This is a genomic window from Variovorax sp. V35, assembly GCF_041154465.1.
GTDB lineage: Bacteria > Pseudomonadota > Gammaproteobacteria > Burkholderiales > Burkholderiaceae_C > Variovorax > Variovorax boronicumulans.
Window position 1 is genome coordinate 4963693 of the sequence record NZ_AP028666.1, and the last position, 55978, is coordinate 5019670.

Here is a 55978-nt window from a genome sequence, read left to right on the forward strand (position 1 = left end):
CGACGTTGAGCCGCTCGTCGAACTGCACGGCGCCGACGGCATCGAAAGACGCGGAGACTTCCGCGCGCCGCACGCCGGCATACCGGATGCCGAGGTTCTGCTGGACCGTGGGGCTCACCTGCACGCCGCCTGCACTGCCCGTGCCGGTGGCGCTGTCGGCGTACATGGGCACCAGCTGCATGTCCATGAAGGGCGACTTGCCGGGTTTGTCGAAGCGCGGGCCCGGCACCATGGGGTCGTGCCAGTAGAGGACCTTGCGGCCATCCGCGGTGGACGACGTGGTCACCGGAGCCTCCGTGGACGGGGCTGTCGTGCGCCCCAGGTAGAAGGCGCCTGCTGCGAGCAACAGGACGGCCAACAGCGAAGCGCCGATGGTGCGTGTGCGGTTCATGGGGCCCCCTCGGTGGTGAGCGGCCGGAAGGCCAGTTGGACGTGGGTTCTGGCCAGGTCGCGCTGCAGCGTCAGCAGCTTGCGCTGCGCTTCGACTTCGGCATGGCGCGCCTCGAACAGCGTGACGAGGCTGCCCTGGTTCGACCGGTAGGCCGCCGTTGCGGCCGCGGTTCTCTGGCCGGCCGGAACGACCACGCCCGTGCGGTAGCGGTCGATGCGTTGCTGCAGGCGTTGCGCATCGCTGCGCAGCGCCTGGTATTCGGCGGTCGCGGCCCGGGTGGCTTCGGCCAGGTCGGCCTCGGCTTTCTCGACCAAGGCGAGCTTGGCGGCGGTGTCCCGGTCCTGCCGCTCGCCGGGGGCGATGGGCAGGGGAATGCTCAGGCCCACCGACACCATGTCGGCGTAGCCGGTGCGCTGGCCATAGGCGAGCTCCCAGGTCCAGTTCGGCTTGCGGTTGGACGCGGTGACGGCCGCCGTCTGCCTGGCCACGTCGACATCGCGCTGCAGGGCCGCGACCGTGGGGTGCGCGGCCACGTAGGCCGCTTCGGACGGCACGGCGATGGCGCCCGGAGACCGCAGTTCGTCGGGCGGTACACCGACCCAGCGCTGGAAGGCGACGCTGGCGGCTTCCTGCTGCTGCAGGAGGTCGGCCGTCTCGTCTTCCGCGATGCCTCTGGCGCCGGACAGCGCCAGCACGTCCTGGCTGCTTCCCCCGGCCGATGACAGGCGTGCGCGCGAGGCCTCCAGTTCTTCGTGCGCGTGGTGTTCCATGCGCCGCGCGAGCTTGATGCTCTCGCCAGCGTAGAAAGCGTCCACGTACGCGAGCGCGGCCTGCCTGCGGGTGTCGGCCACGGCAGCCTGCACCCGCACCGCCTCCAGGCCGACCGACGCATCGGCGGCGGCCTGCCGCGCGGCGCGCTTGTCGGCGGACAGCCATTCCTGGCTGATGCCGATGCGCTTCATCGTCATCGCATCGCGCGTGGTGTGGAAACGATCCGCGCCGGTCGCGGGCAGGTTGTCGACGCCGATGCGCAGCGTCGGGTCTGGAAGCTGCGGGGCCGCGGAGGCCGCCGCCGTGGCGCTGGCGACGCCGGCACGGGCGGCGCGGGTGGCTTCGGAGCGCCGGGCCGCAAGCTCCAGCGCTGCATCAAGAGATAAGGGGGCCGCCGCCGCTAGGGACGGCAGCAACGCGACGGCCCAGACGGCCGCGCGCGAAAAAGGAAGGGACATGAAAACTCCGCAAACGAACGAGCGAATCGCTGGCAGGCGGACGCGCCGCACCAGCACCGGTCAGTCGACGGAGATGTCAGACGCGCAGTCTGCGCGTGGCGAGAAAAACGGGATCGGGCGGCGGATGCTGCCGCTCCGGCACGGCCTGCGGCGGAAGGACATGGCCTTCCGACGCCAGCACCAAGGGCATCACCACGAGCTGCACGATGGCCGGTAGCGAGGGCGTGGTCAGCTTCACCGGCTCGAAGGACAGCGACAGGTCAGCGGCGTGCTGGAAACACAGCACCGGCTGGGCCATGTCCATGCCTTCGCAGGGCTCGCCCGACGCCATCCTCTCGGTCATCGAACCCGGGCTGTCCGACGCGCCGGGGCAGACATAGCCTGCCAGCGCCAGCTGCGAGAACAGCAGCGACAGGACCACGAAAATCGCGGTCGTGCAGCGACGGAGAGAGCGGCGGGCCATGAGGAGGCGCAGTGTAGCGCCGCCGTCCGGGCGCCGCCTAAAATCCCGCCCGGCCCAACGAACAAGAAGGAAGAGGCAGGGATGCTCGACAAACTCAACGAATTCACCGAAAGCCACGGCGAGCTGCGCCGCGGGCGCGGGCTGGTCACGGGCACCATCGCCTTCAGCCTCGCCGCCCTGTGCTTCCTGGGCGTGCTGGCCTTCCACTTTCCGCAGTACCTGACGACACCCGAGCTGCGCAAGAGCTACAACGTCGACGTGATGCGCGTCATCCTGCTGACGGCGCTGGTCATTGCCGGCGGGCTCTCGCTGGTCAACATCATCTTCAACCGCTCGCGCTGGCTGTCGTCGGCCGCGTTCCTGCTGGTGGCGGTGTCGGCGCTGCTGGGCGGGCACAAGGTGCCGGTGCACGACTTCGCGGACCACACGCCGTACATCGGGCTCGATTGGTTCATCCTCGACCTGCTGGGCTCGTCGCTGATCTTCATCTTCATCGAGAAGCTCTTTGCGCTGCGCAAGGACCAGCCCGTGTTCCGCGAAGAGTGGCAGACCGACTTTCATCACTTCGTGGTGAACCACATGATCGTGGGTTTCGTACTGCTGGCCACCAACCTCATGGTGCACAAGCTCTTCGGCTGGGCCGCCAACGACGGCATCCGCGGCTGGGTGAGCAACCTGCCGTTCTGGGCCGGCATCCTGCTGATCATCCTGGTGGCCGACCTCGTGCAGTACTGGACGCACCGCGCGTACCACGAGGTGCCGGTGCTGTGGCGCCTGCACGCGGTGCACCACAGCGTGAAGAGCATGGACTGGATGGCGGGCTCGCGCCAGCACATCCTGGAGTTGCTGATCACGCGCACGCTGGTGCTCGCGCCCATCTACGTGCTGGGCTTCAGCAAGGACGTGATCGACGCCTACATCGTGGTGGTCGGCTTCCAGGCGGTGTTCAACCACTGCAACGTGAGCGTGCGGCTGGGGCCGCTGCGCTACCTGATCGTGACGCCCAACTTCCACCACTGGCACCACAGCCAGGACATCGAGGCGCTCGACAAGAACTACGCGGCGCACTACGCCTTCCTCGACTACCTCTTCGGCACGGCCGTGAAGAGCACCAAGCTCTGGCCCGAAAAATACGGCGTGCTGGGCGACTACGTGCCCAACGGCTTCTTCAAGCAGCTGAAGTTCCCGTTCGTCTGGAAGGGATGACCATGGCCTCCCTTCTTCGCGCCGTGGCGCTCGCCGCGGCGCTGCCGCTCTTGCTCTCGGCCTGCGCCACGCGCATCGAGATGCCTTCCGAAACCTCCGGCCTGCGCCTGCGCGTGCAGAGCTCGGTGATCGCCCCCGGCAACGGCGGCGAGCTGATCGGCGCCGAGGTGCTGGCGCCCGGCGACATCCTGCTGACCTCGATCGCCACGGTGAACTCGTTCGGCATCCGCCTGGGCACCTTCTCGCCCGTGAGCCATGCCGTGCTGTACCTGGGTGACGGCCAGATCGCCGAGGCCGTGGGCACCGGCGTGCGCGCGCGGCCGCTGGCCGAGGTGGTCGACGAAGAGCAGATGGTCGTGGCCTTCCGCGTGCCGGGCCTCGTCGAGGCCGACGTCGAGAAGATGCGCGAGTGGGCGCACTCGCAGGTCGGCACCCGCTACAACACCGCCGGCGTGCTGCTGAACGCACCCTTCGTGCTGAACCGTCGGCTGTGCGAGCTGCCGCTGATTCCCTCGGCCGTGAGCGCGTACTGCATCAGCGGCCTGGCGACGGTGCAGCTGGGCGCCAGCCGCAACGACCAGTTCTTCTGCTCCCAGTTCGTGCTGGAGGCCTACCGCCAGGCCGGCGTGCCGATCACCGACGCCGACCCGCGCTGGGTGAGCCCCGCCGACCTGCTCCACATGCGCGAGGGCGACGTGCCCTCGATCGCCGCCACGCAGCCGCTGCGCTACGTGGGCCACCTCAAATACAACCCGCCGCCGGTGCTGGCGGCGGACGGACCCGCTTGAGCTCTCCTTCTTCTTCCTCTCCCTCTTCTTCCTTTGACGTCGTTGTCGTCGGCGCCGGCGCCGCCGGTCTCTTTTGCGCCGCACTGGCGGGCCAGCGCGGCCTGCGCGTGCTGCTGGTCGACCACAGCGAGAAGGTCGGCGAAAAGATCCGCATCTCGGGCGGCGGCCGCGCCAACTTCACCAACCGCGACCTCGACGTGCGCGCCCCGCAGCGCCATTTCGTCGGCGACAACCCGAATTTCTGCCGCTCGGCGCTCTCGCGCTACGCGCCGCAGCAGTTCATCGACATGGTGCAGCGCCACGGCATCGCGTACCACGAGAAGCACAAGGGCCAGCTGTTCTGCGACGGCTCCTCGCAGCAGATCGTCGACATGCTGCTGGCCGAGTGCGCCGCCGGCAACGTCGAACGCTGGCAACCGTGCAAGCTCGGCGACATCGCCTTTGTCGACGGACGCTACCAAATCAGTAGCACGCGCGGCCCGATCGACGCGCCCAAGCTCGTGGTGGCCACCGGCGGCCTGTCGATTCCCCAGATTGGTGCGAGCGACTTCGGCTACCGGCTCGCCGAGCAGTTCGGCCTGCGCCTGGTCACGCCCCGCCCGGCGCTGGTGCCGCTGACCTTCGGCGGCGACGCCTGGGCGCCCTACGCCGGCCTGGCCGGGCTGGCGCTGCCGGTGCGCATCGAGACCGGCGGCAAGAAGGACAAGATAGCCTTCCTGGAAGACCTGCTGTTCACCCACCGCGGCCTGTCGGGCCCGGCGGTGCTGCAGATCTCGAGCTACTGGAAGCCCGGCGCCCCGCTGACGCTGGACTTCGCACCCGGCATGGACGTGGCCGAGTCGCTGTCCGACGCCAAGCGGCGCTCGAAGAAACGCATCGCCAACGAACTGGCCGCGCTGGTGCCCTCGCGGCTGGCCGACGCCTGGGTCGGCGAAGACCCGGCCCTGCAGCGTCCGGTCAACGAGGCCACCGACAAGGCGCTGGCGGCGCTGTCCGAGCGCATCGCCCGCTGGCAGATCACCCCCAGCGGCACCGAGGGCTACAAGAAGGCCGAGGTGACGGCGGGCGGCGTCGACACGCGCGATCTGTCGTCCCAAACCATGGAATCGAAGCAGCCGGGCCTGTATTTCATCGGCGAAGTGGTCGATGTGACCGGCTGGTTGGGCGGATACAACTTCCAATGGGCGTGGGCGAGCGCACATGCGTGCGCACAGGCGCTCTGAAGGCGCACTCTTGAGGTTTTTTTCAGGACACCGAGGAACCGGCTTTGCCGGGCCTCAGGTGTCGCCCCCGGCGAGGGGGTTGGAGAAGCGACACGAAGTGCGCGCAGCCTGGGGGAGTGCTATACTCGCGGGCTAACTCTGGCCTTCCCTCAACGGCCGCAAAAAGTTTTCAGTTGAGGAACCCCGGCTTGGGGCCTCGATCTCCCCCGGCCAAATCCATTTCAACGATTCATCAATGACCACCATCCGCGTTAAAGAAAACGAGCCCTTCGACGTCGCCCTGCGCCGCTTCAAGCGCACCATCGAAAAGCTCGGCCTGCTGACCGACCTGCGCGCCCGCGAGTTCTACGAGAAGCCGACGGCCGAGCGCAAGCGCAAGAAGGCAGCTGCGGTCAAGCGCCACTACAAGCGCGTGCGCAGCATGCAGCTCCCCAAGAAGCTGTACTAAGCAACGCCCAGGGTGGCTGGCCCCGACGAAAGTCCCCGCCAGCGCCCCGTTGCACCAGCCGCGCCAGGGAAACCTGCCGCGGCTTTTGTTTTTTCCGAAAGGTTGCGAAGAATGACTCTCAAAGAACAAATCACCGAAGACATGAAGACGGCGATGCGCGCCAAGGATTCGGAACGCCTGGCCACCATCCGCCTGCTGCTCGCCGCCATGAAGCAGAAGGAAGTCGACGAGCGCGTGGAGCTCGACGACGCCATGGTCGTGGCCATCGTCGACAAGATGGTCAAGCAGCGCAAGGACTCGATCGCCGCGTTCACCACGGGTGGCCGCGCCGACCTGGCCGACAAGGAAGCCGCCGAGATCAAGGTGCTCGAGGTCTACCTGCCCCAGCGCATGAGCGCCGATGAAACGGCCGCCGCGGTGAAAGCCATCGTGGCCGAACTGGGCGCCTCGGGCCCCGGCGACATGGGCAAGGTGATGGGCGTGGTCAAGACGCGCCTGGCCGGCAAGGCCGACATGGGCCAGGTCAGCGCCGCGGTCAAGGCCGCCCTCACGGGCGCCTGAGGCGGCCACCGCCATGAAGAACGGCAGCAGCAGCCCGCTCGGCGCCGCCCCCGTCGCGACGATCCCGAAGGCCTGCGCCTGCCTGGTCGATGCGCAGGGCCGGCTGCTGGTGTTCCGTCATCCCGAAGACGGCAACATGCAGCTGCCCAAGGGCACCATCGAGCCCGGCGAGTCGCCCGAGGCGGCCGTGCGGCGCGAGCTGCTCGAAGAGTCGGGCCTGGTGTTCGCCGGCCGGCTCGAATCGCTGGGCACGCTGGAGCGCGAATGCGAAGCCGGCGTCGAAGGCAACACGCACCGCCATCCGCAGCGCTGGCACATCTTCCTGATGCGCGACCACCGCGCCCTGCCCGAGACCTTCGAGCACATGGCCACGGGGAGCCCCGAAGAAGAAGGCCTGGTGTTCTCGTTCCGCTGGCTCGAGGCCGACGCGGCCATCGAGGACTTCGCCCTGCCCTACCGCCAGACCATCGAGCGCGTGCGCGCGGCCCTGCTGGCCGCCAGCTGACCGATCACGGGATCAGGCGGACATGACGGCGCGCAGCGCCATGTACGCCCCCAGCAGCGCCAACCCGATCAGGAAGCAGCGCCGGAACACGGCCACCGGCAGCCGCTGCCGCAGCCAGGTGCCCAGCACCATGCCGCCGACGGCCGGCACCAGCATCGCCAGCGACCCGCCCAGCACCGCCGCCGGGTAGCTTCCGTTGGCCGCCAGCCCCAGGGCCAGCACCACGGTCGAGGTGGTGAACGAGATGCCCATCGCCTGGATCAACGCATCGCGCTGGAAACCCAGCGCCTGCAGGTACGGCACGGCCGGCACCGCGAACACGCCGGTCACGGACGTCACCAGTCCCGTCGCGGCGCCCACCACGGGCCCCAGCCAGCGCGCCTGCGCGTCGCTCACGTGCAGCTGCCGCCCCGTCAGCCCCCACAGCGCATAGATCACCAACGCCACGCCCAGCGCCAGCGAGGCCCAGGCCCCGGCCGGCACGCCCAGCCACCACGCCCCGGCGAGCGTGCCCATCACGACGCCGGCCTGCATGCGACCGATGCGACGGAACACCGCGCCGAAGCTGGCGCGCGGCCCGGTCTGCCAGAGGTTCGTGACCAGCGACGGCACGATCAGCAGCGCGGCCGCCTGCGCGGGCGACATCCACAGCGCGAGCAGCGCCATCGCCACGGTCGGCAAGCCCAGGCCGATCACGCCCTTGATCAAGCCGGCCAGCAGGAAGACCGCGGCAGCCGCCGCCCACAGGCCCATCGCTTCATTGGAGATCGTCATCGCCGCGGAGTCTGCCGACCGGTGCCGCCACTGGAAATGCGGCTTTCGCGCAGCCAGCCTCAGGCACAGGCTGAGGCTGGCGTGCTACCTTGCGGCCCATCATGCGATTCGATCTGACCGACCTGCGGCTCTTTCTCCACGTCGTCGAAGCCGGCAGCCTCACGGCCGGCGCCGGCCGCTCGCACATGACGCTGGCTTCGGCCAGCCAGCGTGTGCGCGGCATGGAAGACGCGCTCGGCACGCCGCTGCTCACCCGCCACGCGCAGGGCGTGCGCCCCACCGAGGCCGGGCGCACGCTGCTGCACCATGCGCGCGTCGTGCTGCAGCAGATGGAGCGGCTGCGCGGCGAGCTCGGCGAGTACGGCCAGGGCCTGAAGGGCCACGTGCGCTTCATGTGCGGCACCTCGGCGCTCACCGAGCACCTGCCCGAGGTGCTGAGCCGCTTCCTGGCCGAGCATCCGCGCATCTCGGTCGACCTCGAGGAGCGCGCCAGCCCCGACACCGTGGAGGCCCTGCGCAGCGGCCTGTGCGACATCGGCATCGTCTCCGACGCCATCGACAGCGACGGCCTCGAATGCCACCCCTTCCGCCGCGACGACCTCGTGCTGGTGATGCCGCGCGGCCACGCGCTGGCGAGCCGGCGCCGCGTGCACCTGGCCGAGGTGGTCGACAGCGAGTTCGTCGGCCTGCCCGCCGACAGCGCGCTGCAGCAGCTGATCACCGGGCATGTGCGCGCGCTCGCCCGGCACCTGGCCTACCGCGTGCGCGTGCGCAACTTCGAGGCCGTGTGCCGCATGGTCGAGTACGGCATCGGCGTGGGCATCGTGCCGCAGACCGCGGCCGAGCGCTGCGCCCGTTCGATGAAGATCGCGCGCGCCTCGCTGGCCGACCCGTGGGCCGAGCGCACGCTGATGGCCTGCGTGCGCTCGTCGCAAGACCTGCCGCTCAATGCGCGGCGCATGCTCGACTACCTGATCGCGCCGCCGCCGGCGGCGGAGGCTACGCGCAAGTGACCGGCCGCCCCTGCTGCGCACGCGCCGCGATGAAGGCCTCGAAGGCTTCGCGGCTGGTCTTGCGCGGCACGTAGCCGAACTGGGTCTTCAGCGCGGTGTTCAGCAGCACCGGCCGGTAGCGCAGGAAGTCGAGCTGCTCGGGCCCGTAGCGGCTCACGCCCAGTGCCGAGCCCGCGGCCAGCGCCGCCTGCAGCACGCCGGCCGGCCAGGCGATGGCGTGCTTGCCCAGGCGCGCGGCAATCTCGTGGATCGTGAGCGCGCCGTCGCCCGCGAGGTTGTAGCAGCCGGGCGGCGCGCCGCCGAGCGCGTGGGCGATGGCGCCGGTCACGTCCTCGTCCCACACGAACACGAAGGGGCTGTCGCTGCCGCGGATGGCGATCAGCCGCTTCTTCTCGAACAGCGCGGTGATCTGGTTGTCGACACGCTCGCCGAGGATGGTGCCGATGCGCAGCACCGTCTGCGCCAGCGCGGGATGCTGCCTGCGGCAGTCGGCCAGCATCTCTTCCACCTGCCGCTTGTGGTCGGCATAGGCAAACACCGGGTTGCCGCGCAGCGGCTGCGACTCGGTGATCCAGGCCGGGTTGTCCGCGTGGTAGCCGTAGGCCGCGCCGCTGGACGACACCACGATGTGCCCCACGCCGCGCGCCACGCAGGCGTCGAGCACGTTGCGCGTGCCGCCCACGTCCACCGAATGCTCGAAGGCGCGGTTGGAGTCCTTGCCGGGCGTGACGATGGACGCGAGGTGCACCACCGTGTCGATCGCGTGCTCGGCCAGCACGTCGGCGATGCCGTCGTCACGCACGTCCTGCTGCAGGTAGGCCACGCCGGGCAGCCGACGCGCGGCAGGCACCTCGCGCACGTCGAGCGCCACCAGCGTTTCGAAGGTGCCTTGCCCGGCCAATGCGGCGAGCACGCTGCGCCCCAGAAACCCGTCACCGCCAGTGACTAACACGCGCCGCGCGGACGCCTTCCAGGTGTCGCTCATGGCGTCGCAGGCTTGCGCCCCCACCAGCTCGCCAGCGCCAGGCCCGCGATGATGTCCCAGAAGCCCCACACGCCGGCCACCACGGCCATGCCGCCGAGCCCGCCGAAGAAGCTGAAGATCAGCACCAGCCCGAGCCCCGCGTTGCGGATGCCGACTTCGATGGCCACCGCGCGCCGGTCGTAGTCGCCCAGCCCCGAGAGCCGCGCGCACAGGTAGCCGGTGCCGAAGGCCAGCGCGTCGTGGATCACCACGGCCATCAGCACCAGCCCCACGTAGTCGAGGAAGTAGCGCCAGTTGCCCGCGATGGCGCCGACGATGAAGGCGATCAGCGCCAGGAAGCTCAGGATGCGCGCCGGCTTCTTGATGCGCGCCGTGAGCCCTGGCAGCTTGTGCGCGCAGGCCACGCCCAGCACGAAGGGAATGCCGATGATCATCACGATGTGGCCCAGCATGTCGAAGGGGTCGAGCGCGATGGTCTTGAGCAGCACCGAGGCCGTGGGATGCAGGCCGCCCCAGAACGCGAAGTTCAGCGGCATCACCACGATCGACAGCGCGTTCGAAATGGCCGTCATCGACACCGACAGCGCCACGTTGCCGCCCGCGCGGTGCGTGAGGATCTGCGAGATGTTGCCCGGCGGGCAGCAGGCCACGAGGATCATGCCCAGCGCGATGCTCGGGCCCGGCTGCAGGATCAGCGTGAGCACGAAGGTCACGGCGGGCAGCACCACGAACTGCGCGCCGATGCCCACCGCCATCGCGCCGGGCATGCGCGCCACGCGCCTGAAGTCGTCGATGCGCGTGTCCAGCGCAATGCCGAACATCAAGAAGCCCAGCACCACGTTGAGCAGCACCAGCGAGGCCGGGTTGAAGTGCAGGCGGATCTCGTCGACAGGCAGCATGCGCGGAACCTCTTGTAGAAAGACGATCAGTCAGCCAGTGCGGCAGCGGCCTGGCGCACGGCCGCGCGGTAGGTGTCCTTGTGCACGTAGTAGGCCATGCGCTCCAGCTGCAGGTACTTGAAGCCGCCCGACAGATCGGGCGGCGGCCCCTGCACCGCCGTGCGCAGCGCCGTTGCCTTGGGCGAGCCCGCGGCCTGCGCGCGGAAGTAGCGCGCCAGCAGCTCGGCCTGCTCGTAGCGCCCCTGCCAGCCGATGCCGCTGGCCTCGATCATGCCGAGCACGCCCAGCGTCTCGAAGCGCGGCGAGAAGATGTTCAGGTACAGGCGCGGCGCCATGCCCTGCCAGTTGAGCAGCTCGCGGTCGATGAACGGGTAGTGCAGCGCATAGCCCGTGGCCGTGAGGATCAGGTCGTAGTCGCGCGCGCTGCCGTCCTTGAAATGCACGGTGCGCCCGGCGAGCCGCGCGATGTCGGCGCGCACGCCGATGTCGCCATGGCCCACGTGGTGCAGCACCAGCGAGTTCACCACCGGGTGCGACTCGTACATCTTGTACTCGGGCTTGGGAAAGCCGAAGCGCACCGGGTCGCCGGTGAACCACTGCAGCACGGTGGCATCGACCTTCTGCTTGAGCCACGGCGGCAGCGGTCGCTTGCCGCCCAGCGTGTCGGCCGGTTTGCCGAACACGTACTTGGGCACGAAGTAGTAGCCGCGCCGCACCGAGATTTCGACGCTGTGCGCGTAGTGCACCGCATCGACCGCGATGTCGCAGCCCGAGTTGCCGGCGCCGACGATCAGCACGCGCTTGTCCTTGAACAGCTCGGCGTGCTTGTAGCTGCTGGTGTGCAGCAGCTCGCCGTCGAAGTGGCCTTCGAACTGCGGATGCTTGGGCTCGGACAGCGTGCCGTTGGCAATCACCACGCCCTTGTACTCGTCGGTTTCCACCGTGCCGTCGGGCGCCTCCACGCTCACGCGCCAGCGCGTGTCGGGCGCGTCGCTCACCGGCTCCACGCGCAGCACGCGGGTGCCGAAGCGGAAGTGCGCGCGCAGGCCGAAGCGGTCGGCGAAGTCGCTGAAGTAGCGGCGCAGCTCGCGGTGGCTCGGGTAGTCGGCCACGGTGTCGGCCATCGGGAACTCGGCGAACTCGGTCGTGCGCTTGCTCGAGATCAGGTGCGCCGAGTGATAGACCGTGGAGCGCGGGTTGTCGATGTCCCAGAGGCCGCCGACGTCGCTGTGCGCCTCGAAGCCCAGGAACGGAACGCCGAGCTTCTGCAGATTGCGGGCGCCCGCCAGGCCCGAGGGCCCTGCGCCGATGAGGGCGATCTGTTCGTGTGTCGGAACGGCGGTGGCAGAAGACGTCATCGGCGGGGAGGTTCTTTCTGGGAATTCAGACCGGGAATGGCGGTGGCACCCGCTTCGCCCACGCGCGGCTTGCGCGGCTGGCCGCGCAGCAGGCGGTCGTGCAGCGGCGCGGGCAAAAGGCCGAGCGCTTTCGACAGCCAGCCGATGCGGCGCGGCAGCACGATCTTTTCGCGCCGGGCCGCCAGGCCCGCCAGCAGCTGGCGCGCCGCCGCATCGGCCTCGAGCAGCCCCGGCATCGCGAAGCGGTTGCCGGCCGTGAGCGCGGTGCGGATGTAGCCCGGGCTCACCGTGTGCACCGTGAGCCCCGTGCCGCGCAGCTCGGCGCGCAGGCTTTCGAGATAGCGGATCAGCCCGCCCTTGCTCGCGCAGTAGGCGCCGTTGCCCGGCATGCCGTGCCAGCCCGCGATGCTGGCCACGCCGACGAGCGCGCCGCGGCCCTGCGCACGCATCGGCTGCACGAAGGGCTGGAAAGTGGTGGCCGCGCCGAGCAGGTTGATCTCGAGCATGCGGCGGAACACGGCCAGGTCGTCGGCCTCGGCGGTGTCGTAGCCGCCGGCCACGCCCGCGTTGGCGATCACGAGGTCGGGCGGGCCGAAGCGCTGCATCCAGTCGGCCGCCATCGCCTGCATGGCGGGGCTGTCGGACACGTCGGGCGTGTAGGCCTTGCAGCGCCCTTCACCTTGGGCAGCGAGCGCGGCGAGGCGTTCGGTGTCGAGCCCCACCAGCGCCACGCGCGCACCGCCGTCGATCAGCGCACGCGCCAGCGCCTGCCCCAGGCCGCCGCAGGCACCGGTGAGAACGACATTGCGAAACGGCAAGAGCATGGACAGGCAAGCGCGCAAGGCTGCAAGTGGCAAAACGCAGCCACTGTAGCCGCGCCCTGCCGGCGCACTCCCCAGCGTTTCCCCTTGTCCCGCGCCCTTGCGGGGCGTTCAGGCGGCTTCGGCGGCGGGAAATTCGATCTGGATCTTCACATCCGTGACGCGCCCGGCCGCAGCCTCCTCGAAGGCGGCGATGCCGTCCTCGAACGCGAAGGTGCGCGAGATGAAGGGCTTCACATCGACCTGCCCCGATGCGATGAGCGCCAGCGCGCGCGGGAAGATGTTGGCGTAGCGGAACACCGACTCGATGCGCGCCTCTTTCGCCTGGATCGCGACGATGTCGAAAGCCACCTTGGCGGCGGGTATGCCCACCAGCACCAGGCAACCGCCGGGGCATAGCAGGTCGAACACGTTGTCGAAGGCGCGCGCGCTGCCGCTGGCTTCGAAGACCACGTTCGCGCCCCAGCCGTCGGTGAGGGCCTGCACGGTGTCGGCCAGACTCGTGCTGCGCACGTCGACCGTCGTCACCGCCGGGTTGTGGGCGAACAGCGCCAGCTTCTCGGGCACGAGGTCGGCCAGGATCACGCGCGCCGCGCCGCCCGCGAGCGCAGCCAGCGCCGTCATCGCGCCGATGGTGCCGGCGCCGATGACCACCGCCACGTCGCCCGGCTTCAGCGCCGCCTTCTTCGCCGCCTGCAGGCCGATGGCCAGCGGCTCGACGATCGCGCCTTCACCGAAGCTCACGTTGTCGGGCAGGCGGAAGGTGAAGGCCGCCGGGTGCACCACGAACGGCGTGAGGCAGCCGTGGATCGGCGGCGTGGCCCAGAAGCGCACGGCAGGGTCGAGGTTGTAGAAGCCTTCGCGCACGGCGCGCGAGTCCATGTCGGGAATGCCGGGCTCCATGCAGACGCGGTCGCCGGGCTTCAGGTGGGTGACTTCGGCACCCACCTCGGCCACCACGCCCGAGGCCTCGTGGCCGAGGATCATCGGCGCGTCGACGACGTACGGGCCAATGCCGCCGTGCTGGTAGTAATGAACATCGCTGCCGCACACGCCCACGGTGTGCATGCGGATCTTCACGTCGCGCGGGCCGACGTGCAGGGGCAACTCGACGTCGCGCAGCGTGATCTCGTGCGCCTTTTCCAGAACCAGTGCTTTCATTGCATCTTTCTCAGAGGGTTGAAACGGGGGCCGCCATTCAGTGCAGCACGGCGTCCGGACGCAGCAGCGAAGCGCCCGTCGCGACATCGAACAGGTGCACCTGCTGCGCATCGGCCACCAAGCGCAGCGGCTCGCCGAGCCGGGGGCCTGCCGCGGACGGCAGGAGCACGGCGATCTCTTCGCCGCCCTGCCCCACGCTCACCAGCACTTCGTTGCCGAGGTATTCGATGAGCTGGACCTCGCCTGCAAAGCCTTCGCCGTTCGCCCGGGTGGTGTCAAGGTGCAGGTGCGCCGGGCGCACGCCCAGCGTCACGCGCGCGCGGCCTTCGAGCACGAAGCGGCGCGCATCCACGCGCACCGAACCGCCGCCCCCGCGCAGCTCGCACTGCCCGTCGTCCAAGCCGTGCACCGTCATCTCCATCAGGTTCATCGGCGGCGTGCCGATGAAGCCGGCCACGAAGGCCGAGCGAGGGCGCTCGAAGATTTCCTGCGGCGTGCCGACCTGCTCGATGCGCCCGTCGCGCAGCAGCACGATGCGGTCGGCCAGCGTCATGGCCTCGTGCTGGTCGTGCGTGACGTACACCGTGGTGGTCTTCAGCGTCTGGTGCAGCTTCGCGATCTCGATGCGCATGTGGTTGCGCAGCTTGGCGTCGAGGTTCGACAGCGGTTCGTCGAACAGGAACACCTTCGGCGTCTTGATCATGGCCCGCGCAATCGCCACACGCTGCTGCTGGCCGCCCGACAGCTCGGTGGGCTTGCGCTGCAGGTAGCGCTCCAGGCCCAGCGTGTCCGACACCTCCTTGATGCGGCTGTCGATCTCGGCCTTGGGCACCTTCAGGCGCTTGAGCCCGAACGCGATGTTGTCGCGCACCGTCATGTGCGGGTACAGCGCGTAGTTCTGGAACACCATCGCGATGCCGCGCTCCTGCGGCGGCAGGTCGTTCACGCGCTGGCCACCGATGTGCAGGTCGCCGTCGCTGATGTCTTCCAGGCCTGCGAGCATGCGCAGGATGGTCGACTTGCCGCAGCCCGAGGGGCCGAGGAACACGACGAACTCGTTGTCGGCCACGTCGAGATCGAAGGCGTGGACGACCTGCGTTTCCCCGTAGCGCTTGATGAGGTGGTGACAGCGGATGGCAGACATTTTGGGTTCTGGGGAAAGGGAAGCGACGGGGTTCATTCAGCCTCCCGCTTGCGCTTGAACGCGGCATTGAGAAAACCGCTGAGCACGCCCACCATGAGCAGCGGCGGCAGCGACAGCAGGATGACCGAGGCATTCAAGATGCCCCAGGGCACGTCACGCCCGAGCTGGCTGAGTTCCGACGCCACGATGGGCAGCGTCTTGGCCTCGGAGGTGGTGAGCATCAGCGCAATGAGGAACTCGTTCCACACCAGCACGAAGCCGAAGGCGATGGCGCCCACCAGCGAGCGCGCGGCAATCGGCAGCGCGATGCGAAAGAAGATCGCGTAGGGCCCGTAGCCGTCGACGCGGCCCGCCTCTTCCACTTCCTTCGGCACCGCCTTGAAGGCCGGAATGGCGAGCCAGATCACGGTCGAGAGCGTGAGCAGCGTGTAGGTGGCGATGAGCGCGATGCGCGAGTCGTACAGCTCCAGTTGCAGCCAGATCACCATGAGCGGAATGGCCACGGCTACCGGCGGCAGGAAGCGCATCGACAGCACGAAGAACTGGATGTCGTTGCCCCAGCGCAGCGGGTAGCGCGCCAGCGCGTAGGCGGCCGGCAGGCCCAGCACCGCGCCGATGATCACCGCCGCGCCCGCCACCACGATCGAGTTGACCAGGCCCGCGGCCACGGCCTCGCGGTTCAGCACGTACAGGTAGTTGTCGAGCGTGGGCGTGAAGAAGAACTTCGGCACGGCCGAGACGATGTCGACCCGGTTCTTGAACGAGTTGAGAAAGGTCCACAGCACGGGCACGAGGGCCGAGAGCCCGGCCGCGATGAGCGCCAGCCGCGCCAGCAGCGTTCCGATGGCAAGCTTTTTCATGACGGCTTGGTCCATTTCCAGATGTAGGTGAACGCGACCGTGGAGGCGACCATCATCAGCACCGCCATGCTCGACGCGTACGAGATGCGGCCCGACTCGATGAAGCCTTGCGAGAAGGCGTACATGTCGAGCGTCTCGGTCGAGATGCCGGGGCCGCCGCGCGTCATCACGTAGATGAGGTCGAAGGCGCGCAGCGACTCCACCATCTTCACGAAGGCCAGGCTGATGAGCGGCGCCTTCAGCATCGGCAGCGCCACGTAGGCGTACACCTCCCAGGTCTTGGCGTGGTCCAGCCGCGCCGCCTCGAAGGGCTGCGGCGGCAGGGTTTCGAGCAGCTTCAGCACGATGACGCCGAAGAACAGCCCCCACTGCCACACGTCGACGAAGGCCACCGTGAGCAGCGCCAGCACCGGGTCGGCGAACAGGTCGAGCGGCTCGCCGGTGATCGCCTTGTAGGGCCACGTGATGAGGCCGAACAGCGGATGGAAGGCGAACTTCCAGACGAAGGCCGCCGACACGCGCGGCAGCAGCACCGGCACGATGAACAGCATCGACAGCACCTGGCGCCAGCGCGGCGTGGCGCAGCGGTGCATCAGCGTGCCCATGAGCACGGCCAGGGCCATGGTGGCGCTGACGGTCAGCACCTCCCACACCAGCGACACGCGCACCGAGTTGAGAAAGCGCCGGTCGGAGAACAGCTGCACGTAGTTGCTGAACCAGACCCAGCCGGTGTCGGCCTGGCCCAACTCGCGGTCCTGCAGCGAGATGGCGATGGCGAACACCGTCGGCACCAGCGCCAGGACCGCCAGCACGAGCAGCCCCGGCCCGATGAACACGGCCGGCAGCCGTGTTTTGTGGGAACGCATGCTCACTTCTTGCGACGCGCGATCAGTTGCTTGGCGTAGGCGTCGAGTTCGTCGAGCCCGCCCTGGATGTCGGTGCGCGAGCCGGTGATCAGCTCTTCCAGAATGATCCCCCAGCGGTCGCCCAGGTCGGGCCAGGCCGGGTCCTGCCAGAAGTTCACGGCTGTGACCTTGCCGGTGTCGGCCAGCGCCTTGCCCAGGTCGGCGCCGTAGCGCTTGGCGAACTCGGGGCTGCCGAGCACGCTGGTGCGGTTGAGCTCGCCGAACTGCCCTTGCGCGAGGCGGCGCTGCTCGTTCTCCTTGGACGTGGCCCACGCGATGAAGAGGCCCGCGCACTTCTTGGCCTCTTCGGTCTTGTTGGCGCGCGCGCCGATGGCCAGGCCGTGGCCGTAGCCGCCGCCGGTGAGCGGCGTGGGCGGCACGGCGTAGGCGATCTTGCCGACCACGGTCGACATCTTCGGGTCGAGCGCGTTGCCCGCCAGCGGCGTCGATTCGACCAGGATCGCGACCTTGCCGGCCAGGAAGGCGCCGGTGGACTCGTCCCATCCGCCCGTCTTGGTGCCGGGCGCGGAGTACTTGAAGAGATCGAGGTAGGTCTGGGTCGCCTTCACGGCGGCGGGCGAGTTGAAGACCGGCTTGTCCCCGTCGAACCACTGTCCGCCGTAGCCGCGGAAGAACGGCATCCAGCGCCACACGTTGGCGCCCGAGCCGCGCTGGCCGCGCAGCGCCACGCCGTAGACGCCGTTGGTCGGGTCGTTGAGCTTCTTCACGGCCGCCACGAACTCGTCGAGCGTGGCCGGCGGCTTGATGCCCGCTTTCTCGAGCAGGTCCTTGCGGTAGACCATGAGGTCGCCGCCGCCGGTGAGGGGCGCAAACCAGGCCTGGCCAGCGAAGGTCGCGACCTTCTGGCGGCCGGCGTCGAAGTCGGCGTAGTCGTAGCTGGCCGGGTAGTACGGCGTGAGCGGCACGATCCACTTGGACTGGACGAACTGCGCCACGTTGGCCTCGTCGACGTAGTACACGTGGTACTTGCCGACCGTGGACGCATCGGCGCGCGACTTGGCGCGGCGGTCGTTCTCGTTGAGGTTGTCCACGCTGAACGAGGCACCGCTCAGGCGCTTGAACTCGTCCTTCGATTTCTCGAGCAGCGTCAGGCCTTCACGGGGCTGCGACAGGACGCGCACGTCCTCCTTGCAGACCTGCGCCAGCGCGGCGGGCGCCAGCGTGGCCAGCGCCAGCGCGAGGCCGGCCAGACGGTGGGAATGCGGAATCGGCATTTGTGTCTCCTTTGTTGTTCGTGCAAGTTGCCGGCGAAATGCCGGCAGAAGCAACGAAACAAAGGTTAGGCGGCCGATCCGAAAGGCCTCCTACACGCCCACCGGGCATCTGATACTTTGCTGCCAAGCCGTCTCGGGGTTTAGCCCAAGAGGCAAGCGCGTATCAGTCGGCCATCAGGCAGCGAGTGGCGTGTGCTGCGCGCTGCGCAGGCCGAAACGCTCCTGCGCCTGCTGCCGGTAGGCCGAGGGCGTCATGCCCTTGAGCTGCAGGAAGCGGCGGTTGAAGTTCGCGAGGTTCGAGAAGCCGACCTCGTAGCAGATGTCGCTCACCAGCCGGTCGGACACCTGCAGCATCTCGCAGGCCTTGGTGATGCGCAGCCGCGTGACGAAGTCGGTGAAGGTGCTGCCCATGTGCTTGTGGAAGTAGCGCGAGAAGCTGCTCTCGGCCATGTTGGCGACGCCGCACACGGTGGGCAGCGAGAGCTCTTCGGCCAGGTGCGCGTGCAGGTAGTCGAGCACGCGGCGCATGCGGGTGTTGGCCGTGGGGTCCTCGTCGCTCGGGTCGGCGTTGCTCGAGATCTGGCGCCAGTCGCTCCAGCTCGCGAGCTCGTGCAGCAGGCCGATGAACTCTGACAGCCGCGCCATGCCCTTTTGCTTCTGCACGCGCACGAAGCGCTCGCGCACGAGGTCACCGATGCCGAAGAACTCGATGCCCAGCTTGGCGCGGTCGAGCATCGGCAGCACGGTTTCCAGCTCGGGGAACAGGTCGACGCCCTGGCGCAGGGGCGCGTCGCGGAAATGGATCACCATGCTGCGGTCGGCCACGCCCTCGGGCGGCACGTCGTGCGAGATCCAGGTGTGGGGCAGCCGCGCGCCCACCAAGGCGACATAGCCGGGCTCGAAGCGGCCGATGTGGTTGCCGACGAAGGCGTCACCGCTGGTGCGGTTGATGCACTGCAGCTCGTACTCGTCGTGGTAGTGCCAGCAGTCGAAGGGCCAGGGCACGCCGTGCTGCAGGCAGCGCACCGAGCTGCTGCCTGCCGGCTCGAAGCCCAGGCGCGGGTCACGCAAGAGTTCGTGTTCGAGGGCCGGCTTGCGTACGGCGCTGTGTTTGCTCATGTCCTGTCCCCCTGTCCTTGAATGGAGGGGTCGTCGAGCCAGCGCCGTTGCGAGCGGCAGCGCCTGTCAGGCGCCCGCCACCTTCATGCGGTTGACCAGGATCGACCCCGTGGTTTTTGCGCCGAAAGTGTAAGCATCTGCGCCAATCGCTTCAATTCCCATCAACATCTGACGCAAATTGCCGGCAATTGTGATTTCCTGCACTGGATAGGCGATGCGGCCGTTTTCCACCCAGAAACCGCTGGCGCCGCGCGAATAGTCGCCCGTCACGTAGTTGACGCCCTGCCCCATCAGCTCGATCACGAACAGGCCGGTGCCGAGCTTGGCGAGCATGGCGTCGAGGTCGTCGCCGTGCTTCGTGAGGCGCGAGCTCAGCGTCAGGTTGTGCGAGCCGCCGGCGTTGCCGGTGGTCTTCATGCCCAGCTTGCGCGCCGAGTAGGTCGAGAGAAAGTAGCCTTCGAGGCGGCCGGCATCGACCACCTTGCGGGCGCGGGTGATCACGCCTTCGTCGTCGAAGGGCGAGCTGCCCTTGCCGCGCAGCACGTGCGGGTCTTCGGCCACGTCGACGTGCTTGGGCAGCACCGGCTTGCCCAGCGAGTCGAGCAGGAAGGTGCTCTTGCGGTACAGCGCCCCGCCGCTCACGGCCTGCACCAGCCCGCCCAAGAGGCCCACGGCCAGCGGCGACTCGAACAGCACCGGGCATTCGGTGGTCTTGATCTTGCGCGACTTCAGGCGGCTGAGCGCCCGTTCGGCGGCGTAGCGGCCCACGGCCTGCGGGCTGGCCAGTTCGTCGGCCGAGCGCATCGAGCTGTACCAGGCGTCGCGCTGCATGTCGTCGCCCTTGCCGGCGATGGGGGCCACCGAAATCGAGTGCCGCGAGCTGGCGTAGCCGCCGCGAAAGCCGTGCGTGTGGGCGCTGAAGAAGTGGCTCTGCTGCGCCGAGACGCCGGCGCCTTCGCTGTTGGTGATGCGCTTGTCGGTCGACAGCGCCGCCGCCTCGCACTCCAGCGCCAGCTTGGCGGCCTGCTCGCTCGTCACGTCCCAGGGGTGGAACAGGTCGAGCTCGGGCTGCACCTTGGCGATGTCTTCCTCGTCGGGCAGGCCGCTCACCGGGTCTTCGGCCGTGAAGCGGGCGATGTCGTAGGCCGCCTGCACCGTGCGGGCGATGGCCGCCTCGGAAAAGTCGGAGGTGCTGGCGTTGCCGCGGCGGTGGCCCACGTAGACCGTGATGCCCAGCGACTTGTCGCGGTTGCGCTCGACGTTCTCGAGCTCGCCCTTGCGCACCGAGACGCTCAGGCCGCAGCCCTCGGAGGCCTCGGCGCCGGCGTCGGTGGCCCCGAGCTTTTTGGCGTGGGCCAGGGCCGAATCGACCAGGTTTTCGAAGAAGGAGCGGCTGTAGGCGAAGCCGGAATCGGCGCGCGAGGAGGATGTCGTCATGTGGTGGCTATGATACTTGCGCCCCCTGTTTCACGTTTTCCCTTCCGCGCCCCCTGTGCGCGTTGCAGCGCCGCACGGCGCGGCCCAGAATCCACCCCATGTCCCGCAAACCCAAAAAAGGCTATTTCGTCCGTGGCCACTTCGTTGCCGAAGGCAGCGAACTCGACCTGGAGCTCAAGCGCGAGCTCAAGGGCGGCACCGACGAAGCCAGCCGCACCGAACTCAAGCGCGAGAGCGCCGAACTGCAGAAACTGGGCGAAGAATTGCTCACCCTGCGCGCCGGCCTGTTCGACGCCCTCCCGCTGAGCGAGAAACTGGTCGACGCCATCGCCGAGGCGAAACGCATCACCAATTTCGAGGGCAAGCGCCGCCAGATGCAGTTCATCGGCAAGCTCATGCGCGCCCTCGACCCCGAGGTGCTCGAGGCCGTGAAGCAGGCGCTGACCGAGCAGAACACCGTGCCGGCCGCCGAAGCCGCCGCGCTGCACGAGGCCGAACGCTGGCGCGAACGCCTGATCGCCGACGACGACGCCCTCGGCGGCTGGATCGAAACCCACCCCGCCACCGATTCGCAGCAGCTGCGCGCCCTCGTGCGCCAGGCCCGCAAGGACCTGAAGTCCGGCCCCGCCGGCGAAGCACCGCGCCAGGGCAAGGCGTACCGCGAGATCTTCCAGCTCGTGCGCGCGCAACTCGCGGTGCATGGCGGCGACGATCACGCCGAAGCGGCTGCGGCGCAAGACCGGGAAGAAGACGCATGAGCGACGGCGGCTTCGACGCGGTGCGCATCGGCATCGTCTCCATCAGCGACCGCGCCTCCAGCGGCACCTACGAAGACAAGGGCCTGCCCGCGCTCAAGGACTGGCTGGGCCGCGCGCTGAAGAACCCCCTCGAGTTCGAAGCCCGCCTGATCCCCGACGAGGCCGACCGCATCAGCGCCACCCTCATCGAGCTGGTCGACGCCGGCTGCTCGCTGGTGCTCACCACCGGCGGCACCGGCCCCGCGCTGCGCGACGTCACGCCCGAGGCCACGCTGGCCGTGGCCCACAAGGAAATGCCCGGCTTCGGCGAACAGATGCGCCAGATCAGCCTGCGCTTCGTGCCGACCGCCATCCTCTCGCGGCAGGTGGCCGTCATCCGCGACCAGAGCCTCATCATCAACCTGCCGGGCCAGCCCAAGTCGATCGCCGAGACGCTCGAAGGGCTGAAGGACGCCGACGGCACGCAGCTCGTGCCCGGCATCTTCGCAGCCGTGCCCTACTGCATCGACCTGATCGGTGGGCCGTACCTCGAGACCGACGACACGGTCTGCAAGGCCTTCCGGCCCAAGTCGGCGATCCGCGCCGCGCGCTAGGGCCTGTTCACCCTATTTCTGGCGTCGCGAAGGTCTGCCACGGCGGGCCAATCAAGGCGCGTGACGCCGCGTGTGCATGCGCACACGCAAGGAGCGCAACGCCGAGTGGCCCGCCGTGGCAGACCTTCCCTTCGGGTTGGCTGGCAAAGGGGCCGTCTGCGGCGTTGCCCGCGCTTGCAAGGCTTCAGCCTTGCTACGCACGGGCGCCTTGCAGCCAGCCCCTTTGCCAGCCAACGCGACGCTAGAAATAGGGTGAACAGGCCCTAGCCTCCCCGCCGCCGGTTCTCGCGCGGCGGCTTTCACCGAAGACTTTCTGCTTCGCCGATGCGCGAAGGGCGCGCTCGCATCCGCATCGCCCGTCCTTGCTTTTATCGGACCTGTCCGATGGTTCCGCCCCCCTGTTCTTCCTAGAGTTCCTGACGCCCGGGCCGCCGGATCGAACAGCGTGAATTCGCTGCCCGATCCGATCTTTCTTTCCCTTTTCAGAGCATAGGAACTGCATGGCATCCAAAAAGGCAAACGTCTTCGTCGAGAACCCGAGCATCGATCAGACCGCAAGCGCACGGCCCTTCGCGCCACAGCCGCCCTCCATGGACAGCGTCATCGACGACGCAGGCGACATCATGGGCACCCTCGCCTCAGGCGGCGTCACGGACGACCGCCAACCCGAGTTCCAGGGCCAGGGCACGCCGGGCGACACCATCCTCATCAGGAACCACGGCGTCGAGATCGGCCAGACCGTCGTGGACGACGACGGCCAATGGGCCTTCACGCCGTCGACCGACATGAACGAAGGCCACCACGTCATCACCATCGTGGCGCGCGCCCCCGCCGGCAACGAGAGCGAACCTTCGGGCCCCTTCAATTTCGAGATCGACGTCACGCCACCCAACGCCAGCAAGCTGTCCATCACCGGCGTCCTCGACACCGCGGGCGGCATCACCGGCAACGTGGCCGCCGGCAAGACCACCGACGACACACGCCCGCTGCTCACCGGCACGAGCACCGGCCAGCCCGGCCACACCGTCACGGTGATGGTCAGGGACAGCACCGGCACCCATGCGCTGGGTGAAGCGGTCGTCGGCGACAACGGCCAGTGGTCGCTGCAGGTCATCTCGCCACTGGCCGCGGGCCTGAATACCTTCACGCTCGTGGAGAAAGACGCAGCGGGCAACGAGACGGCGCCGACGGGGCGCTACCAGGTGACCATCGACACCAGCAAGCCGACGCCCCCGGTGATCGAGCACGTCTACGACGACGTGGGCATGCCCCACATGCTGGCCCCGGGCGAGGTCACCAACGACGCCCGGCCGACCCTGCACGGCACGGCCCAGCCCGGCCATACCGTGACGTTCCACGACGGCACCACCGTCCTGGGCACCACCGAGACCCGCGCCGACGGCACCTGGGCGTTCACGCCCAAAGACAACCTGAGCGAGGGTGCGCACCACATCACCGCCACGGCCACCGGCCCGGTGGGCCAGACCGGCGACGCGAGCAGCGCCTGGCACTTCGAGGTCGACACCCTGGCGCCCACGCAGACCCCCACCGTCTCGGGCATCGGCAAGGACAGCGGCATGAACGCCGACGACCACACCACCAACGACGGCAGCGCGGGGCGCCTGATGACGGGCCGCCTGAGCGCATCGCTGGCAGCCGGCGAGACCCTGCAGGTGTCCACCGACGGCGGCCAGACCTGGAAGACCGCCTTCGTGAGCGGCACCGAATGGAGCGCCCAGGACGACCACAGCCATGCGGGCGATTGGACGGTGCAGACGCGCGTGGTGGACCTGGCCGGCAACGTGGGGCCGGTCAACTCGCAGGCGGTGACCCTGGACACCGCCACGCCCCACGCGCCGACGGCCGTCGTGCTGGGCAATGCGCAAGTGACCGTGAGTTTCGACAAGGCCGCGGTGTCGCCGGGCGACCGGATTCACCTGCTCAACGGCAAGCAGAACGTGGACTACGTGCTGACGGCGGCAGACATTGCTGCGGGCCAGGCCACCGTTGCGGTGACCGACGTTTCGCTGAACCTGGCCGCGTCGGTGGTCAGCGCAACGGGAGTTCATTCACCCTACATGGTGATCCGATCGAACACCGAACGGGAAGACTTCGATGCCGGTGAAACCGTCGACCTTGCACCGGGACAAACAGCCGATGCCGGCATGCTGCTCCTGACAAGACAAGACGCGGCGACCGACGCTTCTTCTTCGAACAACGGCATCTTCGACAGCGCCTCACCCGACCACGGGCAGGCATGGCACATCAGCGGCACGACCAACGCTTCACTGAAGGGCAACACCTACAACGCCATCGAGTTCGACTGGCGGCACTCCCAAGCCACGCAGTCGGTCACTTTCTACGACGCATCGGGCAAGGTCATCTTCGAAGGCAGCTTCGGAGCAAGCCACAGCCTTCCGGCCGACGGGCACGCGAAATTCATCATGCCCGACGGGCTTTCCTTTGCCTCCTTCGACATCCGCACCGGGCTCGTCGATGGCATCGAAACCGACTGGATCGAGGTCGACAACCTGTCCCTCGCCGTGCTGTACCCGCACCCTGAACTGGTGGACATCCCCACCCTGCAGGAAATCCAGGCAGGCTCCGACGTCCACTACGGCGGGGCGGGAGACGACGTGTTCCTGGTCCCCGACGTGTCGTACTTCGAGGGCAGCCATGCGAAGGTCATCGGCAACGAAGGACTGGACACCCTCACCCTGACCGGCGAGGGTCAGACACTCGACCTGAGCGCGGTCACGGGCAAGCTCAGCGGCGTCGAAATCATCGACCTCACCGGCACGGGCGACAACACCTTGAAGCTGTCGCTGGCCGACGTGTTGGAGAACGGCGCGGTCGATCAGTTCGTTGCCAACGGCCGCGTGCAGATGCTGGTCAAGGGCGACGCCGGCGACACGGTGACGCTGTCGGACGCGCTACCCAACGGCACCGACCCCGGCGACTGGGTGAGGGGCGCCCACGTGACCATCGACGGCGTGGTCTACGAGGAGTACGCGCACTCGGGCTTCGACGCGGCACTGCTCGTGCAGCAGGGCGTGACTGTCAGCTTGCAGAACACCTCCGACACCGTCAACGATGCCGGACCCGGGGCAACACCAACGCTCGCCGACAGCGATGAAACACACATCGCCCGGTTCGGTTATGCAGACCGGTTGGAGGACGGCGCGGGCGACGACACCGCCCGCATCCATGGCGACGGCGACTTCGCGCGCGTCCCTGGCGGCCTGGGCGTCGACACCCTCGTGATGGACGGCAAGGCCATGTTCATCGACCTGTCGGCCCTCGACCTGAAGACGGCGCAGGGCGCGCAGAACCCGGTGTCTTCCGACAGTACGGTGCAGATGCAGCCCACCGGCCCCCACGGCGAGGTCGACCTGCCCGGCGACGGCGGCGGGGTCCAGGGCAGCGATGCCGCGGTGAGCGGCGCCGCCGACCACATCTACTCCAACCTCGCCGGCGCCGCGCTGCTGGTCGAGGACAAGGTCCACGTGACGATCCTGTAGGCCCCCACTCGCTGGCGCACCCCGCGCCGCGTGCAGCCGACAACGCGACAGCCGCCCCGTGCAGCTGTCGCGTTTTTTTATTTCTGCCCAGCGACACATCGTCTTGTGCCGTCCTGCACGACTTTGTGCGCGCTTTCGGGACCGGCTTATTCCTTTGCGCTCGGCTTTCAGATTCGTCCGATGGCCTTGCACAGGGCTTCTTTCTAGAGTGCCCTACCCCACCAGACCCCACGATCGGACTGCGTTCGCTCGCATGCCGATGCGGTCTGGTTTCTTCATTTCAGAGCACAGGAATTCCATGGCCTCCGAGCAGACGAACAGCGTCGCCCTTTCCCAGAACATCGACCTCGCATCGACCTTTGCGCCCCCGCCTCTTCATGTGGGCAGCGCCGCCGACGACGCCGGCGACATCCTGGGCAGCATCGCCCACGGCGGGGTCACCGACGACCGCCAGCCCACCTTCCAGGGCCAGGGCACGCCGGGCGACACCATCGTCATCCGCGACAACGGCAACGAGATCGGCACCACCGAAGTGGACGAGAACGGCGCCTGGACCTTCACCCCATCGACCGACCTGCTCGAAGGCCAGCACGCCATCACGGTCGTTGCGCGCGACAGCAGCGGCAACGAGAGCACGCCCTCGCCCGCGTTCAACTTCGAGATCGACGTCACCCCACCCGACGCCAGCCGGCTGAACGTCAGCGGCTTCACGGACAACGTGGGCGGGGTCACGGGCAACGTGAGCTCGGGCGGCACCACCGACGAAACGCGCCCGCTGCTCAGCGGCATCAGCAACGGCACGCCCGGCCACACCGTCACCGTGATGGTGAAAGACGCCACCGGCACCCGTGAGCTGGGCCAGGCCACCATCGGCGAAAACGGCCAATGGACCTTCCAGGTCGACACCCCGCTGACCGCGGGCCTGAACACCTTCATGCTCGTGGAGCGCGACGCCGCCGGCAACGAGACCATGCCGACCGGGCGCTACAAGGTCACCGTCAACACCGACAAGCCGAACGCGCCTGTGATCGACAGCGTGTTCGACGACGTGGGCGAGCCGCACATGCTGCGGCAAGGCGAGGCCACCAACGACGCCCGGCCGACGCTGGCGGGCACGGCACCGGCCAACCACACCGTCAAGTTCTACGACGGCTCGACCTACCTGGGCAAGGCCGTGGCCGACGAGAGCGGTCATTGGCGCTTCACGCCCCAGATCGATCTGCCCGATGGCGCATACAACATCACGGCCACGTCCACCAGCCCGCTGGGCCAGACGAGCGATGCCAGCAGCGCCTGGAACTTCGTGGTGGACACCACCGCCCCGACGCAGACCGGCACCGTCACCGACATCGGCAAGGACAGCGGCTTCGACGCCGACGACTACCTGACCAACGACGGCAGCGCCGGACGCCTGCTGCAGGGCAAGCTGTCGGCCACTCTGGGCACTGGCGAAACGCTGCAGGTGTCGACCGACGGCGGCGCAACCTGGAAGGCAGCCTTCGTGGCCGGCGACCAATGGAGTGCACAGGACGGCAACAGCCACACGGGCGACTGGACCGTGCAGACGCGCGTGGTCGACGTCGCGGGCAACATCGGCCCGGTGCAATCGCAAGCCATGGCACTGGACACCAGCGCGCCGGGAGCGCCCACCAAGGTCGTCGTGACCGATGCCGGCGTGGAGGTCCAGTTCAATTCAGCGAACGTGGCCGTGGGTCACAAGATCAGCCTCGTCGTGCGAGGAGACCATTTCGACTACACCCTGACCGCCGCCGACATCGCGGCGGGCAAGGCCCTCATTCCCGGGTTCAAGGCTGTGGACGCGGGTCACGTCGCAGCCGCCATTTCGGATGACGCCGGCAATCTCTCGCTCTACCTGTCGCCGCCCTTCCAGGGAACGGACGACCTGAAGAATTCGCCGAAGGTCGTTGCAGGGTCGACGCACACGAATGCCTCCGGCGTTGCCATCGAGATGCTGCAAGGCTACGTGGAGACCTTCAGCGATTCCCGGATGTATCTGTCGTACAAGGGGATTGCGAAATTCGAACTCCCCGCCCCTTCCAAGTCGGCCGGCATCGAATACACGAACACGCACGTTGCCCCGTACGGCAAGGTGGAGTTCTATTCGGCGTCGGGCGTCTTGTTGAACACGCAGAACATGGTCTACGACCCGGGCTCGGTCGTCATGAAGCGAATCGACTTTGTTTCGGAAACGCCAATTGCCTACATCAAGGTCTATTGCCTGGACAGTGGCGCCAGCGATGCCATCCTGATCGGCGGCTTGAAGTGGAGCGACAACGGGGGCTCTTCGAGTTCGCCACAGCAACAGACCCTGACCGATGCATCCGCAGGTACTTTGCACGGTGGCTCGGACAACAACGAGTTCACCGTGACCGACGTCAAGCACCTGGCCGATTCGGCCGTCTCCGGCAACAGTGGCCTCGACACGCTCAAGCTCACCGGCGCGAACCAGATGCTCGACCTCACCGCGCTCGGCCACAAGGTCAGTTCGCTCGAAGTCATCGACATCACCGGCACGGGCAACAACACGCTCAACCTGTCGCTGGGCGACGTGATGGAAAACGGCGCCGTGGACCAGTTCGTGGCCAACGGCCGCGTGCAGATGATGGTCAAGGGCAATGCCGGTGATGCTGTGTCGCTGCTCGACCTTCTGCCCAACGGCACCGACCCCGGCGACTGGGCCCGAAGCGCCAACGTGACCATCGACGGCGTCGTCTACGAGGTCTACCAACACTCGGGCTTCAAGGCCGATGTGCTGGTGCAGCAGGGCGTGACAGTCACGCTGCAAATCACCATCGACAGCGTGATGGACGACGTGGGCGCGTTCACTGGTGCCATCACCCAGGGCGGCATCACCGACGACGCCACCCCGACCCTGAACGGCAAGGCCTCCGCGGGCGGCACCGTGAAGATCTATGACGGCAGCACGCTGCTGGGCCAGGTCGTGGCCGACGCCAAGGGCAACTGGAGCTACACGCCGGACACCCCGCTGAGCGAAGGGCTGCACAGCCTGAGCGCCACCGTGACGGCCACAGGCGGCAGCGAGAGCGCCAAGACCACGGTGTTCGAGTTGACGGTGGACACACTGGACACGGTCGCGCCGACGCAGACCGCCACCGTCACCAACATCGGCAAGGACAGCGGCTTCGACGCCGACGACTACCTGACCAACGACGGCAGCGCCGGGCGACTGCTGCAGGGCAAGCTGTCGGCCACTCTGGGCGCGGGCGAGACGCTGCAGGTGTCGACCGACGGCGGCACCACCTGGACCACCGCCTTCGTGGCCGGTGAACAATGGAGCGCGCAGGACAGCAACAGCCACACGGGCGACTGGACTGTGCAGACGCGCGTGGTGGATACCGCAGGCAACCTGGGCCCGATGCAATCGCAGGCGATAGCGTTGGATACCGTCGCGCCGAAGGCCCCAATTTCGATGACCGTAGACGGCTCGCAGGTAGCCGTGACATTCGACAAAACAGATGTATTAGTTGGCGATCAAATTATCTTGCTCAATGGCGACCAGCGCGTTAGCTACACCTTGACCGCCGCGGATATCGCCGCCGGCCGTGCCACCATCGCCTCACCGTCGGCGGTTTCCCTAAGTGCCTCTGTTGGAATTACAGATAAATCCGGCAATTCCTCCGAACTTCTGACGCCAACAAGCATGTCAGAAAATTTTAATGACAGTCCAATTATTGGCTTCAGAAATTCTGGAGATCAGGCAAACACCAAAGCCTTTCTTCTCACATTCAAAGGAACACCCTACCCTAATCAGGGAACCAATGCTGGAAGTGGCGAGGGCATTATTGAAAGTTATTGGCCGGGAAATGGAAAAGCCCTGGCCAGCACAGGGACAGTGAATTTTTCATTAAAAGGAAAGCTAGCCAACTCCCTCGAGTTCGACTGGAGGCACTCCGATTACACTCAAAAAATAACTTTCTACAACCAAAAAAACGAGATTGTATTTAGGAAATATTTTGGACAACAAGCCGGCAATGGGCATGAAAAAATCACCATTCCAAATGGAGTTTTTTTCTCATCCTTTGATATAAAAGTGGGCCATTACGACTGGATTGAATTGGATAATTTTGTTTACAGCGGAATTCAATCTTCAGGTGATCTGGGGTCAATTCCCGATCTGCAAAATATCAATACTGGAGCAGATGCCTACTACGGGGGAATGGAAAACAACACATTCTCCATCGCCGATCTAGCGTACTTCTCCAGCAGCAAGGCGATGGTCCATGGCAATGGCGGCGTTGACACACTTAAGCTGGCCGGCGCCAACCAGGTGCTGGACCTGACCGCGCTCGCTGGCAAAGTCAGCTCCGTCGAAATCATCGACCTCACCGGCACGGGCAATAACACGCTCAAGCTGTCGCTGGCCGACGTGATGGAGAACGGCGCCAAGGACCAGTTCATGGCCGACGGCCGCGTGCAGATGATGGTCAAGGGCAATGCCGGCGACAAGGTGACGCTGTCCGACGTGCTGCCCAACGGCACAGACCCCGGCGACTGGGTCAAGAAGGCCAACGTCGCGGTGGGTGGCGTGGTCTACGAGGTGTACCAGCACTCGGGCTTCGACGCCGAACTGCTGGTGCAGCAGGGCGTGACGGTCACGCTGCAGAACGCAGGCGCCAGCACGTTCCACATCGAACCGGAACTCGAAGCCTATGTACTCGACCACGCAACGATGACCTGGACCGACAGCGACGACACGCTCATCGCCAGGCTCGGCTTCGCCGACCGACTCGAAGGCGGCGCCGGCAACGACACCTTCTTGAAGGTCGGCACGGGCGACACGGTGCATGGCGGCGCAGGCGACGACACGATCCGCATCAACAGCGGCGACTTCGCGCGCCTCGACGGCGGCCTGGGCATCGACACCCTCGTCATGGACGGCAAGGCGATGCACATCGACCTGTCGGCCCTCGGAGCAAAGGTGCAGGGCTTCGAGAAGTTCGACCTGGGCGCAGGCGGCAACACGCTGGCGCTGAGCGCGCAAGACCTGCTGGCCGGTGGTGCACGCGACATGGTCGTGGCCGACGGCAAGGTGCAGATGCTGGTCAACGGCGCCAACGGCGATGTGAACCTGCTCGGCGGCAACGACAGCTGGGCCCAAGGCGGCAACACCACGGTGGGTGACGTGACGTACAGCGTCTACACCAACCTCGCCGGCACCGCCGAGCTGCTGGTCGAAGACAAGGTCCACGTGACCATCCTCTAAGCCTGCAGACAGGCCACGCGGCGCCGCATCGGCGCCGCCCCCGACGCGACGGTTGCCCCGTGCGACTGTCGCGTTTTTGTTGCGCCCTGCCCTTGCGTCAGCCCGCCGTCACCGCAGGCCCGAACCCATGGGTCTCCCCCGCCTGCTCGCACGGCACCCGCTCCACCTGCACGGTCGAGTGGTGGATGTCGAACGTCTCGGCCAGCAGGCCGCGCAGCTGCAGCATCAGCGGCGCCAGGTCGACCACGTCGGGCGTGCACACCACATGCACGCTCAGGCTCACCTTGCCGCTGGACAGCGCCCACACATGCAGGTCGTGCAGGCCGGCCACGCCCGGCTGCGCCTGCAGCGCGCGCTCGACCTCGGGCAGGTCGATCTCGTCGGGCACGCCTTCGAGCAGCACGTTGAGGCTCTCGCGCAAGAGGCGCCAGGTGCGCGGCAGCACCCACAGGCCGATGGCGACGGCGATCACCGAGTCGACCCAGGCCCAGCCGGTGAAACGGATGACGAGCGCGCCCGCGATCACGCCGACGGAGCCGAGCATGTCGGCCCACACTTCCAGGTAGGCGCCCTTCACGTTGAGGCTCTCGTCCTTGCCGCTGGCCAGCAGGCGCATGCCGATGAGGTTGACCACCAGGCCGCCGATGGCCACGAGCAGCATCATGGTCGACTGGATCTCGGCCGGCTGCGAGATGCGCCGGTACGCCTCGTAGAGCACGTAGATCGCCACGAAGAACAGCAGCACCGCATTGACCACGGCCGCCAGGATCTCGAAGCGGTAGTAGCCGAAGGTGCGGCGCTTGTCCGCCGGCCGCTTGCCCAGCCAGATGGCGGCCAGCGAGATGGCCAGCGCCACGGTGTCGGTGGCCATGTGGGCCGCGTCGGACAGCAGCGCCAGGCTGCCCGACACCAGCCCGCCGATCACCTCGGCGACGAGGTAGGTCGAGGTCAGCGCCAGCGCCCAGCGCAGCGCCTTCTCGTTGCCACCAGCAACGGCTGTGGCGTGTGAATGCTCATGGGCCATGGGAACCTCGCAGTGCGGGATCAAGGGGCGCGCCATGACTCAGCTCTGCCTCGGCCACTTCGGCCTCGTCCTCATCGCGCCGGTGCGCGATGCGGTACAGCAGCGGCAACACCAGCAGCGTCAGCGCGGTCGACGACAGGATACCGCCGATGACCACGGTGGCCAGCGGGCGCTGCACTTCGGCGCCCGTGCCGGTGGCGATGGCCATGGGCACGAAGCCCAGCGAGGCGACCAGCGCGGTCATGAGCACGGGGCGCAGCCGCGTGAGCGCGCCTTCGCGAATGGCTTCGTCCAGCGGCAGGCCGCCTTCGCGCAGGTTGCGGATGAACGAGATCATCACCAGCCCGTTGAGCACGGCCACGCCCGACAGCGCAATGAAGCCCACGGCCGCCGAGATCGACAGCGGAATGCCGCGCAGCCACAGCGCGACGATGCCGCCCGTGAGCGCGAACGGAATGCCGGTGAACACCAGCAGGCCGTCCTTCAGGTTGCCGAACATCGCGAACAGCAGCGTGAACACCAGCAGCAGCGACACGGGCACCACCACCTGCAGGCGCTGCGTGGCGGAGGCCAGGTTCTCGTACTGGCCGCCCCACACGGTCCAGTAGCCCGGCGGAATGCGTACGGCGCGCATGGCCTCCTCGGCCTCGGCCACGAAGGAGCCGAGGTCGCGCCCGCGCACGTTGGCGCTCACCACGATGCGGCGCTTGCCGTCTTCGCGGCTGACCTGGTTGGGGCCGGGCGCGAGGTCGAGCGTGGCCACTTCGCCCAGAGGGATGAAGCTGGTGCGCAGGCCTTCACCGCCCGCACCCTTGGGCAACGCGATCGGCAGCCGGCGGATCGCGTCCAGGTCGGTGCGCAACGCCTCGGGCAACCGCACGAGGATGTCGAAGCGGCGGTCGCCGTCGAACAGCGTGCCGGCCTCGCGCCCGCCCACGGCGGTCGAAATGGCGTCCTGCACGTCGCCCACGTTGAGGCCGTAGCGCGCGGTCTTCTGGCGGTCGATGTTCACGGTGAGCATGGGCAGGCCGGTGGTCTGCTCCACTTTCACCTCGGCGGCGCCGGGCACCTTGCCCAGTGCGTTCGACACCTGCGCGGCGGTCTGGTTGAGCACGTCCATGTCGTCGCCGAATATCTTCACGGCCACGTCGCTGCGCACGCCCGAGATCAGCTCGTTGAAGCGCAGCTGGATCGGTTGCGAGAACTCGTAGTTGTTGCCCGGCAGCTTCTCGACTTCTTCCTGCACGGCGGCCAGCAGCTCGGGCCGCGTGCGCCTGGGCTTGGGCCATTCGCTCTCGGGCTTGAGCATGATGTAGCCGTCGGAGATGTTCGGCGGCATCGGGTCGGACGCGATCTCGGCCGTGCCGGTGCGCGCGAACACGCGCTCGATCTCTGGGAACTTGTCTTTCAGCGTGCGCTCGAGCTGCTTTTGCATCTCGACCGACTGCGTGAGGCTGGTGCCCGGGATGCGCAGCGCCTGGATGGCGAAGTCGCCCTCGCTCAGGCTGGGCACGAACTCGGTGCCCAGGCGCGTGGCCAGCAGGCCCGACAGCACCACGGCCACCACGGCCGTGGTGATGACCAGCGGCTTGGCATTCATCGCGCGCGAAAGCAGCGGCGCGTAGCCGCGCTTGGCCCACAGCATGAGGCGGTTTTCCTTCTCGCCGACCTTGTTGCCGATGAACAGCGCCACGGCGGCCGGGATGAAGGTGATCGACAAGATCATTGCGCCCAGCAGCGCAATCACCACGGTGAAGGCCATCGGGTGGAACAGCTTGCCCTCGACACCGGTGAGCGCAAAGATCGGCAGGTACACGATCATGATGATGAGCTGGCCGAACAGCAGCGGCCGGCGCGCCTCCTGCGAGGCCGCGAACACTTCATGGAAACGCTCGCTGCGCGTGAGCGCCCTGCCGTGTTTCTCCTGCGCGTGCGCCAGGCGCCGCACGCAGTTCTCCACGATCACCACGGCGCCGTCGATGATGATGCCGAAGTCGAGCGCGCCCAGGCTCATGAGGTTGGCGCTGACCTTCTGGTTCACCATGCCGGTGAAGGTGAAGAGCATCGACAGCGGAATCACCGTGGCGGTGATGATGGCCGCGCGGATGTTGCCCAAAAACAGGAACAGGATCGCCACCACCAGCACCGCGCCTTCGAAGAGGTTCTTCTTCACGGTGGCGATGGCCTTGTCGACCAGCACCGTGCGGTCGTACACCGTCACGGCCTTCACGCCCGCGGGCAGCGTGCGGTTGATCTCCTGCATCTTCTTGTCGACCGCCTGCGAGACGGTGCGGCTGTTCTCGCCGATGAGCATGAACACGGTGCCCAGCACCACCTCGCGGCCGTTGTCGGTGGCGGCGCCGGTGCGCAGCTCCTGGCCGATGCCGACCTCGGCCACGTCGGACACGCGCAGCGGAATGCCGCCGGCGTTGCCCAGGATCACGTTGCCGATGTCTTCCACCGACTTCACCTGCCCCGGCGCGCGAATGAGGTACTGCTCGCCGCGCTTCTCGATGTAGCCCGCGCCCACGTTGGCGTTGTTGCGCTCCAGCGCGGTGACCAGGTCGGTCATCGTGAGGCCGTGCGCCAGCAGCTTGGCGGGGTCGGGTGCGATCTGGAACTCCTTGGCGTAGCCGCCGATGGAGTTGATCTCGGTCACGCCCGGTACGTTGCGCAGCTGCGGCTTGATGATCCAGTCTTGAATCTCGCGCAGGTCGGTGGGCGTGTAGGGCTTGCCGTCGGCTTTCTTCGCGCCCTCTTCGGTCTCGACGGTCCACAGGTAGATCTCGCCCAGGCCGGTCGAGATGGGCCCGATCACCGGCGACACGCCGGGCGGCATGCTCTCGCGCGCCGACTGGATGCGCTCGTTCACGAGCTGGCGCGCAAAGTAGATGTCGGTGCCGTCCTTGAAGATCACCGTGACCTGCGACAGGCCGTAGCGCGACAGCGAGCGGGTCTGCTGCAGGCCCGGCAGGCCGGCCATGACGGTCTCGATCGGGTAAGTGACGCGCTGCTCGGCTTCGAGCGGCGAGTAGCCGGGCGCGGAGGTGTTGATCTGCACCTGCACGTTGGTGATGTCGGGCACGGCGTCGATGGGCAGCTTCTGGTAGCTGAAGACGCCGAGCGCCGCCATGCCGAGCACGGCCAGCAGGATCAGCCAGCGCTGCTCGATGGAGAAGCGGATGATGCGTTCGAACATGCGGTCGTCCTCAGTGGGTGTGCGTGGCCGAGCTCTTGCCCTGCTGCGACTTCACGACGAAGCTGCCGCTGGCCGCATAGGCCGCGCCGGGCTTCAGGCCGCCCACGATCTCGATGCGCTGGCCGTCGCTGCGGCCGGTCTTCACGTGCTGCGGCACAAAGCCGCCGGGCACTCGCAGGAACACGGTGGGCTGGTCGTCCACGGTCTGCACCGCTTCGGCCGACACGGTGACGAGCGCATCGGCCTCCGACGCGACCAGCTCCACGTTCACGAACAGGCCCGGGCGCCAGGTGCGCTGCGGGTTGGTGAGCGTGACGCGCGCGGTGGCGGTGCGCGTCTGCGCGCCCAGCAGCGAGCCCACGTACGACACGGTGCCGCGCGCGGCCTGCTCGAAGGAACCGGCGCGGATGGTCACGGCCTCGCCGACGCGCACGAGGTTCAGGCTGCTGGCGGGCACGCTGATCTCGGCCCACACGGTCGACAGGTCGGAAATGGTGAACACGTTGACCGCCTCGCCCACCGATTCGCCCAGCGAGATGTGCTTTTCGACGACCATGCCGTCGAAGGGTGCGCGCAGTTCGTAGCGGCCCAGCGCCGACGAGCCGGGCGTGGCGCCCAGCGCCAGCAGCTTCTGGTTGGCGTTGGCGACGGCGATCTGCGCCTCCTGCATGGCCTGCTCGGCCTGCAGGTAGTCCTGCTGCGGCGAGATCTTTTCTTCCCACAGCTTCTTCTCGCGGTCGTGGGTGGTGCGTGCCAGCGCCAGCCGGCGCTGCGCGGTCTGCAGCTCGCTGCGCTGCTCCGAGAGCGCGGGGCTGGAGATCACGGCCAGCACCTGGCCGCGCTTGACCTCCTGGCCCAGGTTGGCCGACACGCTGTCGACCACGCCCGCCACGCGCGGCACCACGTGGGCTGTGCGGTCTTCGTTGAACTTGATCTCGCCGGGCAGCTGCAGCGAGGTCTTGATGCGCGCCGGGCCGACGCTGTCGATCGCGATGCCGGCGGCCTTGACCTGCTCGTCGGTGAAGGGGATCTTTTCCTCGTCTTCCTTGTGGGCGTTGGCGGCGGTCTTCTGCGGCTCTGCCGATGCGGGTGTTTCCTTGCCGGGCTCCTTGCCTGCTTCCTTGCCTGCTTCCTTGCCTGCTTCCTTGCCTGCTTCCTTGCCGGCGTCTTTGCCCTCTTCCGCGTGGTGTTCCTTGTCGCCATGGCCTTCGTCATGCGAATGGCCGTGGTCGTCTTCCTTGCCCTTGGCGTGGCCCTTGTCTTCCTCGTGGTGCTCGCCGTCGGCATGGCCGGCGGACTCCGAGTGCCCGCCCGCCTCGGGCTTGGACGGCGCGGTGCGCAGGATGAGCGCGCCGGTGATGAGGCCGGCGAGCAGGACGGCGGCAATGGCGATCCACTGCTTGCGGCCGGAGGACGTGGTGCGGTTGTGTGGTGTGGTCATGGTCGGAATCGGTTCGGTGTTCTTCTTCAGCGCACGTTCGGTGTCGCGTTCGAGGCGATGTCGTCGCCCTCCGTGCCCAGCAGGCGGTCGAGCTCGCCGGCCGCGCGGTGCGCCTCGGCCAGCGCGACGAGGTACTGGTTGCGCACCTGGAACAGCGTGCGCTGCGCGTCGAGCGCTTCGAGAAAGCTGAACTTGCCCAGCTCGAAGCCCTTGGTGGCGGCGCGGTAGGCGGTCTCGGCGCCGGGCAGTGCGTCGCGCTGCAGCGTCTCGGCCGTGGCGCGCGCCGAGCGCAGGCGCTCGCTGGCCTGGGCCACGTCGGCGCCCAGTTGCAGCTCGGCGGCGGCGAGCTCGTCGCGTGCCTTGTCTTCGCGGCTCAGTGCCTCGGCGATGTTGCCGCGGTTGGTGTCGAAGATCGGCAGCGGCACCGACAGGCCCACCACCACCTGGTTGCGCCGGCTGCTGCTCACGGCCTCGCCGCCCTCGCCTTCCGACGCCGGCACGCGCTTGACGCCGAGCGACACGGTCACATCGGGAATGCGCTTGGCCTGCTCCAGGTCGCTCAGCGCGCGGCGGCGCTCGACCTCGAGCCGGGCCTGGCGCAGCACGGGCGCATCGGGCAGGCGGCGCGCCACCTCGGGCGCGGCGGCCTGGACGGGCAGCTGGTCGACCGCGCCGTCCACCTGCGTGAAGCGCGGCGCCGGGTTGCCCCACAGCGCGGCCAGCAGCTGGCGCGACGCGCGCAGCGTGCCTTCGGCCTGCAGCAGTTCGACGCGGATGCCGGCCTCGGCCACGCGCGCCTTGGTTTCCTCGAGCGGCGACACCTTGCCGGCCGCCACGCGATTGGCTGCAGCGCGGGTGGCGATCTGCGCGAGCCCCACCGAGTCTTGCGCCAACCGCAGGCGCTCCTGTGCGGTCAGCACGTCGAAGAAGGCGGTGACGGCCGCGGCGCGCAGTTCGGCGCGCCGCGCCGACAGCGCCGACGCCGCCTGGTCGCGCGCACGCTCGGCCGCCGTGACGCGCGCGGCGCGCTTGCCGCCCAGCTCCAGGGGCTGGCTCAGCTGCAGCGTGGTCGTGCGGTTGTTGCGGCGCAGGTCTTCCAGCTGGGTGTCCAGCGTGGGGTTGGGCCAGGCGCCGGCCTGCACCACCGCGCCGTCGGCGGCGGCCTGCTCATGGCGCGCGGCCGACAGGCCCGGGTTGGCCTGCAGCGCCAGCGCCACGGCGGCGCGCAGGGTCAGCGGGCCTTCGGGCTCCAGCGTGCGGGCGGGTGCCGACAGGGACGACGAGGGACCGGCCGCCTGCGGGGTCTGCTGTGAAAAGGCCGGGGGTACCGCCAAGGCCAACACGGCCAGCGGCACGAAAAGCGTGCGCATCGAATTCTCCTGGGTTGCAAAACAACGGACGGACGAATTCGGCGAGGAGCGCTCAGCTGATGAGTGAGATCAGAAAAAGAAAAGGGGCTGTGCTCTCGCCGAATCAGGCGGCGAGCAACCAGTCGGGGCGCACCGGCACTTCGGCGATGTGCGAGGCGAAGCGTTCGGTGGTCGTGGCGCGCAGCGCCTGCGAGGCGACGGGCGATTCGGCCGGCAGCGCGGCGGCGGTGTCCGCATGCTGGGCCTGCCCGAAGTGGGCAACGATGCAATGGCCGACCGCCGCGTTGGGCTGGCGGGTGCTGTCTTTCTTGGCGCCGTCACCCGCGTGGGTGCGGTCGGTGCCACGCGGCTCGTCCTCGTGGTGGCCCCAGTGGCCGCTGCTCTTGTCGCCTTCGTGCAGGCAATAGGCGGCCGACACCGCCCAGCTGTACTGGAAAGGCAGGAGAAACAGCAGGAAAATCAGGAGCCAGCGGCGCATTGTTGACAAAAGTATATCGACGGGGCGTGGCGCGCCGACCAAGAAAAGCCCTGCGAACCGAGGGCCCGGCCCACTGTACGACAGCGTGTCGGCGCTTTGTCCTTCAATAGGATTACTAAATCGTAACCAGCGTCTCGAAAGGCCTTGGGTACGATCCGTACCATGCGAATTCTTGTCATCGAAGACGAACCCAAACTGGGCGATTACCTGAAAAAGGGGCTGGAAGAGAACGGCTACGTGGTCGACATCGCCCGCGATGGCATCGAAGGCCGCTACCTCGCCACCGAGGGCGACTACGCGCTCGTGCTGCTCGACGTGATGCTGCCGGGCATCGACGGCTTTGCCGTGCTGCAGGCCATTCGCCGCACGAAGAACGTGCCCGTGCTGGTGCTCACCGCGCGCGACAAGGTCGAAGACCGCGTGCAGGGCCTGCAGCAAGGCGCCGACGACTACCTGGTGAAGCCCTTCTCCTTCTCGGAGCTGCTGGCGCGCGTGCAGGCGCTGCTGCGGCGTGGCAAGACGCAGGAGCCCACGGTGCTGCGCCTGGCCGACCTGGAGCTGGACCTGGTGAGCCGCAAGTGCATGCGCAACCGCACGCGGCTGGACCTCACGGCCAAGGAGTTCACGCTGCTGGTGGTGCTGCTGCGCCGGCGCGGGCAGATTCTGTCGCGCTCCACGCTCGCCGAGCAGGTGTGGGACATGAACTTCGACAGCGACACCAACGTGGTCGAGGTGGCGATCCGCCGCCTGCGCAGCAAGATCGATGACCCCTTCGACGTGAAGCTGCTGCACACCGTTCGCGGCATGGGCTACGTGCTGGAAGACCGCTCCTGGGTATGAGTACACCCCCAGGCTTGCCCACTTCGTGTGGCCGCCAACCCCCTTGCAGGGGGCCATACCAGCGGCCCGGCAAAGCCGGTTCCGCGGTATGTCGCGAATGAAGACAAAACCACATTCAATACAGAGCCGGCTCTCGTTCTGGTTCGCTGCGCAGACGCTGTCCGGCCTGAGCATCATCTGCCTGGCGATCTACCTCGTGACCGCCTGGAGCTTCGGCGCCAAGCAGCGCGACGCGCTCGACCAGAAGACGGTGCTCGTCGAGCACCTGCTCAAGGAGGCCGAAAAAGGCGGCGACCTCGTCTTTCTGCGCCACAAGCTCGACGACTTCTTCTCGATGCAGGACGACGTGACCCTGTCGATCGCCAACGCCGGCAAGCCGCTGTTCCAGTCCACGCCGCCGCCGCAGGGCCGCTGGCTGCGGCGCGCCATCGTCGTGCCCTGGCAGAACGGCGACTTCCACACCGACCTGTCGGTGCAGGTCGGCGTGAACATCGCGCAGGACTCCCGGCTGCTCGAACGCCTGGCCTGGACGCTGCTGGGCGCGGTGGTGCTGGGCACGGCGCTGGTGTCGCTCACCGGCATGTGGCTGGTGCGGCGCGGGCTGCGGCCGCTGAAGGCGCTGGCCGAGCGCACCGCGGCCATCACGCCCGACCACGTCCACCAGTCGATCGACCCCGGCGCCTTCGCGCAGGAGCTGCGGCCCTGGATCACGCAGTTCAACGCGCTGCTGGCGCGGGTGCAGCGCGCCTACGTGCAGCTGGAGTCGTTCAACGCCGACGTGGCGCACGAGCTGCGCACGCCGCTGGCCAACCTGCTGGGCTCGACCGAGGTGGCGCTCACGCGCCCGCGCAGCAACGAGGAGCTGCAGGCCGTGCTGGCCTCCAACCTCGAGGAGATGGGGCGGCTGTCGGGCATCGTGACCGACATGCTGTTTCTTTCGAAGGCCGACCGCGGCACCTCGGCGCGCTCGATGGCCCCGGTGAGCCTGGCGGAGCAGGCGCGCGACGTGATCGACTTCTACGACGCCATGCTCGACGAGGCCGGCCTGCGTGCCGAGGTGCACGGCGAGGCCGTGGCCGAGGTGGACGCGGGGCTGATCCGGCGCGCCCTCTTCAACCTGCTGGGCAATGCGATCCGCTTTGCCGAACCGGCCTCGACGCTGCGCATCGAGATCGCGGCCGCCCCTGGCGGAGAACACGACACCATCGCCGTGATCAACCGCGGCGCCCCCATCGACCCCGAGGCCCTGCCGCGCCTGTTCGAGCGCTTCTACCGCGCGGCCCAGGCGCGCGACGGCTCCACGCGCCACCACGGGCTGGGCCTGTCGATCGTCGAGGCGATCGCGCGCATGCACGGCGGACAGGTGTTCGCGTCGAGCCAGGGCAGCGAGACGCGCATCGGGTTCAGCGTGCGCCGCAGCGGCTGAAGGGCTTCAGGGCTCGGCGTGCGCCGCCGTCTCGGCGGGCTTCGGCTTGCGGCCCACGCACAGCGTCATCAGCGGGCCGGTCATCGCGGTGGTGGCCAGCGCCATCACCAGCAGCATCGTGAAGAGCTCGGGGCCGATCAGGCCGACGTCCAGGCCGATCTTGATGACGATGAGTTCCATCAGCCCGCGCGCATTCATGAGCGAGCCGGTGGCCAGGCTGTCGCGCCAGCTGTAGCCGGCGATGCGCGCGCCCGCCGCGCCGCCCGCGATCTTGCCCACGGTGGCCACGCCCACGATCAGCAGCATCGCGCCCAGGCTGGCGCCCGAGAACGCGTTGGCCGTGGTGCCCAGCCCCGCGAGCGCGAAGAACAGCGGCATCAGCACCACGATGGAGATCGGCTCGATGCGCTCGCTCAGCGAGCGCAGCAGGCGGTCGTCGCGCGGCAGGCAGGCGCCGAACAGGAAGGCGCCGAACACCGCGTGCAGGTGCAGCCATTCGGTCAGCAGCGCCGTGACCAGCAGGCCGATCATCAGCGCGGCCATCAGCGTGGTCGACGGCTCGCCGTCGGGCGCCTTCACGCGCAGCAGCCACGCAAAGGCCGGCTTGAGCCCGAGGAACAGCACCGTGAGCATCACCACCACGCCGACCGTGATCTTGATCAGGCCCGCGTAGCCGTCGCTGGTGCCCACCAGCGCGACCACGAAGGCCAGCAGGATCCACGCGAACACGTCGACCACCGCCGCCGCGCTCAGCGAGAGCTGGCCGAAGGGCGTGCGCGTCATGCCGCGGTCTTTCAGGATGCGCGCCATCACCGGAAACGCCGTGATCGACAGCGCCGCCGCCATGAACAGCGCGAAGGGCCAGAAGCCCACGCCGGCCGGCGCGAGCGTGGGGTGCAGCGCCGGCGAGATCGCCAGGCCCAGCACCAGCGGCACCAGCACGCTGAGCACGCCCACCGCGCCGGCCGCCTGCAGCTGCGCGCGCATGTTGCGCGTGGCCCGCAGCTCCAGGCCCACCACGAACATGAACAGCACCAGCCCCACGGTCGCCAGCGACGACAGCCCCTGCAGCGACTCCTTGGAGAACAGCTGCGCGTGCAGCGACGGGAACAGCAGCCCCATGACCGCCGGCCCGAGCATCAACCCCGCCGCCATCTCCCCCACCACGCTCGGCTGCCCCACATGGCGCAGCACCCAGCCGCACAGGCGCGCGGTGGTGAGGATGACGACGAGTTGCAGCAGGAGGGTGGTGACGGACATGGGTGGGGTCGCGAGGCGGACAAGAAAAACTGGCCCGATGTTAGTGAGTTCTAAGCGCCGGGCTCGATCCAGCGGTCGGCCCACTGGTTGAGCGGCGTCAGCCGCTTGACGAGCTCGCCGCCCGACTCGGTGAGCACGTAGCCTGCATCGGACAGCGTGACGATGCCGGCCGCGCGCAGCTCCTTGAGCCGATCGTTCAGCACCGAGGGCGACATCTGGTCGGCATGCTCGCGGAGCACCCGAAAGCTCTGCGGCTGGCCGTCGCGCAGCTCCCACAAAAGGCGCAGCGTGCCCTTGCGGCCCAACTGCTCCAGCAGCCGCATGATGGGTCGGCGCGGCGCGGGTGCGGGTGCGGGTGCCTCGGTGTCGTCCATGTGTCTTCCTTGTCGAAGTGGGGTCTTGCGCTACGAATTTCGTAGCCGTAGACTGCGTCGATCGCTACGCATTCCGTAGCGATTTCGACGCATTCTATGAAAGGAATCACCGTGCCCTCCACCGCCTCGCAAAGTCCTGCCCCACCGCGCGCCCCGAGGATCGCGCCGCTCCAGCCGCCCTACCCCGACGCCATCGGCACGCTGCTCACGCGCATGACACCGCCGCAGGCGCCCGAGGTGCTGTCGCTCTTCAAGGTGCTGGCCGTGAACCCTGCGCTCGCGGAGCGCACGCTCGACCTCGGCCGCTACCTTCTGGGCCGCCACGCCACCATCGACCTGCGCGACCGCGAGCTGGTCATCCTGCGGGTCTGCGCGCGCTGCGGCGCCGAGTACGAATGGGGCGTGCACTGGACCGGCTTCGCAGACGCCGCCGGCCTGGGCGAAGCCGAGCGGCGCGCGACGGCTTCGATGGATGGCGACCTTGCACAGTTGGCACCGAAGGACGCGCTGCTGATCGCGATGGTCGACCAACTGCACGACACCGGCACCATCGACGATGCGCTGTGGGAGTCGCTGAACGCGCACTGGAGCCACGCGCAACTCATCGAGTTGATGATGCTCGCGGGGTGGTACCACGCGGTGAGTTATGTGTGCAATGCGGCGCGGGTGCCGTTGGAGACGTGGGCTGTGCGGTGGTAGGCCCGAGCCCCTTGTGATGCATGCTAAAAGGCCCGTTCCGCACTGACCTTTCTTTCAGGAAATGCTCTCACACGACGACCTCCAGAAGCTTCAGGATTGGCAACCCATTGCTCCAGCATTCGGGCGTGAGGGCGACTTCTACAACAGGGTCGTGGTTCCCCTGGTCTCCCAACTCCAGGCGCTGCCTTGCTCTCAGGTTCTGACGTTCGCCAACGGCGGCCTCTCCACCTACGCAGCCGTATTCGTCCACGCTCGGTGCGGCGACAACGGAGAAGTCGAAGGCCTTCACGTCTGCATGAGCCTGTTGGGTCCTTTTGCCGCGATTGGGCGGCAAACCGCAGGCATCAGCAAAACTGATTTCTCCTATAGCGGACTGGAACCCGACGAACTCTTGGTTTCGGAGGACTCTGTATCGGAGTTTGAGCGCTCCGTCTTTTCACTCGTCGAGGCCGCAGGCTACGGCGTGCTTTCTCCAGAGCAAGCGAAAAAGCAACTCCCTGAAGGCATCACACCCTACGAGTATTGCCTCGGCAGGGAGCCTTGGGATCGCGTCTTTCACCTGCTCTTCTCCAACACGGACTGATCGCTCCGCGCTATGCCTGCTTTTCGGTCCGCATCAACCGCAACCCGTTCGCCACCACCAGCAGGCTCGCGCCCATGTCGGCGAACACCGCCATCCACATGGTCGCGCTGCCGAACACCGCGAGCACGAAGAACACTCCCTTGATGCCGAGCGCCAGCGTGATGTTCTGCCACAGCACCGCGTGCGCGCGGCGCGACAGGCGGATGGTCTCGGGGATGCGGCGCAGGTCGTCGTTCATGATGACCACGTCGGCCGCTTCCATCGCGGTGTCGGTGCCGGCGCCGCCCATGGCGAAGCCGATGTCGGCCTTGGCCAGTGCCGGAGCGTCGTTGATGCCGTCGCCGGTCATCGCGACGGCGCCGTAGCGCTGCTGCAGGGCCTGGATGGCGCCCAGCTTTTCTTCGGGCAGCAGGTTGCCGCGCACGTCGTCGATGCCGGCATGTGCGCCGATGGTCTTCGCGGTGGCGGTGTTGTCGCCGGTGAGCATGACGGGCGTCACGCCCAGCGCGCGCAGCTCGGCCACGGCCGCCTGCGACGAGGGCTTGATGGTGTCGGCCACTGCGAACAGCGCCAGCACCGAGGTGGTCGATGCGAGCAGCGTCACGGTGCGGCCGGCTTCTTCGTGCCGCTTGAGTTCGGCTTCGAGTTCCGGCGAGCACAGGCCGCGTTCCTCGATCAGCCGGTGGTTGCCCAGCACGTAGCTCTGGCTCGCATGCGTGGCCTGCACGCCGCGGCCGGGCAGCGCGGTGAAGTCACCGACTTCTTCGACCGGCCCGCCCAGGCCCTGGGCGATGGCCTTCGACACCGGGTGGTCGGAACGGCCCGCGATGTTGGCGGCCAGCGCGTACACCGCGCCTTCATCGCCCGCAGCCTTGTCAATCAGCACCGACTCGACCAGCTTGGGCTTGCCCTCGGTGATGGTGCCGGTCTTGTCGAGCGCCACGGCCTTGAGCTTGCGCGCCTCTTCGAGGTACGTGCCGCCCTTGATGAGGATGCCGCGCCGCGCGGCCGAGGCCAGCGCGCTCACGACCGTCACGGGCGTGGAGATGACCAGCGCGCACGGGCAGGCGATGACCAGCAGCACCAGCGCCTTGTAGACGGCCTGCACCCAGGTCCAGCCCAGCAGCCACGGCGTGAGCACCGCGATGGCCAGCGCCAGCACGAAGACGGTGGGCGTGTAGATGGCGGCGAACTTGTCGACGAAGCGCTGCGTGGGCGCGCGCGAACCCTGCGCCTCTTCGACCGCGTGGATGATGCGCGCGAGCGTGGTGTTGGCCGCCACGGCCGTCACGCGGAACACCAGCGCGCCGGTCTGGTTGATGGTGCCGGCAAACACCGCATCGCCTGCGGCCTTGTCGACCGGAATGCTCTCGCCCGTGACCGGCGCCTGGTCGATGGCGCTGGTGCCTTCGAGCACCACGCCGTCCAGCGGCACGCGCTCGCCGGGGCGGATGCGTGCGACGGCATCGAGCGCCACCGCGTCGGCGCGCACGGTCTGCCAGCTGCCGTCGGGCTGCCGCACTTCGGCCTGTTCGGGCGCGAGCGCGAGCAGGCTCTGGATGGCGTTGCGCGCGCGGTCGACGGCGCGGGCTTCGATGAGCTCGGCGATGGCGTACAGCGCCATCACCATCGCGGCCTCGGGCCACTGGCCGATGATGAAGGCGCCCGTGACGGCGACGGCCATCAGCGCATTGATGTTGAGGCGCCCGCGCACCAGCGCGGCGAAGCCCTTCTTGTAGGTGTCCAGGCCGGCCAGCGCGATGGCCGCGAGCGCGAGCCCCATCTCGGCGGCCATGAAGCCCACGCCGTCGAGTGCCAGGAAGGACACGGTCTCGGCCGCGATGGCCAGCACCAGCGCGGCGACGAGGCGCGCCAGGCCGGTCGACATGCCGGCGAAGCGCGCGGGCTCCGTCTTCTGTGCACCCGACGATGCCACCGGCTCGGGCTTGAAGCCGGCCTGACGGATGGCGTCGAGCGCGGCGGGCAGCGCGCCGTCTTCGGTGGTGAGGGCCAGCGTGCGTTCGCTCAGGCGAAAGCGCAGGGCCTTCACGCCCGCGACGGGCTCGAGGGCGCGGCGGATTTCGGACTCTTCCACCGCGCAGTCCATGGTGGGAATGCGAAACAGCACGGCGCCCTTCGGCAGGTCGGCCGGCTCAACCGACGCAGGGGCGCTGCCGCACACGGGGCTGCCACAGCAGGCCGTTTCCGCGGGTACGGGAGCGTGGGCATGCGCGTGATCGTGCCCATGGCTGTGCCCGTGGTCATGGTCGTGGTCACGCGGCGCTGCACGCGGCACTGGCTGATTCAGGGTGTTCTGATTCGTCATGCATTCATTGGAAACCCTGAAGCAGGTGTAGAGTCAACCGTTGATTGCCACTTCCTTGAGATGCCGCATCATGAAAATCGGTGAACTGGCCAAGGCCACGAACACGCCGGTCGAAACCATCCGGTACTACGAGCGCGAACAGCTGCTGCCCGCGCCCGCGCGCACCGACGGCAACTACCGCATCTACGACGACGAGCATGCCCAGCGCCTGGGCTTCATCCGCCGCTGCCGCTCGCTGGACATGACGCTCGACGAGATCCGCAGCCTGCTGAAATTCCGCGATGCGCCGCAGGACGACTGCGGCGAGGTGAACCAGCTGCTGGACGACCACATCGGCCACGTCGCCTCGCGCATCGCCGAGCTGAAGACGCTCGAAAAGCAGCTGAAGGCCTTGCGCCTGCAGTGCGGCGGCCCCGAATCGGCGAGCGCCTGCGGCATCCTGCAGGAGCTGGACACCGCCGCGCTCGCGCCCGAGACCTTCGGCCAGCACGCGGGGCATGTGCACGGCACGCTGCACGCGCCGGGCAAGCGGGCCGGCTGATCGGCGCTCTTGTCTACTTGCCGATCAGCTGCGTCAGCTTGTCGGCCTCGAACGACTCGCCGCGCGCCGCGTCGCCCGGCACGCAGTCCTTGGTGCCCGGCTGCGCCGACAGCTTCTCGATGGCCTGCCACAGGAGCGCGATCTGGTGCTCCTGGCTCGAGGCGTTGTCGATCAGGCCACGCATGGCCTGGCTCAGCGGGTCGTCGTCCTGCGTGATGCCGTAGGCCGAGAACTTCTGCGGCGCGGCCACGTCGGCGCTCTCGCCCTCTTTCGACGGAATGATGCGCGCCGGAATGCCCACCGCGGTCGCCCCGGCCGGCACCGGCTTGATGACCACCGCGTTGGAGCCGATCTTGGCGCCGTCGCCCACGACGAAGCCGCCCAGCACCTTGGCGCCCGCGCTCACCACCACGTTCTTTCCCAGCGTCGGGTGGCGCTTGGTGCCCTTGTAGAGCGAGGTGCCGCCCAAGGTCACGCCCTGGTAGATGGTGCAGCCGTCGCCGATCTCGGCGGTTTCGCCGACCACCACGCCCATGGCGTGGTCGAAGAACACGCGCTCGCCGATCTTGGCGGCCGGGTGGATCTCGATGCCCGTGAACGCGCGCGCGCAGTGGGATATGAAGCGGGCCGGCCACTTGAAACCGTGGGTCCAACAGGCGTGCGCCCAGCGGTGCAGCACCACGGCATGGAAGCCGGGGTAGACCGTGATCACTTCCCAGGCGCTGCGGGCGGCCGGGTCGCGTTCGAGGATGCACCGGATGTCGGCGCGCAGTCGAGAGAACATCGCTGCCTTTGTTGTCGTTATATCGATAGGGGCCGGGCAGTCTAAAGCCGGGCGTCTTCGCTTACGCGCGATGGGGTTTTGTGACAGTTCAACTGCCGCGCGGCCCGCGGGTGGCGTCACTCATGGCCTTGGCGATGCCGCGCAGGATGTGGATTTCCTCGGGCGTGGGCTGCGCGCGATTGAACAGCTGCTGCAGCCGCGGCATGAGCTTCTTGGGCGCCGCCGGGTCGAGAAAGCCGATGTCCACCAGCGAGCGTTCCCAGTGGTCGAGCATGCCGGCCACGGCCTGCGCGTCGGCCGCCTGCACCGGGGCGATGGCCTCGCGCACACCGTAGCCGCCCAGCGCCAGGCGCCATTCGTAGGCCACCACCTGGATGGCCGCGCCCAGGTTGAGCGAGCCGAACTTCGGGTCGGTCGGGATGCTCAGGGCCACGTTGCAGCGGTAGACGTCCTCGTTGCGCATGCCGAAGCGCTCGGAGCCGAACAAGAAGGCCACGTGCTGGTCGCCCTGCTTGCCCAGCGGCTCCAGGTGCTCGCGCGGCGTGCGCGTGGGCGGGCCGAAGTCGCGCGGGATCATGGCCGTGGCGCACAGGTGGGTCACGCCGTCGAGGGCTTCATCGAGCGTTTCGACGATGCGGGCGTTGTTCAGCACATCCAGGGCGCCGCTGGCGCGCTGGATGGTTTCCTCGCGCCGCAGCACGTTGGCCCAGCGCGGCGCGACCAGCACCAGGTCGTCGAAACCCATGGTCTTCATGGCGCGGGCGGCAGCGCCCACATTGCCGGCGTGGCTGGTCTGGATGAGGATGAAACGGGTGCGCATGACGGGTGGGGAAGACACAAACGGGCTGAGCCGGTAAAATGCCCGATTCTCGCCGCCCGCATCGCCGGACCGCAGGGTCGCCCAGATTGCATTCTTGGGGACCTCTCCCACCCGTTCTTCTCACAATCCAGAATGTCGTCCCCCAACCTGCATCCCATGCTCAATGTGGCCGTCAAGGCCGCACGCGCCGCCGGCGCCATCATCAATCGCGCCGCCCTCGACGTCGAGGCCGTGCGCATCTCCCAGAAGCAGGTCAACGACTTCGTCACCGAAGTCGATCACGCCAGCGAGAAGGTCATCATCGAGACCTTGCTGGGCGCATACCCGGGGCACGGCATCCTGGCCGAAGAATCGGGCACCGAATACGGCGCCAAAGACTCCGAATTCGTCTGGATCATCGATCCGCTCGACGGCACCACCAACTTCATCCACGGCTTCCCGGTCTACTGCGTGTCGATCGCGCTGTCGGTGCGCGGCAAGATCGAGCAGGCGGTCGTTTTCGACCCGTCGCGCAACGACCTGTTCACGGCCACCAAGGGCCGCGGCGCCTACATGAACGAGCGCCGCATCCGCGTGTCCAAGCGCGTGAAGCTCAGCGAGTGCCTCATTTCCACCGGCTTCCCGTTCCGCACCGGCGACAACTTCAAGCAGTACCTGGCCATCATGGCGGACATGATGCCCCGCATGGCCGGCCTGCGCCGCCCCGGCGCCGCCGCGCTCGACCTGGCCTACGTGGCCGCCGGCTTCACCGACGGCTTCTTCGAAACCGGCCTGAACCCCTGGGACGTGGCCGCTGGCTCGCTGCTGGTGACCGAGGCCGGCGGCCTCATCGGCAACTTCACGGGCGAGCCCGAGTTCCTCGACCAGCGCGAATGCCTGGCCGGCGCCCCGCGCGTGTACGGCCAGCTGGTGCCGCTGCTCGCCAAGTACTCCAAGTTCGCCAACGTGGACGACAAGCTGCGCGCCAGCGACCGCGTGCGCGCCGTCTCGGCCTCGACCAAGTCGAGCCCCGCCGACGCCTCGGTCGACCTGTACGCCCGCAGCACCGTGACCGAAGCCACGGCCGCCCCGCTCGACGGCAGCGCCGAAGCCCCGGCCGCCGCAGCCCCCGCCGCGCCGGCCGCCCCGCGCAAGCTCACCCGCATCAAGCGCGAGGCGCCCGCCGAGGGCGACGCCTCCGCCAAGTGATGACGGGGCCGGGCGCCGCCTCGCGGGTTCGCGCGGCGTTGCGCATTGCGCTGAGCCACTACGTCGCGAGCGGGCTCACCGTCGCGCTCGGCCTGCTCGTGATCTCGGGCGGGGTGCACCTGTGGCTGGGCACCCTGGCCGCCTCGGCCGCCGCCACCGGCGTGATCGTGACGGCGCCGCCCGACCTGCCCGGCCCGCGCCGCGGCAAGTTTTTGCAGATGCTGCCGGCGCCGCTCATCGGCCTGCCGCTGTTCTTCGCGGTGCAGATGCTGCACGGCGCACCGATCCGCCTCGGGCTGCTGCTGGTGCCCGCCACCTTCATGGCCTTCGTGGCCATGGCCTGGGGCAAGCGCGGCATTCCCATCGCCATCGCGGTGATGTTCTCGATGGTCTTCTCCATGGCCACGCCCGCGCCCGCCGGGCTGTCCGACGCCATCGCGCGCACCACCGAGTTCGGCCTGGGCGCCGGCCTGTACGTGGTGTGGGCCACGCTGGCCAACCTGCTGCTCAACGGACGCTTTCGCACGCAGTCGATCGCCGACGTGCTGTTTTCGCTGGCCGCGCTCATGCGCACCGAGGCCAGCCAGTTCACGCCGCAGGACGAAACCCGCGACATCCGCGACACCCCTGCCTCGCTGCTGGGCCAGCTGCTGCGTGAGCAGGCCGCGCTGGCCGACCAGCTGCAGGCCACGCGCGACATCGTGCTCGAGTCGCCGCGCACGCCGCGCCGCCAGCGCCTGGCCGGCATGCTCGTCATCGTGCTCGAGATGCGCGACCAGCTGCTCGCCAGCGAGCTCGACCTCGACGCCCTGCGCGCCCATCCGTCGCACGCGCAGGCGCTGGTCGAGATGCGCCGCATCCTCGAAGAGCTGGCCGACGAAACGACCGGCCTGGCCGATGCGCTGCTCATGCGCCGCCACCCCGCCGCCGTGGCCGACCGCCGGCCGCGCCTGGCCGCCATCCACGTGACGGCGGACGACGAAGACACGCACGGTCAGATGGGCCCGTCGGCCGCCATGCTCGCGCGCGGGCTGGCCAGCCGCATCGGCCACATCAACGACGAGGTGCTGCGCCTGGCGGCCATGGCGCGCGGCGACGCCGAGCCCAACCTGGCCGTGGTGCGCGCCAACTGGCAGCTCTTCGTGAGCCCGACCGACTGGTCGCTGCGCCCCTTCCTCGCGTTGTGGCGCTGGGACGCGCCGCCGCTGCGCCACGCCATTCGCGCGGCGCTGGCCATCGCGGCCGGCTACGGCATCGCCGTGTCGATGCCCTGGGGATCGCACGACTACTGGATTTTGCTGACCATCGTGGTCGTGCTGCGCGGCAGCCTCTCGCAGACGCTGGAGCGGCGCAACAGCCGCGTCGCCGGCACGTTGCTGGGCTGCGTGCTCGCGGTGGGCCTGCTGTCGGCGCACCCCTCGCCGCTGATGCTGCTGGTGACCGTGACCATCGCGCAGGCCATTGCCCACAGCTTCGCGGTGCGGCGCTACCTCGTCACCGCCGTGGCCGCCACCGTGCTGGGCCTGCTGCAGGCCCACATGCTGAACACCGGCACGGCGCCCATCTTTGCGCTGTTCGAGCGCATCGCCGACACGCTCATCGGTGCCGCGCTGGCCTGGGGCTTCTGCTACGTGCTGCCCTCGTGGGAGCGCACGCAGATCCCGGCGCTGGTGGCGCGCGTGCTCACCGCGCAGGCGCGCCATGCGCGGCTCGCACTCGGCCTGGGCCAGCTGCAGGCCATCCAGAGCAGCCCCGAGCTCGAATGGCGGCTCGCGCGCCGCGAGGCCTACGACAGCCTCTCGGCGCTGGTGCAGGCCACGCAGCGTTCGCTCTCCGAACCGCGCGCCGTGCAGCCGCCACTCGAACCGCTGGAGCATCTGCAGGCCCACAGCTACCAGCTGCTCGCGCAGCTCAGCGCCGTGAAGTCGATGCTCGTGCTGCGGCGCGACCGCCTCACGCCGGGCGACATCGAAGGCCCGCTCGTGCGCACCGCGCAACGCATCGAGGCCGCCCTGGGAACCATTCCGATCGCGGGGCCCTCTCACCCCGAGAGCACGGGGGCCACCACCGTCGGCGGCCCCATTCCACTGCCTGACCCGTTCGACAACGACATCAGCCCCTGGCTGGTGCGCCGGCTCGACCTGGCCACGGCGCTCGCCACGCAGCTGCGCGACGACGCAGCGCGCATTCTTCAACCACTGAACGACAACACCCCAGAAGCAAAGACCACCCCCGCCTGATGACCCAAGAGCTCCTCGCACACCCCTGGTTCGGCACCTGGATTGCCGCCCTGATCGCCGCGCCCCTCGCCCTTCTCGCCCACCGCATCGGGGGCATGGTCCTCAGGCGGATCACCCGCCCGGCGCCCGCCGTGCATGCGATGGTGCTCAACTGCACCGCCCCCGCGCGGCTGGTGCTGCCGCTGGCGGCGCTCATGATGGTGTGGCAGGCGGCGCCGGACGACCTGCGCTTCATCGGCAGCGTGCGGCATCTCACGGGGCTGCTGCTCATCGCGGCCAGCACCTGGTTCGTGCTCAAGGCCATCAGCGGCTTTGCCGACGGCGTGCTCGCGCAGCACCCTTCGGACATCTCCGACAACCTGCAGGCACGCCGCGTGCTCACGCAGACCCGCGTGCTCGCGCGCACCGCCATGTCGGTCGTCGTCGTGGCCGGTGGCGCCATGATGCTCATGACCTTCCCGGGCGCGCGCCAGGTCGGCGCCAGCCTGCTGGCCTCGGCCGGCGTGATCGGCATCGTGGCGGGCCTGGCGGCCAAGCCCGTCTTCAGCAACCTCATCGCGGGCCTGCAGATCGCGCTGTCGCAGCCGATCCGCATCGACGACGTGCTCGTGGTCGAGGGCGAATGGGGCCGCGTCGAGGAGATCACCGGCACCTTCGTGGTCGTGCGCATCTGGGACGACCGGCGCCTCATCTTGCCGCTCACCTACTTCATCGAGAAGCCGTTCCAGAACTGGACCCGCCACTCGGCCGAACTGCTCGGCTCGGTCTTCTTCTACCTGGACTACGGCACGCCGCTGGCGCCGCTGCGCGCCGAGGTCGAGCGCCTCGTGAAGGCCGCGCCCGAGTGGGACGGCCGCTTCTTCAACCTGCGCGTGACCGACGCCACCGAACGCACCATGCAGGTCCGCGTGCTCTGCACCGCCGCCACCTCCGGCCTGGCCTTCGACCTGCGCTGCCACGTGCGCGAAGGCGTCATCGACTTCATGCAGCGCGAGTACCCGCAGTTCCTGCCGAAGATGCGCTTCGAGGGCAACGATCCGGCGATGGGGCAGCCGGCGGTGATGCAGGGCGCGGCGGCGGGCTGAAGCACCCGCCGCCGTCTTTCTTCTCCCCTACCGCGCAGGCGCCGCCGCAGGCAGCACCATCGGCGCCCCCAGCCGCGAGGCGCGTTCCCAGCCCGGTTGCGACTGCGCGCGCTCCAGCTCGGCCACCACCTCCGCGCGCGTGCGGGGCTGCGTGGCCTTCACGGGGATCGGTGCGCCCCAGCGCAGCACGCCGGCCCACTCGGGGCTTTGCTGCGCGGCGCGCAGTTCGGCCACCACCTGGGCGTCGGTCTTGCCCGGGCCGGCGTTTTCGGGGTGCTCCTTGATGCCGGCTTCGGTCGCCGCGAAATGCGCCGGCCCCTCGACGTGCTGCTGGCTGGTTTGCGCGCCGGCCATCAGCGGGAGCGCTGCGGCGGCCATCGCCGCCAGCGCAAAGGCCATCTTCCTGTTCGTCATGTGTCATCTCCTTCGTTGAACGCCGAAGAGGACCACCCGCTTCGGCGATGGCGGTTTTGCTTCGCCATGCCGACACGCTAGAAATTCGGACCGTCGCCGCGCGAACGGTTCAATTACAAAAACGACAGGATGAAGACCAATTCATCAATTCTCTGCAAGCGGCAAGTGGAGCTTTCCAATTCGTAACCCGGCTGCACGGAAAACGTAATTGAAAAAGGCGGTTTCGGTCTTTTCCTGTCGCAATCGATCGATATGATTTGCCCAGACGCATGAACCATGCGGAAGGCAGAAGAAATCAATTGAAATTATTTCCGCACGCCGAACCGGAGCTCCAACGCGGTGCGTGGGAGCGATGAATTTCATATTCAATTCAAGGGCAACAATGAAAAGACAATTCCTCACGGCCGCCGCACTGTTCGGTGTCGGGTTCGCCAATGCACAGTCTTCCGTCACGCTGTTCGGCGTGGTGGACACGGGCATCAGCAATTACTCGTCCAAATCGCAGGACATGAACGGCGCCACGCTGTTCAACCCGTTCTACGTGAACCAGGGCACGCGCACCGCGAGCCAGACCGCGCTGAGCTCGGGCGGCTACTCCACGAGCCGGCTGGGTTTTCGGGGCACCGAGGACCTGGGCGGCGGGCTCGCGGCCAGCTTCTGGCTCGAAGCGCCGATCAGCCCCGACGACGGCAAGACCGGCATCACCACCTTCCAGCGCCGTTCCACGGTCAGCCTGTCGGGCGGTTTCGGTGAACTGCGCCTGGGCCGCGACTACGTGCCGACGGCCTGGAACGACATCGTGTTCGACCCCTTCGGCATCGTCGGCGTGGGCCGCAGCCTGATCTTCACCGCCGCCAACACGAACGCCGGCGGCGGCTCGGGCGGTTTCGGCGGCGACCTCAATTACAACCGCGCCAGCAATTCGATCGGCTATTTCCTGCCGAAAAATCTCGGCGGCTTTTATGGCCAATTCATGTATGCGCTGCATGAAAACACCAAATACGACCCCGGCACGGCGACGCCGCCCGGCGTCAATTCGTCGGGCGCACTCAATTCGGGAAATTCGGCCGCATCGCGTGCGGGGCGCTACCTGGGCGGGCGTGTCGGTTATGCCAATGGCCCGTTCGATGTGGCCGTGTCGTATGGCAACAGCACGGCGGCCGACAATTTCTATGCGGGCACCACCGACAACGTCAAGACCTTCAATCTCGGCAGCTCCTACGATTTCGGCGTGGTCAAGCTGTTCGGCGAATTGTCGCGAATCAAGAAAACGCGCGATTACGCCGTCACGCCCTTGGCCGGCGGCGCGCCGGACGTCGACCTCACGGGCTACCTGATCGGCGTGACCGCGCCGGTCGGCCCGGGCCTGATCCGCGCCTCGTATTCGCAGGTCAAGTACGACCTCAACGCCGTCAACCTGCCGTTCACGCCGTCGGTCGCCGACCCCAAGGCCAACAAGCTGGCCATCGGCTACATCCACAACCTGTCCAAGCGCACCGCCCTGTACGCCACCGTCGCGCGCATCAGCAACAAGAACGGCGCGGCGCTCACGGTCGGCGGCCCCGCCTTCGTGAACACCGGGGTGTTCGTGCCCAAGACCTCGACGGGCTACGACGTCGGGCTGCGCCACTCGTTCTGATCAGGGAAGACTGTCACGCGCAATGAAGCAAGCAAGTGAGTGAATGACCGCGGGCGGCCCTGCGCCCGCGGATGTTCCGTTTCTCCAGGAGCCCGTCAGGCGGGTCCATTCGGTCCGCCTTTGTGCGGACCATTTTTTTGGGGCGAGAGAAGCGCGCCTCAGTCAGGCACGGTGCCCGCCGGCGCCGCCACCGCGCGCGCCGCGATCGGCACCGACATCACGATCGAGGTGCGCGTTTCGCCCAGGTGGTTGATGCTGCTCACGAACGACTCGAGGTGTTCGATGTCGCGCGCGACCACCTTCAGCACGTACGAGTCCTGCCCCGTGACGTGAAAGCACTCGAGCACTTCGCGCCGGCTGCCGAGCAGCTTCAGCAGCCGGGCCTTGTCGGGCTGCGCGGTGGTGATGCCGACCAGCGCGGTGACGGTGTAGCCCGCCTTGCGCGGCGGCACCACGGCGCGGTAGCCCTCGATGACGCCGGCCTCTTCGAGGCGCTTCACGCGCTCTGAGGTCGAGGGCACCGACAGCGCCACCTGCCGCGCGAGCGCCGTGAGCGAGGTGCGCGCGTCCTGCTGCAGCACGTCGAGGATCTGCCAGTTCTTGGCGTCGATTTCCATGGATTTCAGGCCCGATTGAGAATTTCGCTTCCGATTTCAGGCAAGGCATGCTGCGCGCCTGAATTTCGCCATTCTCGCCATGCAAGCCGCGTCGAACAATCGATGGCATGGACTTCCCTCTCTTTCTCAAGGCCCTCGTCATCGGGCTCTCGATCGCCGCACCGGTCGGCCCCATCGGCCTGCTGTGCATCCAGCGCACGCTCGCGCACGGCCGCACCATCGGCTTTCTCAGCGGCCTGGGCGCCGCGCTGGCCGATGCCTGCTATGGCGCGATCGGTGCCTTCGGCGTGTCGGCCGTGGTGTCGACGATGGTCGCGGCGCGCGTGCCGCTGGCGCTCGGCGGTGCGGCGTTTCTTGCGTGGATGGGCGTGCAGCTGCTGCGCGCCCCGGCCGCCACGCAGGCTCGCGCAGCGGAAGACGCGGCCACGCCGCTGAAGGCGCTGCTGTCGGTGTTCGTGCTCACGCTGGCCAACCCGATGACGATCCTGTCGTTCGTCGCGGTGTTCGCCTCGCTCGGCAGCGGCCACGTGGGCAGCGGCGGCGGTGCGGCGCTCACGATGGTGATGGGCGTGTTCCTCGGCTCGGCGCTGTGGTGGCTGGGGCTGTCGAGCATCGTGTCGATGGTGCGGCACAAGCTCGGCGCGCGCGTGCTGCAGGGCATCAACAAGCTGTCGGGCGCGCTGCTGCTGGGCTTTGCGGTGTTTCAGCTGTCGACGCTGCTGTCACGCTGAGGAATCGACTAGATGGCTTTGGCTGCCGGCTTGCGGCGCGCGGGCTTGCGCGCACCCAGCGCGCTCGCCAGCGCCTTCGTCGCCCAGTCGCGCAAGGCGTGCGGGTCTTCGAGTGCATCGACCGGCGCCTCGTAGTAGCTCGCGACCTTCACGGTCGAGGCGCTGGTCGCGTACGAGAACGGCACCGCGCCCAGGCGTTCGAATTCCGGCCGGGTGGCGTCGTCCACGCGCAGGTACAGCGTGCCCTTCATCACGAA

The 55978-nt window shown here is 68.1% G+C and carries 50 protein-coding genes (2 of these 50 running past the window's edge); 22 read left to right on the forward strand and 28 right to left on the reverse strand.

Annotated features, from left to right (window positions below):
- From ACAM42_RS22795 to ACAM42_RS22805, 3 genes are all read right to left on the reverse strand, one after another.
- On the reverse strand, positions 1-391 hold the 5' end (the start) of the coding sequence (locus tag ACAM42_RS22795; protein ID WP_369629501.1) for an efflux RND transporter periplasmic adaptor subunit. The gene continues 1103 nt to the left of window position 1, outside the view; the window shows 391 of its 1494 coding nt (coding positions 1-391); its start codon is at positions 389-391; its stop codon lies off the left edge, out of view.
- Positions 388-1620, reverse strand: coding sequence for a TolC family protein (locus ACAM42_RS22800; protein WP_369629502.1), 1233 nt, complete (start codon positions 1618-1620; stop codon positions 388-390). Before ACAM42_RS22800 ends, ACAM42_RS22795 begins: the two co-directional genes overlap by 4 nt.
- A 76-nt stretch (positions 1621-1696) precedes the next feature.
- Positions 1697-2083, reverse strand: coding sequence for a hypothetical protein (locus ACAM42_RS22805; RefSeq protein WP_369629503.1), 387 nt, complete (start codon positions 2081-2083; stop codon positions 1697-1699).
- 81 nt (positions 2084-2164) lie between these two features.
- Between ACAM42_RS22805 and ACAM42_RS22810 the strand changes: the two genes are divergently transcribed.
- From ACAM42_RS22810 to ACAM42_RS22835, 6 genes are all read left to right on the forward strand, one after another.
- Positions 2165-3289, forward strand: coding sequence for a sterol desaturase family protein (locus ACAM42_RS22810; protein ID WP_070063138.1), 1125 nt, complete (start codon positions 2165-2167; stop codon positions 3287-3289).
- Between the two features lie 2 nt (positions 3290-3291).
- Complete coding sequence (locus ACAM42_RS22815) at positions 3292-4077, forward strand: YaeF family permuted papain-like enzyme (protein ID WP_159276073.1); 786 nt, start codon at positions 3292-3294, stop codon at positions 4075-4077.
- A complete protein-coding gene (locus ACAM42_RS22820) occupies positions 4074-5300 on the forward strand; it encodes an NAD(P)/FAD-dependent oxidoreductase (RefSeq protein WP_369629504.1) in 1227 nt (408 codons plus the stop codon). The genes ACAM42_RS22815 and ACAM42_RS22820 overlap by 4 nt, the downstream gene beginning before the upstream one ends.
- A 235-nt stretch (positions 5301-5535) precedes the next feature.
- A complete protein-coding gene (gene rpsU, locus ACAM42_RS22825) occupies positions 5536-5748 on the forward strand; it encodes a 30S ribosomal protein S21 (RefSeq protein WP_007833691.1) in 213 nt (70 codons plus the stop codon).
- Positions 5749-5859: 111 nt separating this feature from the next.
- Positions 5860-6309: a GatB/YqeY domain-containing protein gene (locus ACAM42_RS22830; protein ID WP_062476513.1), complete on the forward strand. Its 450-nt coding sequence runs from the start codon at positions 5860-5862 to the stop codon at positions 6307-6309.
- A 13-nt stretch (positions 6310-6322) separates the two neighbouring features.
- Entirely contained in the window at positions 6323-6814 is a 492-nt protein-coding gene (locus ACAM42_RS22835; RefSeq protein ID WP_062476510.1) for an NUDIX domain-containing protein, read from the forward strand.
- Positions 6815-6826: 12 nt separating this feature from the next.
- On the opposite strand, the gene ACAM42_RS22840 is transcribed toward ACAM42_RS22835, so the two are convergent.
- On the reverse strand, positions 6827-7588 hold the full coding sequence (locus ACAM42_RS22840) for a sulfite exporter TauE/SafE family protein (RefSeq protein ID WP_369629505.1): 762 nt from the start codon (positions 7586-7588) through the stop codon (positions 6827-6829).
- Between the two features lie 101 nt (positions 7589-7689).
- Between ACAM42_RS22840 and ACAM42_RS22845 the strand changes: the two genes are divergently transcribed.
- Positions 7690-8601: a LysR family transcriptional regulator gene (locus ACAM42_RS22845; protein ID WP_369629506.1), complete on the forward strand. Its 912-nt coding sequence runs from the start codon at positions 7690-7692 to the stop codon at positions 8599-8601.
- On the opposite strand, the gene ACAM42_RS22850 is transcribed toward ACAM42_RS22845, so the two are convergent.
- From ACAM42_RS22850 to pmbA, 11 genes are all read right to left on the reverse strand, one after another.
- Complete coding sequence (locus ACAM42_RS22850; protein ID WP_369629507.1) at positions 8588-9586, reverse strand: SDR family oxidoreductase; 999 nt, start codon at positions 9584-9586, stop codon at positions 8588-8590. The two genes, ACAM42_RS22845 and ACAM42_RS22850, sit on opposite strands and share 14 nt — an antisense overlap.
- Complete coding sequence (locus ACAM42_RS22855) at positions 9583-10485, reverse strand: bile acid:sodium symporter family protein (protein ID WP_095949103.1); 903 nt, start codon at positions 10483-10485, stop codon at positions 9583-9585. Before ACAM42_RS22855 ends, ACAM42_RS22850 begins: the two co-directional genes overlap by 4 nt.
- A 26-nt stretch (positions 10486-10511) precedes the next feature.
- The gene (locus tag ACAM42_RS22860; RefSeq protein ID WP_369629508.1) at positions 10512-11843 is read right to left on the reverse strand and encodes a flavin-containing monooxygenase; all 1332 of its coding nucleotides are present in this window, start codon (positions 11841-11843) and stop codon (positions 10512-10514) included.
- Positions 11840-12667: an SDR family oxidoreductase gene (locus tag ACAM42_RS22865; protein ID WP_369629509.1), complete on the reverse strand. Its 828-nt coding sequence runs from the start codon at positions 12665-12667 to the stop codon at positions 11840-11842. Before ACAM42_RS22865 ends, ACAM42_RS22860 begins: the two co-directional genes overlap by 4 nt.
- Positions 12668-12775: 108 nt before the next feature.
- Positions 12776-13825 (reverse strand): NAD(P)-dependent alcohol dehydrogenase, encoded by a 1050-nt coding sequence (locus ACAM42_RS22870; protein WP_095949106.1) that lies wholly within the window; start codon positions 13823-13825, stop codon positions 12776-12778.
- Between the two features lie 37 nt (positions 13826-13862).
- A complete protein-coding gene (locus ACAM42_RS22875; RefSeq protein ID WP_369629510.1) occupies positions 13863-14969 on the reverse strand; it encodes an ABC transporter ATP-binding protein in 1107 nt (368 codons plus the stop codon).
- Between the two features lie 32 nt (positions 14970-15001).
- Positions 15002-15814 (reverse strand): carbohydrate ABC transporter permease, encoded by an 813-nt coding sequence (locus ACAM42_RS22880; protein ID WP_216850729.1) that lies wholly within the window; start codon positions 15812-15814, stop codon positions 15002-15004.
- A gap of 11 nt (positions 15815-15825) precedes the next feature.
- Positions 15826-16695: a carbohydrate ABC transporter permease gene (locus ACAM42_RS22885; protein ID WP_062476493.1), complete on the reverse strand. Its 870-nt coding sequence runs from the start codon at positions 16693-16695 to the stop codon at positions 15826-15828.
- A gap of 2 nt (positions 16696-16697) precedes the next feature.
- On the reverse strand, positions 16698-17969 hold the full coding sequence (locus ACAM42_RS22890) for a sugar ABC transporter substrate-binding protein (RefSeq protein ID WP_369629511.1): 1272 nt from the start codon (positions 17967-17969) through the stop codon (positions 16698-16700).
- A 174-nt stretch (positions 17970-18143) separates the two neighbouring features.
- The gene (locus ACAM42_RS22895; RefSeq protein WP_062476487.1) at positions 18144-19088 is read right to left on the reverse strand and encodes an AraC family transcriptional regulator; all 945 of its coding nucleotides are present in this window, start codon (positions 19086-19088) and stop codon (positions 18144-18146) included.
- A 66-nt stretch (positions 19089-19154) separates the two neighbouring features.
- Complete coding sequence (gene pmbA, locus ACAM42_RS22900; protein ID WP_062476484.1) at positions 19155-20525, reverse strand: metalloprotease PmbA; 1371 nt, start codon at positions 20523-20525, stop codon at positions 19155-19157.
- A 98-nt stretch (positions 20526-20623) separates the two neighbouring features.
- On the opposite strand from pmbA, the gene yjgA reads away from it, so the two are divergent.
- From yjgA to ACAM42_RS22920, 4 genes are all read left to right on the forward strand, one after another.
- Positions 20624-21283, forward strand: coding sequence for a ribosome biogenesis factor YjgA (yjgA, locus tag ACAM42_RS22905; protein ID WP_062476481.1), 660 nt, complete (start codon positions 20624-20626; stop codon positions 21281-21283).
- Entirely contained in the window at positions 21280-21876 is a 597-nt protein-coding gene (mog, locus tag ACAM42_RS22910; RefSeq protein WP_369629512.1) for a molybdopterin adenylyltransferase, read from the forward strand. The genes yjgA and mog overlap by 4 nt, the downstream gene beginning before the upstream one ends.
- Positions 21877-22376: 500 nt before the next feature.
- On the forward strand, positions 22377-25397 hold the full coding sequence (locus ACAM42_RS22915; protein ID WP_369629513.1) for an Ig-like domain-containing protein: 3021 nt from the start codon (positions 22377-22379) through the stop codon (positions 25395-25397).
- Positions 25398-25695: 298 nt separating this feature from the next.
- Complete coding sequence (locus ACAM42_RS22920) at positions 25696-30642, forward strand: Ig-like domain-containing protein (RefSeq protein WP_369629514.1); 4947 nt, start codon at positions 25696-25698, stop codon at positions 30640-30642.
- Positions 30643-30739: 97 nt separating this feature from the next.
- Here ACAM42_RS22920 and ACAM42_RS22925 read toward each other — a convergent pair whose 3' ends face one another.
- The 5 genes from ACAM42_RS22925 to ACAM42_RS22945 all read right to left on the reverse strand — a co-directional run bounded on the left by ACAM42_RS22925 (position 30740) and on the right by ACAM42_RS22945 (position 38154).
- The gene (locus tag ACAM42_RS22925) at positions 30740-31666 is read right to left on the reverse strand and encodes a cation diffusion facilitator family transporter (RefSeq protein ID WP_095949117.1); all 927 of its coding nucleotides are present in this window, start codon (positions 31664-31666) and stop codon (positions 30740-30742) included.
- Positions 31656-34865 (reverse strand): CusA/CzcA family heavy metal efflux RND transporter, encoded by a 3210-nt coding sequence (locus ACAM42_RS22930; RefSeq protein ID WP_369629515.1) that lies wholly within the window; start codon positions 34863-34865, stop codon positions 31656-31658. Before ACAM42_RS22930 ends, ACAM42_RS22925 begins: the two co-directional genes overlap by 11 nt.
- A 10-nt stretch (positions 34866-34875) precedes the next feature.
- On the reverse strand, positions 34876-36306 hold the full coding sequence (locus ACAM42_RS22935; RefSeq protein WP_369629516.1) for an efflux RND transporter periplasmic adaptor subunit: 1431 nt from the start codon (positions 36304-36306) through the stop codon (positions 34876-34878).
- A 26-nt stretch (positions 36307-36332) separates the two neighbouring features.
- Positions 36333-37676 (reverse strand): TolC family protein, encoded by a 1344-nt coding sequence (locus ACAM42_RS22940; RefSeq protein ID WP_369629517.1) that lies wholly within the window; start codon positions 37674-37676, stop codon positions 36333-36335.
- Positions 37677-37779: 103 nt separating this feature from the next.
- On the reverse strand, positions 37780-38154 hold the full coding sequence (locus tag ACAM42_RS22945; protein WP_369629518.1) for a hypothetical protein: 375 nt from the start codon (positions 38152-38154) through the stop codon (positions 37780-37782).
- 162 nt (positions 38155-38316) lie between these two features.
- Here ACAM42_RS22945 and ACAM42_RS22950 point away from each other — a divergent pair, with 162 nt between their 5' ends.
- Together ACAM42_RS22950 and ACAM42_RS22955 are read left to right on the forward strand one after the other, a co-directional pair.
- A complete protein-coding gene (locus ACAM42_RS22950) occupies positions 38317-38994 on the forward strand; it encodes a heavy metal response regulator transcription factor (protein ID WP_095746105.1) in 678 nt (225 codons plus the stop codon).
- A 97-nt stretch (positions 38995-39091) separates the two neighbouring features.
- The gene (locus ACAM42_RS22955) at positions 39092-40420 is read left to right on the forward strand and encodes a heavy metal sensor histidine kinase (RefSeq protein WP_369629519.1); all 1329 of its coding nucleotides are present in this window, start codon (positions 39092-39094) and stop codon (positions 40418-40420) included.
- A gap of 6 nt (positions 40421-40426) precedes the next feature.
- On the opposite strand, the gene ACAM42_RS22960 is transcribed toward ACAM42_RS22955, so the two are convergent.
- Positions 40427-41680 (reverse strand): cation:proton antiporter, encoded by a 1254-nt coding sequence (locus ACAM42_RS22960; protein WP_369629520.1) that lies wholly within the window; start codon positions 41678-41680, stop codon positions 40427-40429.
- Between the two features lie 50 nt (positions 41681-41730).
- Positions 41731-42054 (reverse strand): winged helix-turn-helix transcriptional regulator, encoded by a 324-nt coding sequence (locus ACAM42_RS22965; RefSeq protein ID WP_369629521.1) that lies wholly within the window; start codon positions 42052-42054, stop codon positions 41731-41733.
- 111 nt (positions 42055-42165) lie between these two features.
- On the opposite strand from ACAM42_RS22965, the gene ACAM42_RS22970 reads away from it, so the two are divergent.
- Both ACAM42_RS22970 and ACAM42_RS22975 read left to right on the forward strand, forming a co-directional pair.
- Complete coding sequence (locus ACAM42_RS22970) at positions 42166-42753, forward strand: carboxymuconolactone decarboxylase family protein (protein WP_369629522.1); 588 nt, start codon at positions 42166-42168, stop codon at positions 42751-42753.
- A gap of 61 nt (positions 42754-42814) precedes the next feature.
- The gene (locus ACAM42_RS22975) at positions 42815-43336 is read left to right on the forward strand and encodes a hypothetical protein (protein WP_369629523.1); all 522 of its coding nucleotides are present in this window, start codon (positions 42815-42817) and stop codon (positions 43334-43336) included.
- 10 nt (positions 43337-43346) lie between these two features.
- Here ACAM42_RS22975 and ACAM42_RS22980 read toward each other — a convergent pair whose 3' ends face one another.
- Positions 43347-45518: a heavy metal translocating P-type ATPase gene (locus ACAM42_RS22980; protein ID WP_369629524.1), complete on the reverse strand. Its 2172-nt coding sequence runs from the start codon at positions 45516-45518 to the stop codon at positions 43347-43349.
- Between the two features lie 45 nt (positions 45519-45563).
- Here ACAM42_RS22980 and ACAM42_RS22985 point away from each other — a divergent pair, with 45 nt between their 5' ends.
- Both ACAM42_RS22985 and cadR read left to right on the forward strand, forming a co-directional pair.
- The gene (locus tag ACAM42_RS22985) at positions 45564-45746 is read left to right on the forward strand and encodes a hypothetical protein (protein WP_369629525.1); all 183 of its coding nucleotides are present in this window, start codon (positions 45564-45566) and stop codon (positions 45744-45746) included.
- Positions 45733-46203: a Cd(II)/Pb(II)-responsive transcriptional regulator gene (gene cadR, locus ACAM42_RS22990; protein WP_139706896.1), complete on the forward strand. Its 471-nt coding sequence runs from the start codon at positions 45733-45735 to the stop codon at positions 46201-46203. The genes ACAM42_RS22985 and cadR overlap by 14 nt, the downstream gene beginning before the upstream one ends.
- A gap of 13 nt (positions 46204-46216) precedes the next feature.
- On the opposite strand, the gene cysE is transcribed toward cadR, so the two are convergent.
- Together cysE and ACAM42_RS23000 are read right to left on the reverse strand one after the other, a co-directional pair.
- Positions 46217-46987 carry a serine O-acetyltransferase gene (gene cysE, locus ACAM42_RS22995; protein WP_095949129.1) on the reverse strand — a complete coding sequence of 257 codons (771 nt, stop codon included), beginning with the start codon at positions 46985-46987 and terminating at the stop codon, positions 46217-46219.
- An 88-nt stretch (positions 46988-47075) separates the two neighbouring features.
- The gene (locus tag ACAM42_RS23000) at positions 47076-47807 is read right to left on the reverse strand and encodes an RNA methyltransferase (RefSeq protein ID WP_095949130.1); all 732 of its coding nucleotides are present in this window, start codon (positions 47805-47807) and stop codon (positions 47076-47078) included.
- A 132-nt stretch (positions 47808-47939) separates the two neighbouring features.
- Between ACAM42_RS23000 and ACAM42_RS23005 the strand changes: the two genes are divergently transcribed.
- The 3 genes from ACAM42_RS23005 to ACAM42_RS23015 are packed head-to-tail and all read left to right on the forward strand — an operon-like array spanning position 47940 to position 52320.
- Positions 47940-48995 (forward strand): inositol monophosphatase family protein, encoded by a 1056-nt coding sequence (locus ACAM42_RS23005; protein WP_307693475.1) that lies wholly within the window; start codon positions 47940-47942, stop codon positions 48993-48995.
- Entirely contained in the window at positions 48995-51235 is a 2241-nt protein-coding gene (locus tag ACAM42_RS23010) for an FUSC family membrane protein (RefSeq protein ID WP_095746115.1), read from the forward strand. The genes ACAM42_RS23005 and ACAM42_RS23010 overlap by 1 nt, the downstream gene beginning before the upstream one ends.
- The gene (locus tag ACAM42_RS23015) at positions 51235-52320 is read left to right on the forward strand and encodes a mechanosensitive ion channel family protein (RefSeq protein ID WP_062479147.1); all 1086 of its coding nucleotides are present in this window, start codon (positions 51235-51237) and stop codon (positions 52318-52320) included. Before ACAM42_RS23010 ends, ACAM42_RS23015 begins: the two co-directional genes overlap by 1 nt.
- 27 nt (positions 52321-52347) lie before the next feature.
- On the opposite strand, the gene ACAM42_RS23020 is transcribed toward ACAM42_RS23015, so the two are convergent.
- Complete coding sequence (locus tag ACAM42_RS23020; RefSeq protein ID WP_062479149.1) at positions 52348-52734, reverse strand: hypothetical protein; 387 nt, start codon at positions 52732-52734, stop codon at positions 52348-52350.
- 382 nt (positions 52735-53116) lie between these two features.
- Between ACAM42_RS23020 and ACAM42_RS23025 the strand changes: the two genes are divergently transcribed.
- On the forward strand, positions 53117-54373 hold the full coding sequence (locus tag ACAM42_RS23025; RefSeq protein WP_369629526.1) for a porin: 1257 nt from the start codon (positions 53117-53119) through the stop codon (positions 54371-54373).
- A 158-nt stretch (positions 54374-54531) separates the two neighbouring features.
- Here the strand turns inward: ACAM42_RS23025 and ACAM42_RS23030 are convergent, their stop codons facing one another.
- Entirely contained in the window at positions 54532-54990 is a 459-nt protein-coding gene (locus tag ACAM42_RS23030) for an Lrp/AsnC family transcriptional regulator (RefSeq protein ID WP_095746119.1), read from the reverse strand.
- A 107-nt stretch (positions 54991-55097) separates the two neighbouring features.
- Between ACAM42_RS23030 and ACAM42_RS23035 the strand changes: the two genes are divergently transcribed.
- Positions 55098-55721 (forward strand): LysE/ArgO family amino acid transporter, encoded by a 624-nt coding sequence (locus ACAM42_RS23035; RefSeq protein ID WP_369629527.1) that lies wholly within the window; start codon positions 55098-55100, stop codon positions 55719-55721.
- 8 nt (positions 55722-55729) lie between these two features.
- Here the strand turns inward: ACAM42_RS23035 and ACAM42_RS23040 are convergent, their stop codons facing one another.
- Positions 55730-55978: the 3' portion of a TfoX/Sxy family protein gene (locus tag ACAM42_RS23040; RefSeq protein WP_369632798.1), read on the reverse strand. The gene runs 69 nt beyond the window's last position; only the last 249 of its 318 coding nucleotides appear in the window; its start codon lies beyond the right edge, outside the window; the stop codon is at positions 55730-55732.

What these genes read in the sequence shown, in the direction of transcription:
- ACAM42_RS22800 (WP_369629502.1), bottom strand. Translation starts at nt 1,620, where the DNA reads ATGTCCCTTCCTTTTTCGCGCGCGGCCGTCTGGGCCGTCGCGTTGCTG.
- ACAM42_RS22805 (WP_369629503.1), bottom strand. Translation starts at nt 2,083, where the DNA reads ATGGCCCGCCGCTCTCTCCGTCGCTGCACGACCGCGATTTTCGTGGTC.
- ACAM42_RS22810 (WP_070063138.1), top strand. Translation starts at nt 2,165, where the DNA reads ATGCTCGACAAACTCAACGAATTCACCGAAAGCCACGGCGAGCTGCGC.
- ACAM42_RS22815 (WP_159276073.1), top strand. Translation starts at nt 3,292, where the DNA reads ATGGCCTCCCTTCTTCGCGCCGTGGCGCTCGCCGCGGCGCTGCCGCTC.
- rpsU (WP_007833691.1), top strand. Translation starts at nt 5,536, where the DNA reads ATGACCACCATCCGCGTTAAAGAAAACGAGCCCTTCGACGTCGCCCTG.
- ACAM42_RS22830 (WP_062476513.1), top strand. Translation starts at nt 5,860, where the DNA reads ATGACTCTCAAAGAACAAATCACCGAAGACATGAAGACGGCGATGCGC.
- ACAM42_RS22835 (WP_062476510.1), top strand. Translation starts at nt 6,323, where the DNA reads ATGAAGAACGGCAGCAGCAGCCCGCTCGGCGCCGCCCCCGTCGCGACG.
- ACAM42_RS22840 (WP_369629505.1), bottom strand. Translation starts at nt 7,588, where the DNA reads ATGACGATCTCCAATGAAGCGATGGGCCTGTGGGCGGCGGCTGCCGCG.
- ACAM42_RS22845 (WP_369629506.1), top strand. Translation starts at nt 7,690, where the DNA reads ATGCGATTCGATCTGACCGACCTGCGGCTCTTTCTCCACGTCGTCGAA.
- ACAM42_RS22850 (WP_369629507.1), bottom strand. Translation starts at nt 9,586, where the DNA reads ATGAGCGACACCTGGAAGGCGTCCGCGCGGCGCGTGTTAGTCACTGGC.
- ACAM42_RS22855 (WP_095949103.1), bottom strand. Translation starts at nt 10,485, where the DNA reads ATGCTGCCTGTCGACGAGATCCGCCTGCACTTCAACCCGGCCTCGCTG.
- ACAM42_RS22860 (WP_369629508.1), bottom strand. Translation starts at nt 11,843, where the DNA reads ATGACGTCTTCTGCCACCGCCGTTCCGACACACGAACAGATCGCCCTC.
- ACAM42_RS22865 (WP_369629509.1), bottom strand. Translation starts at nt 12,667, where the DNA reads ATGCTCTTGCCGTTTCGCAATGTCGTTCTCACCGGTGCCTGCGGCGGC.
- ACAM42_RS22870 (WP_095949106.1), bottom strand. Translation starts at nt 13,825, where the DNA reads ATGAAAGCACTGGTTCTGGAAAAGGCGCACGAGATCACGCTGCGCGAC.
- ACAM42_RS22875 (WP_369629510.1), bottom strand. Translation starts at nt 14,969, where the DNA reads ATGTCTGCCATCCGCTGTCACCACCTCATCAAGCGCTACGGGGAAACG.
- ACAM42_RS22885 (WP_062476493.1), bottom strand. Translation starts at nt 16,695, where the DNA reads ATGCGTTCCCACAAAACACGGCTGCCGGCCGTGTTCATCGGGCCGGGG.
- ACAM42_RS22890 (WP_369629511.1), bottom strand. Translation starts at nt 17,969, where the DNA reads ATGCCGATTCCGCATTCCCACCGTCTGGCCGGCCTCGCGCTGGCGCTG.
- ACAM42_RS22895 (WP_062476487.1), bottom strand. Translation starts at nt 19,088, where the DNA reads ATGAGCAAACACAGCGCCGTACGCAAGCCGGCCCTCGAACACGAACTC.
- pmbA (WP_062476484.1), bottom strand. Translation starts at nt 20,525, where the DNA reads ATGACGACATCCTCCTCGCGCGCCGATTCCGGCTTCGCCTACAGCCGC.
- yjgA (WP_062476481.1), top strand. Translation starts at nt 20,624, where the DNA reads ATGTCCCGCAAACCCAAAAAAGGCTATTTCGTCCGTGGCCACTTCGTT.
- mog (WP_369629512.1), top strand. Translation starts at nt 21,280, where the DNA reads ATGAGCGACGGCGGCTTCGACGCGGTGCGCATCGGCATCGTCTCCATC.
- ACAM42_RS22915 (WP_369629513.1), top strand. Translation starts at nt 22,377, where the DNA reads ATGGCATCCAAAAAGGCAAACGTCTTCGTCGAGAACCCGAGCATCGAT.
- ACAM42_RS22920 (WP_369629514.1), top strand. Translation starts at nt 25,696, where the DNA reads ATGGCCTCCGAGCAGACGAACAGCGTCGCCCTTTCCCAGAACATCGAC.
- ACAM42_RS22925 (WP_095949117.1), bottom strand. Translation starts at nt 31,666, where the DNA reads ATGGCCCATGAGCATTCACACGCCACAGCCGTTGCTGGTGGCAACGAG.
- ACAM42_RS22930 (WP_369629515.1), bottom strand. Translation starts at nt 34,865, where the DNA reads ATGTTCGAACGCATCATCCGCTTCTCCATCGAGCAGCGCTGGCTGATC.
- ACAM42_RS22935 (WP_369629516.1), bottom strand. Translation starts at nt 36,306, where the DNA reads ATGACCACACCACACAACCGCACCACGTCCTCCGGCCGCAAGCAGTGG.
- ACAM42_RS22940 (WP_369629517.1), bottom strand. Translation starts at nt 37,676, where the DNA reads ATGCGCACGCTTTTCGTGCCGCTGGCCGTGTTGGCCTTGGCGGTACCC.
- ACAM42_RS22945 (WP_369629518.1), bottom strand. Translation starts at nt 38,154, where the DNA reads ATGCGCCGCTGGCTCCTGATTTTCCTGCTGTTTCTCCTGCCTTTCCAG.
- ACAM42_RS22950 (WP_095746105.1), top strand. Translation starts at nt 38,317, where the DNA reads ATGCGAATTCTTGTCATCGAAGACGAACCCAAACTGGGCGATTACCTG.
- ACAM42_RS22955 (WP_369629519.1), top strand. Translation starts at nt 39,092, where the DNA reads ATGAAGACAAAACCACATTCAATACAGAGCCGGCTCTCGTTCTGGTTC.
- ACAM42_RS22960 (WP_369629520.1), bottom strand. Translation starts at nt 41,680, where the DNA reads ATGTCCGTCACCACCCTCCTGCTGCAACTCGTCGTCATCCTCACCACC.
- ACAM42_RS22965 (WP_369629521.1), bottom strand. Translation starts at nt 42,054, where the DNA reads ATGGACGACACCGAGGCACCCGCACCCGCACCCGCGCCGCGCCGACCC.
- ACAM42_RS22975 (WP_369629523.1), top strand. Translation starts at nt 42,815, where the DNA reads ATGCTCTCACACGACGACCTCCAGAAGCTTCAGGATTGGCAACCCATT.
- ACAM42_RS22985 (WP_369629525.1), top strand. Translation starts at nt 45,564, where the DNA reads ATGCGCGTGATCGTGCCCATGGCTGTGCCCGTGGTCATGGTCGTGGTC.
- cadR (WP_139706896.1), top strand. Translation starts at nt 45,733, where the DNA reads ATGAAAATCGGTGAACTGGCCAAGGCCACGAACACGCCGGTCGAAACC.
- cysE (WP_095949129.1), bottom strand. Translation starts at nt 46,987, where the DNA reads ATGTTCTCTCGACTGCGCGCCGACATCCGGTGCATCCTCGAACGCGAC.
- ACAM42_RS23000 (WP_095949130.1), bottom strand. Translation starts at nt 47,807, where the DNA reads ATGCGCACCCGTTTCATCCTCATCCAGACCAGCCACGCCGGCAATGTG.
- ACAM42_RS23005 (WP_307693475.1), top strand. Translation starts at nt 47,940, where the DNA reads ATGTCGTCCCCCAACCTGCATCCCATGCTCAATGTGGCCGTCAAGGCC.
- ACAM42_RS23010 (WP_095746115.1), top strand. Translation starts at nt 48,995, where the DNA reads ATGACGGGGCCGGGCGCCGCCTCGCGGGTTCGCGCGGCGTTGCGCATT.
- ACAM42_RS23015 (WP_062479147.1), top strand. Translation starts at nt 51,235, where the DNA reads ATGACCCAAGAGCTCCTCGCACACCCCTGGTTCGGCACCTGGATTGCC.
- ACAM42_RS23020 (WP_062479149.1), bottom strand. Translation starts at nt 52,734, where the DNA reads ATGACGAACAGGAAGATGGCCTTTGCGCTGGCGGCGATGGCCGCCGCA.
- ACAM42_RS23025 (WP_369629526.1), top strand. Translation starts at nt 53,117, where the DNA reads ATGAAAAGACAATTCCTCACGGCCGCCGCACTGTTCGGTGTCGGGTTC.
- ACAM42_RS23030 (WP_095746119.1), bottom strand. Translation starts at nt 54,990, where the DNA reads ATGGAAATCGACGCCAAGAACTGGCAGATCCTCGACGTGCTGCAGCAG.
- ACAM42_RS23035 (WP_369629527.1), top strand. Translation starts at nt 55,098, where the DNA reads ATGGACTTCCCTCTCTTTCTCAAGGCCCTCGTCATCGGGCTCTCGATC.